Source organism: Bacillus cereus group sp. N6 (assembly GCF_016483705.1).
Classification (GTDB): domain Bacteria; phylum Bacillota; class Bacilli; order Bacillales; family Bacillaceae_G; genus Bacillus_A; species Bacillus_A wiedmannii.
Window position 1 is genome coordinate 57,672 of the sequence record NZ_JAEHBI010000010.1, and the last position, 56,755, is coordinate 114,426.

Below are 56,755 nucleotides of genomic sequence, written 5' to 3' on the forward strand. Positions count from 1 at the left end.
ATGCTCATTTTTCGATTTTTCGATTAATTTTGTGTATTTTATACAAAAATATATGTAGAAAAGTGAAAAATATGATGAGAAACGTTAATAATTATCGAAATAATAAGCGATATAACAATAAAAAACAATAAACTGAATTTATGGAATATTTTTAACGATTAGTAGTTTACTCTTTTCTGATAGAGCGTTTTCAAGTACAATGGAAATGACTGAATCATCTAACTATTTAGGGGTATAGAGGGGGGAGAAGAGATATGAAACGTAATCCGCTGATTCCGTTCGCTCTTATTGCAGCATTAGGTATTATCGTTATGTTTGTATTTTCATTTCAGGGGCTAAATAAATCTAAAGAGTTAGCTGATGCAAAAAATGGCGGGAAGCCAGCACAAACAGCATCAAAACCAGAGGATATTGTGAAGCAAAGCTGTACGAGCTGCCACGGTGATCAGTTACAAGGGGCAGTAGGACCTAATTTACAAAAAATTGGTGGAAAACTTTCAAAAGATGAAATTAAAGAAATTCTTTCGAAAGGAAAAGGAAATATGCCACCAAATATAGTTCCAGCTGATCAAGCCGCTAAAGTAGCTGATTGGTTATCGAAGAAAAAATAAAGTTCCGTATGACAAGCCTTTTGCTTATGCAAAGGGCTTGTTTTTCTAAAATACGATGAGTGATAGAGAAGTGAATTGTTTTTATAGGCTTGCAACAACGACTATAAATTCATTATCATGGAGACAGACTGACAAGAGAAGGAGTAATGGAAATACATGAATGAAGTAAAGCTTTCAAAACGATTAGAAGAAGTAGTGCGTGAAATACCGGTAGGATCTACAGTAGCTGATATTGGATCGGATCATGCGTATTTACCGTGTTATACAATTATAAATAATATTGCTACAAAAGCAGTTGCTGGAGAGGTTGTAGATGGACCATTTCGCTCTGCACAAGCAACTGTAGCTGAAAGTGGCTTACAAGATAAAGTAGATGTGCGTAAAGGGAATGGATTAGCTGTTATCGCGCCAGGAGAAGTAGATGTAATTACGGTTGCTGGAATGGGCGGAGCGTTAATTCGTGACATTTTAGAAAGTGGTAAAGAAAAATTAGAAGGGGTAACTCGTTTAATTTTACAGCCGAATATTGCAGCGCATCACATTCGTGAATGGTTTATTGAGAATGGATGGGAGCTTATCCATGAAAAAATCGTAAAAGAAGATGGGAAAATTTACGAGATTTTAGTAGGCGAGCGAGGAGACGTTGCGGTGCCTTATTCTGAAAATAAACAAGCGGAATTATTTATGGGACCATTTTTAATAAAAGAAAAAGGTGAAGCTTTCGTTGAAAAATGGGAAGGGGAATTGAAAAACTTCCAAAATATTTTAAAGCAGTTAGAACGTGCGGCTGATTCTGAAGAAACAAAAGCGAAGCGTGCGGAAGTAGAAGCGAAAATGAAAATGATACGGGAGGTTTTATCATGAGTAAAATTCCAAATGGCCATGAAATTATTTCTTTATTTGAAAGTATGTATCCGAAGCATTTGGCGATGGAAGGAGATAAGATTGGCCTGCAAATTGGAGCGCTTAATAAACCCGTACAACACGTATTGATTGCGTTAGATGTAACGGAGGAAGTTGTGGATGAAGCAATTCAATTAGGGGCGAATGTCATTATTGCGCATCACCCTTTAATTTTTAATCCGTTAAAAGCGATTCATACAGATAAAGCGTACGGAAGAATTATTGAAACGTGTATTAAAAATGATATTGCCATTTATGCAGCACATACAAATGTGGATGTTGCTAAGGGTGGGGTAAATGATTTACTTGCTGAGGCGTTAGGATTGCAAAATACAGAAGTTTTGGCACCGACATATGCAGAAGAAATGAAAAAAGTTGTTGTGTTTGTGCCAGTAACTCATGCAGAAGAAGTACGAAAAGCATTAGGAGACGCAGGTGCTGGTCATATCGGGAATTATAGCCACTGTACGTTTAATAGCGAGGGTACAGGTACGTTTGTACCTCAAGAGGGAACAAATCCTTATATCGGGGAAACTGGGCAGTTAGAACGCGTAGAAGAAGTGCGAATCGAAACGATAATTCCAGCTTCACTACAGCGAAAAGTGATTAAAGCAATGGTAACGGCACATCCATATGAAGAAGTAGCATATGATGTGTATCCACTTGATAACAAAGGTGAAACATTAGGGCTTGGAAAAATAGGATATTTACAAGAAGAAATGACACTTGGACAGTTTGCGGAACATGTAAAGAAATCATTAGATGTAAAGGGTGCACGAGTTGTTGGGGATTTAAATGATAAAGTGCGCAAAGTAGCTGTACTTGGTGGCGATGGTAACAAATACATCAATCAAGCTAAATTTAAAGGAGCGGATGTATATGTAACAGGTGACATGTATTATCATGTTGCTCATGATGCGATGATGCTCGGTTTAAATATAGTTGACCCAGGACATAACGTTGAAAAAGTAATGAAGCAAGGTGTACAAAAGCAATTACAAGAAAAATTGGATGACAAGAAACTCAATGTACACATTCATGCTTCGCAATTACATACAGATCCATTTACATTTGTATAAGAAAAATAAAAACCGTTGCTTATAGGCAACGGTTTTTATTATTGTTCTTTTTTCACTTTTACACGAGGCAATATTTTTTGTAATGGTACTTTTCGAACTCTCTCCCATGTAGCGGGATTCATTGGATCATATTGATCTAAGAAAGCGATAACTTCTTTTGTAATTGGAGTTGGAGTAGAAGCACCTGCTGTAACAGCTACGTTTTCTACACCTTGTAGCCACTCTAATTTAATCTCACTTACGTCTGCAACGCGGTATGCTTTCGTACCAGCGATTTCTTGTGATACTTGTGCTAAACGGTTTGAGTTGTTACTTTTCGGATCACCGACAACAATTGTTAAGTCTGCAACATCAGCTTGTTTAGCGACAGCTTCTTGGCGAACTTGAGTTGCTAAACAAATTTCCTTATGGAATTCTGCTGTTGGGAATTTCTTCTGAATGTCCTCCATTAAATGTTGAACATCCCATTGGCTCATCGTTGTTTGATTTGTAACTAAAATTTTATCTGTTGGAATTTCTAATGTTTTTAAATCATCAGCTCTTTCGATAAGGTGAACGATGTCAGGTGCAATACCAACTGCACCTTCTGGTTCTGGATGATTTTTTTTGCCGATATAAATGACATGGTAACCTTCAGCTTTCTTTGCTTCAATAAGGTCATGTGTTTTTGTAACATCTGGACAAGTGGCATCGATTGTCGTTAAACCTTTTTCTTTTGCACGTTGTTTAACTTCTGGAGAAACACCGTGTGCAGTGAAAATAACAGTACCAGAATCGATTTTATCTAAAATTTCTAATCGACTTGGACCGTCTAATGTAATGATGCCATCTTCTTCGAATGCATCTGTTACATGTTTGTTGTGAACAATCATACCTAAAATATAAATAGGTCTTGGTAATGATGTATCTAATGCGGCGTTACGTGCAATAACCATCGCGTCCACAACACCGTAGCAATAACCACGAGGGGAAATTTTAACAATTTTCATATGAGTAAACCTCTCCTTCTAAACAAGGGATACTTTTGTGCATAGTCTTTTACATTATAAAGGAGGAATGGATAGAAAACAAAGGATTGTTACACATATAGTTTTGGTTTTGTTGCTATTTTTTGAACAGGCTCCTCTCGTAATTCTTTTTCTATGACAGGCTCAATCACTATTTTTTTTCTTTTTCTTTTTTTTTGTGGAGGAGGCGGAGTTGCTACCTCAACCTTTTCTGTTATGTCTTCAGTTGGATTTTTAGTTGGATCTTCTTCCGTACTTTTTCCAGAGGTGAGGATTTTAACAATGCTTGGTAGGTTACGCATAATAGGACCGTACTGTTCGACGACAGGGCTTACAGATTGAACGACTTGGGATACTTTTTCAATATTGTTTATCATATTAGTTGGATTCGAAATTAAATTTGCAAAAAAACTGCCGATGCCGCTACTTGATGCTGCTGTAGTTGCTGCACCGCCGCGCGTTTCATTTGATTCATACATTTGAGGGGGAATCATTTGCTCTGGATGTTGCTGCATGTATGGTTGATATTGTTGTGAGTATTGCTGCGGGTATTGTTGTTGGTATTGGGGCGGCGGTTGCTGGTGCATCATTGGCGGCGGTCCATCCATTTGTCGATAAGGTGGAACCATTTGCATGAAAGGCTCGGTTGGATCGTGTTTTTTAAAGAGTTTAGCAAGGAACCCTTTCTTTTTTTGTGCCATCGGTGGTAGTTGTGGAATTGGATATGGTGTATAAGGTTGCTGTCCTTGATTCGGATACATTTGCCTTGTGTGGGATTTTGGAAACATGTGAGAAATCCTCCTTTCTTCAGTTAGGTATATACACATACAATATGCAATAAGAGGGAAGAAGGTTAGTTTTTGAAGTAAAAACCTAAACTAAAGATGGATTTTACTTGTAGATTTCGATATAATGTAGACTTGGCTGATTTGTGCGCGCAGTAGAAATTTAGAAAGAAGGTGTAACTTATGACACAACAAACTTTTACACAGTATGATTTTAAACCATTTTTAATAGATGCAGTTCGTGAACTACGCTTTACAGAGCCGACAGGAATTCAAAAGAAAATTTTCCCGGTCGTGAAAAAAGGTGTAAGTGTAATTGGACAATCCCAAACAGGTTCTGGGAAAACACATGCATACTTACTTCCTACATTGAACAGAATTAATGCAAGTCGTGAAGAAGTACAACTTGTTATTACAGCGCCTACTCGTGAGTTAGCACAACAAATTTACGAAGAAATCGTGAAATTAACAAAGTTTTGTGCGGAAGATCAAATGATTACAGCACGTTGTTTAATTGGTGGAACTGATAAACAACGATCAATTGAAAAGTTGAAAAAACAACCTCATATTGTAGTTGGAACACCAGGACGTATTAAAGATTTAGTGGAAGCACAAGCATTATTTGTTCATAAAGCAAATACTATTATTGTCGATGAAGCAGACTTAATGCTTGATATGGGATTCATTCATGATGTAGACAAAATTGCATCACGCATGCCTAGAAACCTGCAAATGCTAGTTTTCTCTGCAACAATTCCTCAAAAACTAAAACCGTTTCTGAAGAAATATATGGAGAATCCAGAGCATATTCATATCAATCCAAAACAAGTTGCGGCTGGGAATATTGAGCATTATTTAGTACCTTCTAAACATCGTAACAAAATCGATTTAGTGAACAAAATGTTGCTACAATTTAAACCGTATTTAGCAGTTGTTTTCACGAATACGAAGAAGATGGCGGATCAGGTTGCTGACGGATTAATGGAACGTGGCTTAAAAGTTGGACGAATTCACGGAGATTTATCACCGCGTGATCGTAAAAAAATGATGAAACAAATTCGTGATCTTGAATTCCAATATATTGTTGCAACTGATTTAGCAGCACGTGGTATTGATATTGAAGGAATTAGTCATGTTATTAACTACGAACTTCCATCAGATTTAGATTTCTTCGTTCACCGCGTTGGAAGAACAGCACGTGCGGGGCATTCAGGTATTGCAGTGACGATTTATGATCCAGCAAACGAAGAAGCGTTAGATAGTTTAGAAAAACAACGTCATATTGAGTTCAAGCATGTAGAGTTACGCGGAGATGAGTGGGCGGATTTAGGTGAACGTCGTCGTCGTAAGAGCCGTAAAAAACCAAATGATGAACTTGATGTTATGGCAACGAAAGTTATTAAAAAGCCGAAAAAAGTAAAACCAAACTATAAACGTAAACTTGCAACAGAACGTGATAAAGTGAAGAAAAAATATAGCAATAAAAAAAGATAAGGGGAGCCCCCTTATCTTTTTTTATCCGGATATTTGCGGGATAATAATCGGTGGGGAATGAAAAAACACTGATTAAAGTTTCGGTGTAGCTAGTTACAATTTGCGTAGTGTTTTAGGAACAAACAATTCGCTACATATTTCTACAAATTATGCTATCATTATATCTATTGTATATTGAAGAGGTGATTGTATGTTAAAGATTGGATCTCATGTTTCTATGAGTGGTAAGAAAATGTTATTAGCAGCAAGTGAAGAGGCTGTTTCATACGGTGCAACGACGTTTATGATTTATACAGGTGCACCGCAAAATACACGAAGAAAACCAATTGAAGAATTGAACATAGAAGCAGGAAGAAAACATATGGAACTAAACGGTATTGAGGAAATTATCGTACATGCGCCATATATTATTAATCTTGGGAATACGACGAAGCCAGAAACATTCCAATTAGGTGTAGACTTCCTTCGCATGGAAATTGAAAGAACATCGGCATTAGGTGTAGCGAAACAAATCGTTCTTCACCCAGGTGCGCACGTTGGTGCAGGAGCGGATGCTGGTATTCAACAAATTATTAAAGGGCTTAATGAAGTATTAATGCCAGAGCAGACGGTTAACATTGCGTTAGAAACGATGGCAGGAAAAGGAACAGAATGCGGTCGTAGCTTTGAAGAAATTGCAAAGATTATTGATGGTGTAAAATATAATGAAAAATTATCAGTATGCTTTGATACGTGTCATACGCACGATGCAGGATATGATATTGTAAATGATTTTGACGGCGTATTAAATAAATTTGATAAGATTGTTGGTATGGATCGTTTGCAAGTACTTCATATTAATGATAGTAAAAATGTATGCGGCGCAGGAAAGGACCGTCATGAAAATATCGGCTTCGGTCATATCGGTTATAAAGCGTTACATCATATTGTGCATCATCCGCAGTTAATGCACGTACCAAAAATTCTTGAAACGCCATATGTAGGTGAAGATAAAAAAGATAAGAAGCCACCATATAAATTAGAAATCGAAATGCTGAAAAATGGTACTTTTGATGAAGGAATTCTTGAGAAAATTAAAGCGCAATAAGCAATAAGGAGGGGATTTTCCCCTCCTTATTTTAGTAGTTGCTGAAATAAAGTATTTACTTGTTGGGCAGTAGCAGGGGAGGTTACTTTTGCTATTTGTTTTAAGAGCTCTAGCCGTTCGTCATTATCGTAAATGTTAATATTCTTTCCTTTCATAAGTAAAACAATTTGATCCGCTTGTGCAGTCGTAATAGAAACTTCATATTCTTTACTATATTTCAATAACTCTTTTGTAGAAATATGATTTAATTTTTTATTTACAAGTTGTTTAATGAGGTTCATCGAGTTATCCTCCTTCACACGTTCTTCTATCGAAATATATGAGTACGTAGCTTGTACATATTCGTATAGAGTTTCTTTTTCCATGAGAAAAAGAAGCGTATGTTATAATATAAGGACAAAACTATAGAAAAAGAGTATAAGGAGGACCTATGGAACAAAAGCAACATCGAAAAGAAAGTGTTATCCATCTTATTTATCGTTTAGTTATGATTATTTTTGGGGCAGCATGCGCAGCGGTAGCGATTGAACTATTTTTAATGCCAAATAAAATTATTGATGGTGGAATTATTGGTATTTCTCTTATATTAGATTATCTTACTCCTAATATTTGGTGGTTAAGTTTCTCTACTTTAGTCGTTATTCTCAATATCCCATTTATGTATTCAGGTTATAAGCAAATCGGGAAAACGTTCATGTTATCTTCGGCGTTCGGTATTGTAGCTTTAGCGTTTATTGAATCAACGTTACATGCTGTTCCGCCATTTACAACAGAGCCGATTTTAGCAACAGTGTTTGGTGGTCTTATTTTAGGTATTGGTGTAGGGCTCGTTATTCGCCATGGTGGATCAATGGACGGAACAGAAATTATGGGTATTTTATTAACGAAGAAATTACCTTTCTCTGTTGGCGAATTTGTAATGTTTGTGAACTTATTCATTTTTGCATGGGCAGCATTTGTATTTGGTGTTGAACAAGCTATGTATTCTGTTATGACGTACTATATCGCATTCAAAACAATTGATACAGTCATTCAAGGTTTAGATGAAACGAAAGCAGTTTTAATTGTATCAGATCAATATGAGGAAGTATCAAATGCGATTTTGCATCGTCTTGGTCGTGGAACTACAAAGCTTGTAGCGAAAGGCGGTTACACGGATAAAGAAAAAGAAGTTATTTATGCAGTTGTAACGCGTCTGGAAGTGACGAAGTTAAAATCAATTGTGTATGAAATTGATGCGAATGCGTTTGTTACGATTATGAATACACAAGAGACAAATGGTGGCAAGTTTAAATCGGCTATCCACTAGAAAATTTATCCAGTAAAAACCCTCGCCAATCGTTAGGGGATGGCCTCATCTGATTAAGGTTTAATATTTTTCGGAAGCAGAGAATTTTTCTCTGCTTTTTGTTATAATAGTAAGGTTTCTTGAAAAAATTGATATATTTTAGGCAGATTGGTTTACAACTATAATAAGCTGTACTATAATTCAAATAGATATAAATCGGAATCATTCTGAATTAAAATAGGTGAGATGCTATGAATAATATATTAGAAATAGAAGGATTGTCATTTCGATATGAAGATCGAAATGTGTTAGAAGATATTAATTTGCAAGTTCCGAAGGGAGCTTTTTTAGGTTTAGTTGGGCCAAATGGTTCTGGGAAATCTACTTTGCTAAAATGTTTATTAGGCGTTTTAAAGCCAAAACAGGGAAGTATTCGTTTGTTTGGTGTTGACAGTAAGAAGTTTAAAGAATGGAACAAAGTCGGTTATGTGTCGCAAAAGGCAAATAGCTTTAATTCTGGTTTTCCGGCCACTGTTTTTGAAGTTGTATCAATGGGACTCGTTTCGAAAAAAGGGCTGTTTCGCTTTTTCACGAAAAACGATAAGGAAAAGGTAGAAAAAGCGATTGCTGATGTAGGGATGAGTGCGTTTCAAGGGCGCAATATCGGAGAACTTTCTGGTGGACAACAACAGCGTGTATTTATTGCTCGTGCGCTCGTTAGTGATCCTGAATTACTTATTTTGGACGAGCCCACTGTTGGAATCGATGTGAAGAATGTAGAAAGTTTTTATGAGATATTAGAGGATTTAAACAAAAGGTTAGGAATCACATTAATTCTCGTTACTCATGATATGGGAGCTGTTACAGAGAAGGTAACACATGTTGCATGCTTAAACCAACATCTACATTTCCATGGAAATGTAGAGAAGTTCCGAGAGTTAGAAGATGCAGAAATGTCCGTCTTATATGGACATCATGTTCATCGTTTAGAACACGAGCATGAGCATCACGGGAGGATATAATGATACAAGATTTTTTACAATATGACTTTTTACGGAACTCTTTATATGCAGGGATTTTAATAGGACTTGTTGCGCCGCTTATCGGTGTATTTGTTGTCATTCGCCGAATGTCGCTTATTGCGGATGCTTTAAGTCACGTGACATTATCGGGTATTGCTGCAAGTTTACTACTAGAAAAAACAATTTTCACAGGAGGGTTTTTAAATCCGTTATATATGGGAATGATTTTTTCTATTGGTGGGGCGTTACTAATTGAAAAATTACGTACTGTATATAAACATTATCAAGAATTAGCAATTCCGATTATTCTTTCAGCAGGAATGGGGATTGGGGTTATTTTTATATCACTTGCAAATGGATTTAACACTGATTTATTTAGTTATTTATTTGGGAGTGTAAGTGCTGTAACAAGTACGGATTTAATAATCATCGGCATTGTAGCAATTGTTGTTATTGTAACGATCACTTTATTATACAAAGAGTTATTTTTACTATCGTTTGATGAGGAATATGCTGTATCAACCGGTTTGAGTGCAAAGTGGATTCACTTTATTTTCATTATATTGGTTGCTCTTGTTATTGCAGTATCAATGCGTGTAGTAGGGGTTCTTCTCGTATCATCATTAATGACGTTACCAGTTGCAGCAAGTATTCGTATTGTGAATGGATTTAAACAAACAATTTTCTTTTCCATTTTATTTGGTGAAATTGCAGTAATTGGTGGAATGTTTGCTTCATATCAACTTGATCTAGCACCAGGTGGTACAATTGTTATGATAGCAGTTCTTATTTTAATTGGTGCGATTTTATGGAAAAAGAAAAAAACTGCATAAAGTAGGGATAGATATGAATCTAACAGAAGCTTTACGCCTAATGAAAGATAAAGGATACAAACATACGGGGAAAAGGGAAGAAATGCTCAGGTTATTTGCAGCTCACAATCGTTATTTAACGGCGAAAGACGTTTTAGAGCATATGAAGGATGATTATCCAGGTCTTAGCTTTGATACGATTTATCGTAACTTAACGGTGTTTGCTGAAATCGGTGTTTTAGAAAAAACGGAATTAAATGGTGAAAAACATTTTCGTTTTACATGTTCTATTATGGAACATCATCATCATTTTATTTGTTTAGATTGCGGGGGAACGAAAGAGATTACTTCCTGCCCGATGGATTTTATGAATAAAGATTTTAACGGTTATGAAGTAACCGGTCATAAGTTTGAAATATATGGCCGTTGTCCAAAATGTGCAAAATAAGAACTCGTCGGTTACATAACTGACGAGCTTTTTTACGTAAAAAAGAAGGTTGCCCACAAATATTGTGGCAACCTTCTTTTTATTGTTCTTGTGTTTCTTTTTCTTTTTCTCGTTCAGCAGCCATTTCAGCAGCAATTACATCAATTTCTTTTTTCAGTTCTTCTACCATTATTTCTTCTGGTACTTTACGAACAACTTGCCCTTTACGGAATAATAATCCTTCTCCACGTGCACCGGCAATACCGATATCAGCTTCACGAGCTTCACCAGGACCGTTTACAGCGCAACCAAGTACTGCAACTTTAATTGGTACTTTTAGTGTAGAGATGTATTCTTCCACCTCGTTAGCGATGCTAATTAAATCAATTTCAATACGACCACAAGTTGGACAAGAAATAAGTGTTGCTGCATTAGATGCAAGACCGAATGACTTTAATAGTTCACGCGCAACTTTTACTTCTTCAACTGGGTCAGCACTTAATGAAATGCGTAGTGTATTTCCGATGCCCTTATTTAAGATTGCGCCAAGACCAGCGGCACTTTTTACAGTTCCGGCAAATAATGTTCCGGATTCTGTAATACCTAAATGTAATGGGTAATCAAAAGCACGAGCAGCTTTTTCATATGCTTCAATTGCTAAGTTAACATCAGAGGCTTTCATAGATACGATAATATCGTGGAAATCTAAATCCTCTAAAATTTTAATGTGATGTAGGGCGCTCTCGACCATACCATCTGCAGTTGGGTATCCGTACTTTTCTAAAATGTGACGTTCTAATGAACCTGCGTTTACACCGATACGGATTGGAATACCGCGTTCTTTTGCTGCATTTACAACAGCTTCTACTTTATGGCGACGACCAATGTTACCTGGATTGATACGTACTTTATCAATGCCACCTTCAATTGCTTTTAAAGCAAGACGATAATCAAAATGAATATCAGCAACAAGTGGAATGTTGATTTGTTTTTTAATATCAGCAATAGCATTTGCTGCGCGTTCGTCTGGAACAGCAACGCGGACGACTTGACAGCCAGCTTCTTCTAAACGTTTAATTTCAGCAACTGTTGCTTCAACATCATGTGTTTTTGTTGTTGTCATACTTTGTATAATTAATTCATTATTACCGCCAATTGTTAAATTACCGACTTTAACTGGACGTGTTTTTGTACGATGAGTCATTTCATTCACGAATAGATCGCTCTCCTTATAAAAGAAGTTTCTTATTTAGTCCCTCATATCAATGAAAGTATACGTGATACAGGGCTATAGAAACCGAAGTGCTCGGTTTCACTTTTACTATTGTATCAGCGCCTTTATGTAATTGACAAGGATTAAGTGATTGCTCATTGATATAACGGGAATTTATAAGACTTTCCAATTTGTATTTTTGTAGCAGATGTACTTTTGTTTAGTTGTTTAAAGTCATCAATTACCTTTTCAATGGAAGGGATTTTTTTCTTATTAATTTGTTCGGTAATAGAAAGAACTGTCTCACCTGTTTTGACTTCGATTGTTTTATAAGTTACATCTGTTTCTTTTTCTGCTTTGTTCTCTTTCTTTTGTTTTGTATCTGTATTTTCTTGCTTTATCGTTTGGGCAGCGGTTGTTTTTTTATATGAACTTAACATCGGTAAAGTGCCGATTTTTATATCGTAATAAAATATATAACCAAGAACAAGCACGAATAAGGATATACCTAATCTCTTCATATTCTTCACTCCTTTGCTAGGAATATATGCTTGTCCAAAAAAAAAATGCCTATTTAGGCATTTTTTTTCGTTCTTATTTTTCTTTCGGTTTTGGAACTTCTTTAATCGTTAAGTAAAGAACAATTAAAACAACTGCGATATAAATGAATGTTGAACCAGGTACAACAATTTTGAATAAATCCATAATCATAAAGAAGATTGTTGGAATTGTGTAGCTGTATGCAGTTAACGTCCATACTTGCTTATAAGATAATTTACGTTGACCGCTCATAGCAGAACCTATAAACGCAAGTAAAGTAATTCCTAAGAAAGTAATAAACAATTGGAATAGGTATACTAACACGCCGATAACAGCTAGTAAAATTGGATAAATACTATCGAATACAGAAATGAAATCTTGCAAATCTTTCTTCTCAAGAGATGTCCCTAATAAATCATTATAGGAGTATGTTTGTGTTTGACCATTTCCTATAGAAACTACTTTATCTTTTAAAATAAATAAACCAGTTTTGTTTTGATATGTTTCTATATCTGTTGTATTGGGATCAAATACGAAAAGAGCATCTCCCTCTTCCTTTAGAATAGGTTGTTCAATATCTGCTTTTAGTTCACCGTTTTCGATTTTAAAATCAGGTAAATCTTTTTCAATTGCTTGATTTACCATGGTAACACTATCTTGAATAAAGCTACCGTAAAAGAATGTTCTTGGAATAGTAGTGATTAGACAAAGTAGCATAATATACAAAATGGTTTTTCCGATTTTTTGAAAACGGAATAACGCCATATCTTTAGGCGAATATACGCTTTTGGCTAATTGGGTAAATATGGACATGGATTCACTTCCTTTATGTATGTATAAAATCATTGTAACGTAGGAATCTAGAGAATCTCAAGATATATTATATTTACATATAGTGGAGATAACTAAATTTCTTTTTATTAATTTTCTTCTTTTATATGAGAAAAATACAATTGACACTTTTCTTTGCCATATGGTAAATTTATCTTACATTTCTTAAAGGATATATCCGATAGGAATTCCTTTATTTGATATGTTGTTACATACATAATTGTGGACCCTTAGCTCAGCTGGTTAGAGCAGACGGCTCATAACCGTCCGGTCGTAGGTTCGAGTCCTACAGGGTCCATATCCATTTCGCATGTTTATTATGTCAGTGGGAAGCTTCCTTGTAGAAGGGAGCTTTTTTTACGGAATATATGAGCATTTTAATTGAAAAGAAGTGGGATTTTTGCTACGTTAATGATAGCAAGACAATGTGATTTATTTGTTTGCACCCTATGGCAATTAGGGTAGAATGAAGTTGTATGTCACTTAAGTGGCAATACATAAACTGGGAGGAATATAACAATGGCAAAACACGAATTACCAAATTTACCTTATGCGTATGATGCTTTAGAGCCTCACTTTGACAAAGAAACAATGAACATCCATCATACAAAACATCATAACACTTACATTACAAACTTAAACGCTGCTTTAGAAGGTCATGCAGAATTAGCTGACAAAAGCGTAGAAGAATTAGTTGCAAACTTAAACGAAGTACCAGAAGGAATCCGTACAGCAGTACGTAACAATGGTGGCGGACATGCTAACCATACATTCTTCTGGACAATCTTATCTCCAAACGGCGGCGGACAACCAGTAGGCGAACTTGCAACTGCAATTGAAGCGAAATTCGGTAGCTTCGATGCATTCAAAGAAGAATTCGCAAAAGCTGGCGCAACTCGTTTCGGTTCTGGTTGGGCTTGGTTAGTAGTAAACAATGGTGAGCTAGAAGTAACAAGCACGCCAAACCAAGATTCTCCTCTAACTGAAGGTAAAACTCCAGTTGTAGGTTTAGATGTTTGGGAACATGCTTACTACCTAAATTACCAAAACCGTCGTCCTGACTACATCGGTGCATTCTGGAACGTTGTAGATTGGAACGCTGCTGAAAAACGTTACCAAGAAGCAAAATAATTGTAATAACGATAGAAAAAGCTAGGAGAATGCTCCTAGCTTTTTTCTATGCTTTCCTTTTACATAATTGGGCTTGTCTTTGGAAGACTAGAACATGAAGTAAAGGAGAGTTGTGTATGAAGTGGAAACATATAATTGGTGACGTTGAAGTGAATCGGGATTTAGTGTTGTTGCTCCTTATTGGAGGTTTATACACGCTCGCAATTTCTTTATCGAATACGTTTGTTAACATTTATTTATGGAAACAAACACAAAATTATGTGAATCTTGGCTTGTATAATTTGGCCAGCGTTGTATTACAGCCTCTCACATTTCTTATAGGTGGGAAATTAGCGAAGCGTATTGATCGCTCAATCTTGTTACGAATAGGCGTAGGCACGTTAGCTATTTTTTTTATCGTTGTTTTAGTAGCGGGAAAAAGCGCTTCTCACTATATTTTATTAATGGGGGCTCTTTTAGGAGTCGGATATGGTTTTTACTGGCTCGCGTTTAACTTATTAACATTTGAGATTACAGAACCAGAAACAAGAGATTTCTTTAATGGGTTTCTTGGACTTCTTACATCCTTCTCTGGCATGATTGGACCGATAGCAGCTGGATACACAATTTCACGTATGGAAAAATGGAGTGGCTATACGGTCATATTCTTTCTTTCGTTAGTGTTATTTGCAATCGCTGTTATTTTAAGCTTTTTTGTATCTAAGAGAGAATGTGAAGGACGGTATGAAATTGTACAAGTATTGAAAGAGCGGCAGATTGATAAAAATTGGGGAAGAATTACACGTGCTCATTTTTTCCAAGGGTTGAGAGAGGGAACGTTTATTTTTGTGATTTCCGTGTACGTGTATTTAGCGACGGATAGCGAACTCGCCTTAGGAAAATATAGCTTAGTAAATTCTGCTGTATCATTTGTATGTTACTACTTAGTCACTCGTATGTTAAAGAAAGAGTGGCGGAAAAAAGCAATTTTGCTTGGAGGCATTATTTTATATGCTGTCGTATTTTTAGTTATATTCGACGTTACATACGCAAAATTACTTATTTATGCAGCGTGTATTGCGGTTGCATACCCTATTTTGCTCGTTCCGTACGGGTCCATGACATATGATGTAATTGGCAGAGCGAAAAATGCGAGAGAGTGGCGTGTAGAGTATGTAGTTGTCCGGGAATTATGGTTAAATGCAGGAAGAATTTGTTCGATTTTAAGTTTTTTATGTGCTGTATTATTCTTTCCGCCTGAAAAAAGTTTACCTTACTTATTATGTATTTTAGGTGCAGGACATTTCCTTATTTATTTTGCAGTTAAAAATGTCAAATATGATGAGGGAAATGCAAGTAAAACAAGTGTTGTAAGGCAAGGGACTGCGCAGAATCAAACAGAACCAGAAGGTTAACTTCTCGGTTGTTTTATGCTAGAATAGAAAAAGATGTAAGACAGCAGTGAGGACACCTGTATGAAGGTGTCCCTTTCACATTACATAGCTGTTGGTAGAGGGGGTTTGTATGAGCAAGAAGCAGAAACAACAAAAGAAAAAGACTCACGTTCCTTTTCGGTTAAACGTGCTGTTTTTCTGCGTGTTTTTAATGTTCTCCGCGGTTATTGTAAGGCTTGGATATGTACAAATTGTTCGCGGTGAGGAATATAAGAATGAAGTGGAGAGGAAAGAGAACTCGACGATAAGTAATCCTGTACCACGTGGGAAAATATTTGACCGTTATGGGCGAGCTGTAGTAGATAATGCAGCTGTACGTACGATTACATTTACAAAAATGAAAGGGTCAACTGCAGAGGCTCGCTTAGAAACAGCGGAAAAGTTAGCAGATTTGATTGAAGTCCCGACAGATAAATTAACAGATCGCGATAAAAAAGATTATTGGCTTGCTACGCACAAAGAGGAAGCTAAAGAAAAAATTACGAATAAAGATCGTCAAGAGTTAAAAGATAAAAAAATTGACGATAAAGAAGTAGATGAGCGTCAACGAAATCGCGTGACAGAAGAAGAAGTGAATCAATTATCCGCAAAAGATTTAGAAGTGCTAGCGATTAAAAGCAAAATGGACGGCGGATATGCGATGACGCCACAAGTCATTAAAAAGGATGCTACAGAAAAAGAATACGCGATTATTAGTGAAAATCTAGCAACATTACCGGGTGTAGATACAAATGTTGATTGGGATCGAAAGTATATTTATGATGATTTATTCCGAAGTGTACTTGGCGGGGTGTCAACGTCTGATGAAGGTTTACCGAGAGAAAGACTAGATTACTATCTTGTTCGTGATTATAATCGAAATGACCGCGTAGGGAAAAGTTATCTTGAGCAGCAATATGAAGATAGTTTGCACGGTAATAAAGCGGAAGTGAGAAATATTACAGATAAAAACGGTAATATTTTAGAAACGATTAATGTATCAAAAGGGCAAAGTGGTAACAATCTGAATTTAACAATTGATATGGAATTACAAAAGCGTGTAGAAGAAATTATCACTAAAAATTTATTGAGATATAAAGGGGGACAACCTCTTTTAGATCGTGCATTCGTTGTAATGATGAATCCGAAAAATGGTGAAGTTTTATCTATGGCAGGGAAACAGTTAGTGGAAGAGAATGGCGAAACGAAAGTGCAAGATTTCGCATTAGGAACGATGACAAGCTCTTATCCGATGGGATCAACTGTAAAAGGTGCGACGGTACTTACAGGATATCAAACAAATGCCATTCAACCAGGTTCCTACCAACTTGATGAACCAATCGTATTGAAAGGAACGCCGAAAAAATCTTCTTGGAAGACGATGGGATCTATTAATGATTTGACAGCATTAAAAATGTCTTCTAACGTTTATATGTTTAAAACGGCGATGAATCTCGCAGGTGTTCAATATGTGAGAGGTGGTACGTTAGATATACCACAAAAAGCATTTGATACGATGCGTTATTATTTCGGACAGTTTGGACTTGGTGTGAAAACAGGTATTGATTTACCGAATGAATCAGCGGGCCAAACAGGTAAAGGAATTCAGCCAGGTTTCTTATTAGATTTATCAATTGGACAGTATGATACGTATACACCACTTCAATTAGCGCAATATGTTTCAACAATTGCAAATGGTGGTTACCGTATGCAGCCGCAAGTTGTGAAAGAAATTCGTCAACCGGCAGTGAAACCAGACGAAGTTGGAAAAGTGGTTCATTCAATGGAACCGAAAGTACTAAATCGTATTGATATGCCTGAATCACAAATTAAACGTGTTCAAGAAGGATTTAGACAAGTATTTAACGATTCTGGTGGTACAGCTACGAAATACTTTACAGGTGCACCATATAAAGCTGCTGGTAAAACAGGTACAGCTCAAACTGTGTATGGCGGAGATAAAGAGATAGGTAGAAAGGCAAACGGTGAGCGTAAAGAAACATATAACTTAACGTTAGTAGGTTATGCGCCACTTGAAGACCCTGAAGTAGCATTTTCTGTTGTTGTACCTTGGGTGGATGATAAATCAGGTATTAACGGATATATTAGTCGTGATATTATGGACGCGTACTTTGATTTGAAAAAAATAGAAAATGGCGAAGCTTCAAAAGAGGAAATAGATAATAAAAAGAAAAAGAAAAATCAAGATCAAGATGACGAATAAAAAAGTTGTAAAAAAAGCACACTATCTGAAAAGATAGTGTGCTTTTTTTTATGGTTCATGCATACGTTTTAATAAAATGGACAAGCATATCATATCGGAAAATTGAGGAATCTCACAAATGATATGTATGTATCTCCTCTGAAGGAGAACGGTTTTATAGACCAATCATCAGTGAAGATGAACGGTGGCTACGGATTCAAGTTTCCCCTTATGTTGATTCTTGTGGAACTTTACAAAACTTTTACAAACAATTAAAACCGAATTAATAGTTTAGCAGTATTCTTATATCTGTAATCCTGTTATTTCCGGTTACTTCTAGGAGGAAGAACACGTGAAATGGATAAGTGCATCGATTAAAGTTTTCATGCTGTCAACATGTTTTCTTTATGTTGGCACGTCTACTGTATTTGCTGTGAATGAAATGGGAGAAGTGAGAGTTGATGGATCCTCAACAGTTTTCCCTATTATAGAAGCAGTAGCGGAGGAATATACAAAGGCGCATCCAAACGTGAAAATTTCTATCAGTGTTTCTGGAACAGGAGGAGGATTTAATCGTTTCAGTAAAGGAGAAGTAGATATAAATAATGCTTCGAGAGCAATGAAACAAGTGGAAGAAAATGAAATGAAGAAAAACTCTATTCAGTTTACACCGTTTGAAGTCGCTTACGATGGTCTTACGATCGTTGTGAGTCGCCAAAATACTTGGGTAAACAATATGAAGGTAGACGAGTTACGTCTATTATGGAGTGAAGATGGAAACGAAAAGCGATGGTCACAAATTCATTCTTCATGGCCACGTGAACAGGTGAAGTTTTATGCGCCAGGTGTAGACTCTGGTACGTATGATTATTTTCAAAATGTCATCTTACAAAATAGTCGCATTGTAAAAAAAGTCTCTTTGTCTGAAGATGATCAAGTTATTATGCAAGGGGTAATGAATGATAAAAATGCCATTGCTTTTGTAGGATATGCTTATTATATGGCCAATCGAGATAAGGTGAGAGCAATAAAAGTGAATGGTGTACTTCCGACGAAAGATACCATTCAATCAGGTAAGTATAAGCCATTATCTAGGCCACTATTTGCTTATGTGAATGATGCATCTATCCGAAATAAAATGAATGTAGCAAATTATATTGAGTTTATGATTCAGCATGTTGGTAATCTCGCTGAAGAGGTTGGATATGTAAAATTACCAAAAGAAAAATATAATGAACAGCTGCGGATGTTAACAGAAATAAAAAGGTAATGTCAGGGTGGAAAGGGGTTTTCATCTTTGGCTCATAATGACAAAAGTCAAATTACATTTTCTGTACAAAATTTGATTGAAAGAAATACAAAACAAAGAAAAAAAACGCAGCGAATCAATCGAATAGTTCCGTTATTACTAAAAATAATTGCTAGCGTGTCTATTGTAACGACACTTGGAATTATTTTTACATTGGCAAATGAAACAATGATGTTTTTTCAAAAAATACCATTACACTCCTTTTTGACGGGAAAAGAATGGTTACCTTTTTTTGAAAATCCTAAATTCGGTATATTACCACTTATATGTGGAACGTTCCTTGTAACAGCAATTGCCATGTTCGTATCAATTCCTATCGGTTTAGCGTGTGCCGTATTTTTAAGCGAATATGCTTCAAGCAGTGCAAGGAAAGTATTAAAACCGATGTTAGAACTATTAGCAGGTATCCCGACAATTGTATATGGTTTTTTTGCATTAACAGTTGTCACACCACTTTTACAACGGATTATACCAGATTTACAGTTTTTTAATGCGATTAGTCCAGGTATTGTTATTGGCTTTATGATGATACCTATAATTGCATCTCTATCTGAAGACGCGATGAGAGATGTAGCGAAAGGAACGAAAGAAGCTTCGTTAGCACTTGGAGCAACTCGGTTTGAGATGGTAAAACAAGTCGTGTTTCCTTCGGCTTTTACAGGGATTATGGCAGCAATCCTATTAGCTGCTTCCAGAGCAATTGGCGAAACGATGATAGTTGTAATTGCAGCGGGATCTACACCGAATGTATCGCTCGATCCGACACACTCTATTCAAACGCTAACAGCCTATATTGTGCAAGTGAGCTTAGGTGATGCTCCGCATGGAACAATTACGTATTACAGCATGTATGCTGTAGGCGCAACGTTATTCTTGTTTACTCTTATAATGAACATCATTTCACACTCTATTATGCGCCGCTTTAGGAGGGTGACATAATATGCGAATGTTGAATCATAAAAAAATACAAGAAAATATGGCATCACGTTTTTTAAAAGACCGAGTTTACAAGTTGTTATTTTATATAGCAATTTTGTTTTCAATAGTAATACTGCTTATTTTTCTTTTTCAAATTTTTGGAAAAGGTATAAGTTACCTTTCGTTAGATTTCTTTACAAACTTCGCTTCGCGTAATCCGAAAGAAGCTGGGATTGCTGCAGCTTTGTCAGGAACAATATTATTTATGAGTATTGTTATACCAGTCTCCTTTATATTTGGAGTTGGAACTGCTCTTTATTTGGAGCAATATGCGAAGGAATCTATATTTAAAAAGGTAATAGAAATTAATAATCAAACGTTAGCAGGAGTACCTTCCGTTGTATTTGGATTACTCGGCTTAACTATTTTTGTATATGCTCTTCATTTAGGAGAGAGTATTATTGCGGCGGCACTGACGATGAGTTTACTCGTTTTACCGACAGTTGTTGTAGCGAGTCAAGAAGCGATACGATCTGTACCAAGTTCATTATTAGAAGCCTCTTACGGATTAGGTGCTACGAAGTGGCAAACGATGTATCAAATTGTATTGCCATCTGCTTTCCCAGGAATTATAACGGGTTGTACGTTAGCGATATCAAGGACGATTGGAGAAGCGGCACCGCTATTAGTTATCGGGGCACTTGCATTTGCAAATTATGTTCCATTTAGTATGTTTGATAGATTTACAGTTTTACCAATTCAAATTTTTAATTGGATGAGTAGACCGCAAGAAGAATTTCAGTATGTAGCAGCTGCTGGGATGATTGTGTTGTTAGGTTTATTACTCTTTATCAATATATTTGTCTTATGGTTACGAAATCGAAAATAAGTTGGAAATGGATGAAAGGGGAATTCAAATGGTAGCAACAGTAGTAAATGTACAGGTGAAAAACGAGGAGAAAATCGAGACTGCACCAAAGAAAGTAGTATTTGATACGAAAAACTTAAATTTATGGTACGGAGAAGACCATGCTTTAAAAGATATTAACTTAAGCATTCATGAGAATGAAGTTACAGCAATTATCGGGCCAAGTGGTTGTGGTAAATCAACGTACTTAAAAACATTAAATCGTATGGTAGAGTTAGTACCAATCGTGCGAACTACAGGTGTAATTGAATATAGAGAGCGCAATATATTTGAAAAATCATACCCAGTTGAAGAATTAAGAACTCATGTGGGAATGGTGTTCCAAAAGCCAAACCCATTTCCGAAATCTATTTATGAAAATGTAGCATATGGCCCGAAAATTCATGGTATTCGTGATAAAAAAACATTGGATGAAATTGTTGAAAAAAGTTTACGTGGAGCAGCGATTTGGGATGAGTTAAAAGATCGTTTGCATGATAATGCATACGGTTTATCTGGTGGACAGCAACAGCGTCTATGTATCGCACGTTGTTTAGCAATTGAACCAGACGTTATTTTAATGGATGAGCCAACATCGGCACTAGATCCAATTTCAACATTAAAAGTAGAAGAATTAATTCAAGAGTTAAAGAAAGACTTTAGTATTGTGATCGTAACGCATAACATGCAACAAGCGGCACGTATTTCAGATAAAACTGCTTTCTTCTTAAGTGGAGAAGTTGTGGAGTATACAGATACAAATAAATTATTTACGACACCTTCAGATAAGCGTACAGAAGATTATATTACAGGCCGATTCGGTTGATATCGTTGCAAGGCTAAGAGCAAATACCCTCTTAACAGAGGGTATTTCTTATTTTTACCTCATTTAATTAGAGAAGTAATACTTCTCCTATCTTAAGGCTTATTACAAGTAGGCTAGGTAGGAGATCTATATATAATGGCACATAATATTGAGGGGGAAGAAACAATGGTAAGAGAACAGTTTCAATGTGATTTAAAAATGTTACAGCAAAAGGTGATTGAGCTTGGAGAGCTAGCGAGGGAAGGTTTATTGCTTGCTATGGAAGGTCTTCATAAAAGGGATGTAGAGAAAGCGTTAGAGGTAATAGATGGTGATTATCGTATGGATAATTTAGAAGAGGAAATAAATGATCTTGCGCTTATGCTTATTACGAAGCAGCAACCTGTAGCAAGTGATTTAAGAAGGATTTTCATTTCAATTAAAACAGCGACAGATTTAGAGCGTATTGCAGATCATGCTGTTAATATTGCGAAATCAACAATTCGTCTTGGGGAAAAAGAGGTGGTTGTTAGTTTGCACAATCTTGATGAAATGTTTGCAATTGCAAATAAGATGTTACAGTTAGCCTTAGAAGCATATGAGCAAGAGAATCTAACTTTTGCGAAACAAATTGCCGAAATGGATGATTCAGTTGATGAAATATATGGGAAAGCGATTCGTGAATTTATATCTTCAGTTCCAGAACAACCAGAAGCAATTACACAAATTACACAATTATCCTTTGTGGCGAGATATATCGAGCGTGTAGCAGATCATATTACAAATATTGCTGAAAATGTTTTTTATTTAGTAAAAGGAAAGCATTACTTATTAAATGAATAAAGAAAAAAGGCAGGTGAAACATCACCTGCTTTTTTTAGTCAAAACATGACAAAAAAAGCTCGTTGTTTCCTTTAGTTTATGATGATAAGATGTATCATAATATAATGGGAAAAATAGGACATATATGTTGTTCACTTATTAAAGGATATTTTACTAAGTTAATGGTAAGCGCTTTCTTTTGTGGTGTTGAAAAGGTACATGTATATAGGGAGTTTTACTGCCTGTAAAAGCCAGATTCGAGTGGTCAAGGCTAATAATCAGTGGGAGATGCACAAAATCCCTACTAATTAAAGTTTCATTTTATACTGCTAGTTAATGCGGGGGAGATAATATACATATCGTATATGAAGTTACTGATCATTATATAAGTGGAGGCTGAAGTATATGAAGGGGGTTATTTTAGCTGGAGGAAAAGGACGACGCCTTAGACCATTAACATGTAATACTCCAAAGCCGATGTTACCGTTATTAGAAAAGCCAGTTTTGGAATACAATATTGAATTATTACGTCAGCATGGGATTCGTGAAATTGCAATTACTGTTCAGTATATGAGTACGGCCATTAAGCAATATTTTGGAGACGGTAGCAAATGGGGAGTTAACTTGTACTACTTTGAAGATTCTCCCCCGCTTGGAACCGCAGGGAGTATTAAACAAGCGGAAACATTTTTAGATGAAACGTTTGTTGTGATAAGCGGGGATGCGTTAACTGATTTTCAATTATCAGAAGGAATTACGTTTCATGAACAAAAGAAAAGAATGGTAACTATGTTTGTAAAGGAAGTAGAAAACCCACTCTCATTCGGTTTAGTTGTAATGAACAAAGAACAAGAGGTTACACGATATATAGAAAAACCGAGCTGGAATGAAGTAGTCTCTAATATTGTGAATACAGGTATATATATTATGGAGCCAGAAATTTTTTCTTACATACCGCCCCGAGAGTTTTTTGATTTCAGTCAAGATGTGTTTCCGCTCTTGGCAAATAAGAACGCGTTATTTGCATATTTGTCAGAAGGTTATTGGTTAGATATCGGTACATTTGATCAATATCGACAAGCACAATTTGATTTGTTAACGAAAAAATTGCAAGTACCTATTCCTTACACGGAAGTATTGCCGATGGTATGGATGGGGGAAGGTGTGACGATTGGAAAAGGAACGAAAATTCACGGTCCTTCTTTTATTGGAGAAGGAGCAAAGATTGGTGTTGGAGCTGTAATTGAGCCATACTCTATTATCGGGAAAAATAGTGTTGTTTCAAGTTATTCTCATCTTCAAAAAAGTATTGTTTTTGCAAATGCGCACATTGGTCAGTATTGCGAGCTATTAGAAACGACCATAGGAGAGCATACAATGGTGGAAGATGACGTTACACTGTTTCAAAAAAGCATTGTAGCGGATCATTGTCATATAGGGAAAAGTACGGTAATTAAGCAAAAGGGAAAACTATGGCCATATAAGGCAATTGACAGCTATTCAGTAGTAGGATCGGCTGGTGTTCAAGAAAGTGAAAAGAGTGCAGGATGGTTGCAAAAAAGCCGCATTGTAGGAAGAGGTAATGTTGAAATCACTCCTCAATTTATTGTGAAGGTTGCGATGGCGTATGGATCTCTTTTTGCCAAAGGAGAAAGTATATTAATTGGGAGTCAAGAACATATAGAAACGACTTCTTATAAAAATCTCTTTCTTCATGCGATTCATGGTATCGGGGTTCATACGATGGAATGCAAAGAAATGAACGAATCGCTTTTTCAGTATAGCATTCAGGATTTACAATGTGCTGGTGGGGTTTTCATTCAAGTAGAAAATGAAAAAGAGGTTGTTATAAAGTTATATGGTAAGGATGGGGTACAATTAACGTATAAGCAGCAAAAAGCGATAGAACAAGTATATATGTCTGAGTCGTTTTATTACGTATGTGAGAAAGAAATGGGACGGAATAAACTAGTCCACGTTTCTTTACATGATTATATAGAGGCTGTATTAGAGCGCGTTGATATTGAGAAAATACAAAAACAAAAGTTTCATCTTCTTATTAATAAGAGGAATGATATGTTACAACATTTATTGATGCTCTTTTTACAAAGGCTCGGATGCACAGTTACATGGATTTATGCGGGCGAACAAAAGGATCATGTGAAAGCTTTGATGAAATCAAGTAAAGCAAATATGGCACTTATGTTTTCAGAGCAAGGAAATTATTTCGAGTTATATGATAATCATAGTAATATTTACCAAGGAACAGATTTTGAAGAGGTGGATATTCCAGATTTATTACTTGAATCGGCAGGAAATATTTACCCGATGTCTTTGAAATTAGGAGAATGTTACCTTCTATTTTATACGCAGGATGAAAAAAAGTCGTTTCAAGCGAGATGGAAGCGAGATATTTTATATCGAATTGGAAAATTATTCGAGTTAATAGCATTGCAGGGGAAAACATTTCTCAGCATAGTAGAGCAATCACCGCCGCTCTATCTACTTTGTGATGAAGTTGTATGTTCATGGAATGAAAAAGGAAAAGTAATGAGGAAATTATTGGCTGATATGGAAAGAAAGGAAGAAGGTATATTTGAAGGAGTACAGTTCAAATATACCGAAAAAGAGTGGTCTTATATCGTTTCTGACACAAAACAACCGAAATTTTTAGTGTATTCGCATGCCAGAAACCCAGTAATAGCAAGGGAAAACATGAAAAATCTTATAGAAAAAATTAGACAATATCAAAAGGTGTAGAATTTTTATTTTAAAAGTGGTATTATAGTATAGTCTGATTTAAGTTATTAGTACTGGAGGGAATAAGAATGCGTGTGAATATTACTCTAGCATGTACAGAATGCGGAGATCGTAACTATATCTCAAAGAAAAACAAACGTAACAACGCTGAGCGTATCGAGCTTAAAAAGTATTGCAAGCGTGACAAGAAGTCTACGTTACACCGTGAAACAAAGTAAGCAGTAGGAATATTTTCCTACTGTTTCTTTTTTTATTCGATTCCTATGTTAAAAGTGATACACTATCATCGTAGAGCAAAGTATCACTGTGAGGGGGAAAGTGTGTGAGAGAAGAGAAAGTACGTTTACGTAAACAAATAATAGAGCACATGAATTCTTTATCAGAAGAACGGTGTACAACTTTATCAGAGCAAATTGCATTTTCGTTGTATGCGCAAAAAGAGTGGGCTGAAGCTAAAACAATTGGAATCACTCTCTCAATGGAAAATGAAGTGAATACATATTCTATTATCGAAAAAGCCTGGGAAGAAGGAAAGAAAGTTGTTGTTCCAAAGTGTAACAAAGGAACACGAACAATGTCTTTCCGGCAAATTAGTAATTTTGATCAATTAGAAATAGTGTATATGAATTTACGTGAACCAATTCCAGCGCGTACGGAAGAAGTGAATGCAGATGACATTGATCTTCAAATCGTGCCAGGTGTAGCTTATACAGAGCGAGGAGAACGGATTGGATATGGCGGTGGGTATTATGATCGTTATCTCGTGCATTATAAAGGGAAAACGCTATCATTAGCTTATAGTTTTCAAATAGTAGAACATATTCCAGTAGAGCCGTTTGATAAAAACGTAGAAAAAATTATTACAGAAAAAGGAACAATGGTTAAAAACGGGCTTGTATAGACAAATAAAAATTGACGAGACTTTTTCTTCTTGATTATAATAAAATATGTGAACGTTTTCTTATTATAATTTTTTATAGTAAGTGAGCATAGAGGGTGATAAAATGGTATCTATTTATGATATTCAGCAATTGCTAAAGAAATTTGGTACGATTATTTATACGGGTGATCGAATTGCAGATTTACAATTAATGCAAGATGAATTGCGTGAATTAAATCAATCACAGTTAATCGATCCACAAGACTATCAAACAGCTTTATTTTTATTGAAGCAAGAAATTCAAAAAGAGCTAAATAAGAATTAGATAAAGGTAGGTAAGCAACATGGAAGAGAAATGGTTAGTTGGGGTTGACCTTGGTGGTACAACAATTAAATTAGCATTTATTAATGTGTACGGTGAAATTTTACATAAGTGGGAAATCCCTACGAATACAAATGAGCAAGGAAAACATATTACGCTTGATGTAGCGAAAGCTATTGATAAAAAGTTAGAAGAGTTAGGTGAATTGAAAAGCAAGTTAATCGGTATTGGTATGGGAGCTCCTGGTCCTGTACACGTGGCGTCTGGAATGATTTATGAAGCGGTCAATTTAGGATGGAAAAACTATCCGTTAAAAGATTTATTAGAAGTAGAAACAGGATTACCTGTTGTTATTGATAATGATGCAAACTTAGCAGCACTTGGTGAAATGTGGAAAGGTGCTGGTGAAGGAGCAAAAGATTTAATCTGTATGACACTTGGCACTGGTGTTGGTGGTGGTGTAATCGCCAATGGTGAGATTGTACACGGCGTAAGCGGAGCTGCTGGTGAGATTGGACATATTACAGTAGTTACAGAGAATGCTTTCCCATGTAATTGCGGGAAGTCTGGTTGCTTAGAAACTGTAGCATCTGCAACGGGTATTGTGCGTGTTGCTATGCAAAAAATACAAGAGACTAATAAAGAGAGTGTTCTACGTTCTATGTTAGCAGAAGAAGGGCGTATTACATCAAAAGATGTGTTTGAAGCACTTGGACAAGGTGACGAGCTAGCAGGCGAAGTAGTAGAAAAAGTAGCTTCTTATTTAGGGTTAGCTGTAGCGAACCTTGCTAGTACGTTGAACCCAGAGAAAATTGTTATTGGCGGGGGCGTGTCTAAAGCTGGAGATGCACTATTAGAGCCAATTCAACGTTATTTCGAGCAATATGCTTTCTCACGTGCTGTAAAGAGCACAAAGTTAGCGATTGCAATACTTGGTAATGATGCAGGTGTTATCGGAGGAGCTTGGCTTGTAAAAAAGCACAAATACGAAGCGAAGATGGTATAAGTTGTGAAATATGAAAAGAGGAAGGGGAAACCCTTCCTCTTTTTGTGTGAAATCTTGATGAAGAATAACATGTAAATGAATTAAGCTGCTGGTGGGTACCCGTTATATAGAACAGTCATGATCGTAAACCATCCGAAAACGAGTACAGTTGCAATTGCAAAGCCGCCCGCGAATAAGTTTTTTTCGCGAAGAGTTCTAAGCGTAGCGAATACAGCTAACAGAGTGACTAGCGCAAAAATAATAACAAGGCCCATACAATATCCTCCTCTGTCTACCCATTCCTCAATATGAGTTTTTAGAATATTAACTCTTTTATATTGTACATGTTTTAAAAATGATTGTCGAGATAGCATCCTTTCTTTTCCTAAGAGAAAAAAATGTTGTATCATTGAAAGTAAGTTTAATAATTGGAGGAGATTTTCATATGAAATGGATACAAATGCCGTTAGGCCCATTACAAACGAATGCTTATATTTTAACGAATGATCAAAATGAGTGTATTATCTTTGATCCTGGTCACGAAGGAGATAAGCTCGTTACATATTTACAAGAAGAACAATTAAAGCCACTTGCTATTTTATTAACACATGCTCACTTTGATCATATTGGTGCTGTTGACGCGGTAAGAGACGCTTTTCATATTCCTGTGTACGTACATAAAGAAGAAGCAGATTGGTTAGGCGATGCAACTGTAAATGGCTCTCAAATTTTTATGATGAATCGCAGTATTACAGCAAAACCAGCAGATCATATTATTGATGCAGAAGGTGCATTAGCAATTGGTTCATTTAATTTTGAGATTTTTGAGACGCCAGGACATTCTCCAGGCAGTATTTCTTATTATTGTAAAGAGGCGAATGCTGTATTTTCTGGTGATGTATTGTTCCAAATGAGCATCGGAAGAACAGATTTACCCGGTGGAAGTTTTGCTGAATTGATTGGAAGTATTGAAGAAAAATTATTTGTATTACCAGATGAAACAGCGGTGCTATGTGGACATGGTCCAGAAACAAGCATTGGTTTTGAAAAAGAAAATAATCCATTTTTACAGTAAGGAGCTAGTAGGGAGATGGAGCTCATTTTAAAAGAATGGATGGAGAAAGAGAAGGATTATTCAATTTCATATAGTACGTATATGAACCTCGTATTGTACACAGAGGGACATGGCTATTATATGAAGGAACGTGAAAAAATTGGAAGACAAGGGGATTTTTTTACAAGTAGCAACGTATCCTCTGTTTTTGCAAAAACATTTGCTAAATTTTTTATTCGTCTTGTTGAAAATGGTGAAGTTGCTCCGAATATTTGTGAGATTGGTGGGGGAACAGGAAGGTTTGCCTATGATGTTTTACAAGAGTGGAAGCAAGTATCTCCAGAAACCTTTATTGATTTAAACTATTCAATGATTGAAATGAGCCCTTTTCATAGAAACTTACAGCAGAAAAATCTTTGTTCGTTTTCTAATGTGTCGTATTATACGTCGCATAGTGAAATGGGAGAATCGTTCGAAGGGATTCTTTTTTCAAATGAGTTATTTGATGCATTTCCTGTTGAAGTAATTGAGAAGAGAAATGGAATATTGTATGAAGTACGTGTGACGTACACAGAGGAAGGGAAACTCGCAGAAGTATGTAGACCGCTACAGAAAAATATTGGTCGATACTTATTGAAATATAATATTCATCTTGCTGAAGGTCAGCGTTTTGAAGTGCCACTTGCGATGGAAGAATATATAGTAGAAATTGCGAAATGGTTTCAACGAGGTGTATGTATTACCGTTGATTATGGATACACAAAAGAAGAATGGATGCATCCTGCACATCAAGAAGGAAGTTTACGAGGATATTACGAGCATAAGTTAATCCGTAATCCTTTAGCGCATCCAGGTGAAATGGATCTTACTACTCATATTCATTGGGACGAACTGAAAGAGATGTTTAGCCTGCAAGGCATGAATATAGTATGGCATAAGAAGCAATCTGAGTTTTTGTTAGCAGCAGGAATATTAGATCAGCTTACGGGTCACCAAGATCGAAATCCTTTTTCTGAAACTCAAAAACAAAATCGTGCAGTTCGTTCTATGATTTTGAGCGGAGGATTAGGGAGTGCATTTGATGTTGTGATACATACGAAACATATGCAACAGTTACACTTGGATCAGTATTTGAAAATATAAAAAAACAAGACACAGCATATTTCTGTGTCTTGTTTTTTAATACGACTTTTTAATTATGTAGCATCATATATTTTCTCTCATGATATATATTTATATTAAAGATATGAGATGAAAAATATAAAATACGCCCTTTTTCTCTGTTTATGAGCTCTTAACCTAATAATACGCGAACGAGTTGAATAATTGTCTCGTTTTCTACTTTGTAATAAATTTCCAATCCTTTTCTTTCACTGGAAACGATTTTAGCACTTTTTAATTTTGCTAAATGCTGTGAAATTGTAGATTGTGGCATATTTAAGCCAGTGTACATTGTAGAAACGTTGCTTGGACCACGTTCAATTAATCCTTTTACAATACATAAGCGAACAGGATGAGCAAGTACTTTCAATAATTCTGCATTGCTTTCATATAGTTCTATTTCTTTTTGAAAGGTTTCTAACATGTTCTTTTCCACCTCCGTGTGAGCTGTTATACCATACTATACATACCAAAAAATTAAAGAAAAGAAAACAGTTGTTGCAGAAAAAAAGTCCTAAAGTAAAGAAATTGTAAGAAAAGAGACCCTGATGTAAATAAAGTAGATAAATTTGCATGGTTTTGTAAAATGACATTTTTGGGTGAAAATTTCGATGCGTTTTAAAAATTGAAAGATATAGATATATTTGTAACACAATTTTATCATGATTTTCTTATTCTTTCAAATGAATATACAAAATTTTTAAAATAATAAGAAAAAGGAATTATAATGTTATATATAGAATATAAAACAGGTTAAAAGAAAAGAAGCTGAATGTAGTCAGCTTCTTTATGGTGATAACAAAATATTCGAGTATAGCTGATAAATTTTATAATTACCAAGACATTAGTTATATATTCTAGATTTCATCTTTTATCAGCTTTAAAAATCTGCGGTTCCATATATTTTCATAAAAATCAATTGTCTCTTTTGCGGACATAAATGGATTATTTAACGTAGAGGTTGCTTTCTGTACCATGAAGTTTTCGTATTCTAGTCCATGGGAAAATTTAATCGTAGCATCCATACAGTACTCTGTTTGGGCACCACAAAATTCAATACGGTGTACAGATAATTGTTCTAAAATCTCTTTCAAGTTTGTTTTATAAAATGAATTGGCATGTGTTTTTCTTACAAAAAAATCTTGTTCCTGAACATCTAGATCAGCATGAATAGCCCAAAGTTCTTTTTCGGGTACTAAATCATCATCACAATGTTGAATAAAAATGATTGGTTTATTTGATTTTCTGTATGAAGAAATTCTTTTATTTACTTTTGTAAGTAAATTTTGTAAATCGAATAAATGCTCTTCGCTATAACATACTCCATTTTGTAAATCGATAACGATTAAAACATCTGCACAAGTATCCATTATTTTTGCCCCTTTTTTACTTCTTAATATATCAATTAATTCATTATTTAGAAATAGATGGTGCTCTTTCGTTTTTTTAAGAACTATACGAAAAGTAAAAAATATACTTAATGGCATAAAAAAGAAGATATGAAAACTTAATTTCATATCTTCTTTTCGTTCTATGCATTTACAGGTTCTTCTACATAAGAAAGGGCATTTCCAAAATCGGATATTAAATCGTCAACATTTTCAAGGCCGACAGATAACCGAAGTAATGAATTAGAAATCCCTCTTTTATCACGAGCTTCTTGCGACAGTGCTGCATGTGACATTTTAGCTGGGTAGGAAAGAATCGATTCGACAGCTCCTAAACTAACTGCAAAGACAGGTAATTTTACTTTTGATAAAAATTGGCGGAGTGCGTCTTCTGATTGTAAGGTGAAAGATAGGACAGCTCCAGCTGATGTAGCTTGAGATTGTTGAATATCAAATCCAAGATGTGTTTGTAAGCCAGGATAATAGACATTTTTAACTTTAGCGTGCTCTTGTAAATAATGTGCAATTTTATTGGCGTTTGCAGCTGAATGCTCAAGACGTACATGCAATGTTTTTAGACCGCGAAGTACGAGAGAACAATCTTGAGGACCTAAAATAGCGCCGAATGCATTTTGTAAAAATCCAAGTTTTTGAGCGAGTTCGGCATCTTTTACAACCGCTAATCCGGCAGTAACATCACTATGACCGGCAATGAATTTTGTGGCACTATGAAGAACGACATCGGCGCCAAGATCAAGTGGTTTCTGGAATAGTGGTGTCAAAAATGTATTATCAACAAAAGTAAGGGCGTCAATAGATTTTGCAAGTTTAGAAACAGCACGAATATCTGTCACTTTTAAAAGTGGATTAGAGGGTGTTTCCACATAAAAGAGTTTTGTGTTTGGCTTAATGTTTTGCTTTATTTCTTCTACATTTGTCATATCAACAAATGTATGTGACACACCGTAACGGGAGAGCACTTCAGTTATAATTCGGTAAGTTCCTCCGTATACGTCTTCTGAAATGAGTACGTGATCGCCTTGTGAAAGAAGGAGGAATGCAGTAGAAATCGCTGCAATTCCTGATGCGAAGGCAAATCCCTTTGTTCCTCCTTCTAATAAAGCAATGATATCTTCAAGCGCTTCACGAGTTGGATTACCAGAGCGACTATAGTCATATTTTCCGAACGTATCTACATCAAATTGATGGAATGTTGATGTATTATAGATGGGAACGTTAACAGCTCCTGTTTGTGAGTCATGTTTATATTGGTTGTGCAGTAAGAGTGTATCTATAGAATAACTCATATTCTTACACCTTCTTTTACAAGTTTAATAGCTTGCTTTAAGTCTTGAATTAAATCGTTACTATTTTCAATGCCAACGGAAAATCGCAGAAGACGATTACATACACCGTTTGCTGTTCTGATTTCTTCAGGAATATCAGCGTGTGTTTGCGTTGCTGGATACGTCATTAAACTTTCAACACCACCAAGACTTTCAGCAAATGTAATTAAGGATAAAGATTGTAAGAATGGATTGATCCATGTTTCATCTTTCAGACGAAATGAGATCATGCCGCCTCTTCCAGGATAAAATACATCTGTAACCCCGTCTTCATCATTTAAATAAGCAACAACTGCTTTTGCATTTTCTTCATGTTGTCTCATGCGAAGCGCTAACGTTTTCATACCACGAATTAATAGCCATGAGTCAAATGGACTTAAGACCGCACCAGAGGCATTATGATAATGAGCGATTTCCTCACAAAGTTCCTTTCCTTTTGCAACGACAAGTCCGCTTAGGACATCGTTATGTCCCCCTAAATATTTCGTTGCGCTATGAAGTACAATGTCGGCACCTTCTGTTAATGGCTGCTGTATATAAGGCGTATAGAATGTGTTGTCTACAATAAGAAGTAGTCCGTGTCTTTTCGCTACAGTTGCGACAGCGGCAATATCAGTAACTTGCATTAACGGATTAGTTGGAGTTTCTATGAAAATAGCTTTCGTTTCAGTTGTGATAGCTTGCTCAATTTGTTTAATAGATTGTGTATTTACGTATCTACATCGAACATTCCACTTTTTTTCGTGCTCAGAAAATAATCGATAAGTGCCCCCGTATAAATCTTCGGATACAATAAGTTCGTCTCCAGAACGGAATAGGGAGAGGACGAGGAGAACAGCTGCCATCCCTGAACTACAGGCATAACCTTGTTCACCATATTCTAAGTCTGCGATTGCCTGCTCTAAAAGACCACGAGTTGGATTGCCAGTTCGTGAATAGTCAAAGCCAGTAGAGTTACCAATTCCTTCATGACGATAAGCAGTTGAAAAATAAACAGGTGGGTTAACAGTTCCTGTTGTAGTTTCGCTCCGGTTTCCGATTTGTGCTAGTTTTGTTTCAATAGTTGACATGTGAAAATTCCTCCTTTTTAAATTAACAATTAAGTGAATGTAAAGTGAAACTTTAATCAGTGAGGGGGGCATCCCCCACTGATTATTAGCTCTCACCAATCGGGCTTTTACGGGCAGTCGATTCCCACCTAACTTCTTTGTTCTAGCTGAATTTTGAGTTGGGAATCTTACTGCCCTCAAATAGCGGGGTAAAATAAAAAAAGCCTTCTAAAGAAGAAGGCTTTCGGTTTGAATAGAGTCTTCTTCTCATCTGTCAAATCTTTCACAATTTGCTGGAATTAGCACCTTATTAACAAATGTTAATGGTTGCTGAGGCGTCATAGGGCCAGTCCCTCTACCTCTCTAGATAAGAATGTTCGTATGAAATTTTTATTATGTTTTTAACTTTACAACAAAAGATAATTGAATTGCAACTTTATTTTAAATAATTTTTATTTTTCCGCAAGTGTCATTGACTTTTGCATTTGTGCATGCTAAATTTATTAAAAAATTAACAAACATTGTTAAAAGGGGAACGTATTTCCTTTTAGCTACATAAATAAAATAATAAAGACAAACTCTTATTGAGAGCGGTGGAGGGAAAGGCCCTGTGAAACCCAGCAACCTTCAAACGAAATGTTTGAAACGGTGCTAATACCTGCAAAACGAATGTTTTGCATAATAAGAGGAGGAACAATTATGTCCCCCTCTTCAAAGTGAAGAGGGGGTTTTTATATTGATAGAAATGAGGGAGATTTGTGAAATTACTAGATTTATTATCAAAAGGAATTGTAATAGGTGATGGTGCGGTTGGGACGTTATTACATTCACATGGTTTGCAAAGTAGTTTTGAAGAATTGAATATATCTGATCCAGATTTAATTATATCGATTCATAAGCAATATGTAGCTGCTGGGGCTGATGTGATTCAAACAAATACGTACGGAGCAAATGAAGCGAAATTACGTATGTATGGTTTAGAAAATCAAGTTACTGAAATTAATAGAGCCGCAGTAAAACTGGCGAAAGCATCTGTTACAGACAGAAATGCAATTTTAGGAACAATTGGTGGTATGAAACATATCGGAGCTGTTACGACAACTGATATGGAAAGAGAATTTATGTTACTGGAACAGGCAAGTGCATTACTAGAAGAACAGGTTGATGGACTGCTATTAGAAACTTTCTATGATGAGTTTGAATTACTTCATGCTGTTCAGGTGTTACGAAAACAAACGAATATTCCAATTGTAGCTCAATTAGCATTGCATGAGGCAGGTACAACTCAAAATGGAAATGATGTAAATGAAATATTAAAACAGCTTTTAGATTACGGTGCAAATGTCGTTGGATTGAACTGTCAACTAGGGCCACTTCACATGACGGAAGCTTTTAAAATGATATCGATTCCGCAAAATGGCTACTTGTCAGCATATCCGAATGCAGGTCTCCCAAATTATGTGGAGGGACGTTACGTATATGAGGGAAGTCCAGCTTATTTCGAAGCGATGACACCGAAATTTATTGAGCAAGGTATTCGGTTATTAGGTGGTTGTTGTGGCACGACTCCAGAACATATTGAAAGTATGAAACGTGCAATTGCAAATGTTACACCTGTAATAGAAAAGGATACGATTCAAAGACCGAAAGTAGTTCATACACACGAGAAACGTTCAAAAGCTCATGTCACATTAGCAGAGAAAGCAAAAAAACAAACGACAGTAGTAGTGGAATTAGATCCACCGAAAACGTTAGATACGCAGCGATTTTTTGAAGGCGCAAGAGCATTGAAAAGAGCTGGGGCAGATGCTATTACTCTAGCAGATAATTCATTAGCATCGCCTCGCATCTCGAATATGGCAATGGGGGCATTATTAACGAAGCACGATATTCCGGTATTGACGCACTTAACGTGTAGAGACCATAACGTCATCGGACTACAATCTCATTTACTAGGCCTATCAGCGTTAGGTATGGAAGAGGTGTTAGCTTTAACTGGGGATCCAGCACGCGTTGGTGATTTTCCAGGTGCCACTTCTGTATATGATTTGTCCTCTATTGAGCTCATTAAAATGATTAAAGAAATGAACGACGGGCGCTCGATTTTAGGGAAATCAATTGGTCCAGCAACAAGGTTTTCAGTGGGAGGTGCGTTTAATCCGCATGTAAGACATTTAAAAGCAGCGGTTAAGCGAATGGAACGGAAAATAGATGCTGGAGCGGAATATTTCTTAACTCAGCCAATTTATGATATCGCGTTAATTGAAGAAGTGTATGAAGCGACGAAGCATTTGGAACAACCTATTTTTATTGGGATTATGCCATTAATAAGTAAAAGGAATGCAGATTTCCTTCATTTTGAGGTACCGGGTATTACTCTACCTGAAGAAATAAGGGAGAGAATGGATGGACATGAAACGAAAGAGGCAGCAATTGAAGAAGGGATTCGCATTTCACAAGAATTGATCGATGCGGCGATGAAATATTTTAACGGCATTTATCTTATTACACCATTTCTAAAATATGAAATTACAGAACATCTTGTTAAATATGTGAGAGAAAAGCAAGAAGTGAAAGAAGGTATTAATTGATGAAATGTATAGAAGAAAAATTACAAAATAACATCTTAATATTAGATGGTGCAATGGGAACAATGATCCAGCAAGAGGACTTAACTGCGGAAGATTTCGGAGGAGAAGAGTACGAAGGCTGTAATGAATATTTAGTAGAAACAAGGCCTGATGTCATTTTAAAGATTCATAAAGCTTATATTGAAGCTGGAGCAGATATTATTGAAACAAATACATTTGGGGCGACAAACATTGTATTAAGTGATTATGAGTTGTCTCATTTAGATGAGGAATTAAATGAGAAGGCAGCACGTTTAGCGAAGCAAGCGGTCAAAGCAAGCGGGAAGGAAGTATATGTTGCGGGAGCAATGGGACCAACAACGAAAGCGATTAGTGTTACAGGTGGTGTGACGTTTGAAGAATTAATTGAAGCCTATACACGGCAGGCTAGAGGCTTATTGAATGGCGACGTAGATGTATTACTCGTTGAGACGAGTCAAGATATGCGTAACGTGAAGGCTGCTTATATTGGAATTCAAGCAGCTTTTGATGAGCTAAATAAAATTGTACCTATTATGATTTCAGGAACGATTGAACCGATGGGAACGACTCTGGCCGGGCAAACAATTGAGGCTTTTTACTTATCAGTAGAACATATGAAGCCATTATCTGTTGGATTAAACTGTGCGACCGGTCCGGAGTTTATGAGAGACCATATTCGTTCACTATCTGATTTGTCGGAGTGTTACATTTCTTGTTATCCAAATGCAGGTCTTCCTGATGAAGATGGACATTATCATGAATCTCCATCTTCTCTCGCTGAAAAAGTGAAGCGATTTGCTGAAGAAGGATGGGTTAATATTATCGGTGGTTGTTGTGGCACAACACCAGAACATATAAAAGCAATAAAATCCGCGTTAGCTTCTCTTAATCCACGTGAACACCACGAAAGAGCTGGACACGGGGTTAGTGGATTAGAGGCACTTCAATATGATGACTCTATGAGACCATTATTTGTTGGTGAAAGAACAAACGTTATTGGGTCACGTAAATTTAAACGATTAGTAGCAGAAGGGAAATTTGAAGAGGCTGCTGAAGTCGCAAGAGCGCAAGTGAAGAAAAATGCTCATATTATTGATATTTGTATGGCAGATCCTGATCGCGATGAAATAGAAGATATGGAAAACTTCTTGGCAGAAGTTACGAAAGTGTTAAAAGTACCAATTATGATTGATTCAACAGATGAAAATGTGATGGAGCGAGCTCTTACTTATATTCAAGGAAAAGCTGTTATTAATTCAATTAATTTAGAAGATGGAGAAGAACGATTTAAAAAAGTGACGCCGCTTCTTCGGAAATATGGTGCTGCTATTGTTGTAGGAACAATTGATGAAGATGGTATGGCGGTTAGTGCAGAACGAAAACTCGAAATCGCGAAAAGAAGTTATGAGTTATTGACGACGAAATATGGTATACGCCCGTCAGATATTATTTTTGATGCACTTGTATTTCCTGTAGGTACAGGTGATGAAGAATATATTGGTTCAGCGGCAGCGACGATAGAAGGAATTCGCCTTATTAAAGAAGCCTTGCCAGAGTGTTTAACGATTTTAGGTGTAAGTAACATATCTTTTGGTTTACCACCAGCTGGCCGAGAAGTATTAAATTCCGTCTTTTTATACCATGCAACGAAAGCAGGATTAGATTACGCAATTGTGAATACGGAAAAATTAGAACGGTATGCGTCAATTCCAGAGGAAGAAAAACGTCTTGCTGATGCACTACTTTTTGAAACGACGCAAGAGACGTTAGAAGAATTTACAAATTTTTATCGCGCGGCAAAAAAGAAAGATGTCGTTACCCAAGAAACATTAACTCTTGATGAAAGGCTGGCAAATTACATTGTAGAAGGTACGAAACAAGGACTACAAGAAGATTTAAGCCTTGCACTTACAGAAGGAAGAAAACCTTTGGATATTATTAATGGCCCACTTATGACAGGAATGGATGAGGTGGGACGATTATTTAATAATAATGAGCTTATCGTTGCCGAAGTATTGCAAAGTGCTGAAAGTATGAAAGCTGCCGTAAGCTATTTAGAGCCACATATGGAATCTAGCGAGAGTGCGAAAAAGGGGAAAGTATTATTAGCAACTGTTAAAGGTGACGTACATGATATTGGGAAAAACCTCGTTGAAATTATTTTATCGAATAACGGATATGAGATTATTAATTTAGGAATCAATGTTCGTTCGGATCGAATTGTTCAAGAAGTACAAGAAAAGAAGCCTGACATTATTGGTCTTTCTGGTTTATTAGTAAAATCAGCGCAACAAATGGTAACGACTGCTGAAGATTTAAAAGCTGCAAATATTGATGTTCCAATCGTTGTAGGCGGGGCAGCGTTAACGAGAAAATTTACAGAAAATCGTATTTCACCATCATATAAAGGGCTCGTATGTTATGCGAGTGATGCGATGACTGGTCTTGATATTATTAATAAGCTTCAAAAAGAAGAAGAGCGTGAGAAGATGAAACAAGATAAAAAAGAGCGTCATCTTCATATCGTAAAAAAAGAGGAGAAGAAAGTAGAAATTCCAGCAGTAATTGAGCCATTAGCGAAGGCAGAGGTTATGATACCTGATTCAACAAAACGAATTGTATTACGTGATATTCCAGTTGCACATCTCGCTCCATTTTTAAATAGACAAATGCTACTTGGACATCACCTTGGATTAAAAGGAAATGTGAAGAAGCTTTTGCGAGAGGGAGATAAGAGAGCACACGAATTAAATGATTTAATAGATGAATTATTGCAGGAAGGACAATCTTGGTTAAAACCGAAAGCGGTGTATCAATTTTTCCCAGCGCAAAGTGACGGACAAAACATTGTAATATATGATCCAGAAGATCATACGCGTGTTATAGAGCGTTTCACATTCCCAAGACAAGGAAAAGTACCATATCGTACTTTAGGTGATTATTTACGACCAGTTGGAGATGAGATGGACTATGTTGCTTTCCTATCTGTTACGGTTGGGGAAGGCGTTCGGGACATTGCTGAAGAGTGGAAGGCGAAGGGTGATTATTTACGCAGCCATGCGATCCAATCGTTAGCGCTTGAACTAGCAGAAGGACTTGCTGAAAAAACACATATGCTTATCCGTGACCGCTGGGGCATTCCGGACTCACCTGAACTGACGATGGAAGAACGTTTCCGTACGAAATATAGAGGGATACGCGTGTCCTTCGGTTATCCAGCATGTCCAGAACTTGCGGATCAAGAAAAGTTATTTCGCCTTATTCATCCAGAAGAAATAGGTATTTCATTAACAGATGGATTTATGATGGAGCCAGAAGCATCTGTGACGGCTATGGTATTTTCTCACCCTGAGGCAAGATATTTTAGTGTATTATAGTGTAGAAGGGGGAGACGTATGAAGAAAATAGTCTTTACAGGTGGCGGTTCGGCAGGGCATGTAACACCTAATTTAGCCATCATTCCACATTTACAAGAACAGAATTGGGATATCTCGTATATTGGTTCTCATCAAGGGATTGAGAAAACGATTATAGAAAAGGAAGGCATTCCGTACTATAGTATTTCAAGTGGAAAGCTACGTCGTTATTTTGATTTAAAAAATATAAAAGATCCTTTTCTTGTAATGAAGGGTGTTATGGATGCGTATGTAAGGATTCGAAAACTAAAACCGGATGTGATTTTTTCAAAAGGTGGTTTCGTATCTGTACCAGTCGTAATTGGAGGCTGGCTAAATAGAGTCCCTGTTTTATTACATGAATCTGATATGACGCCAGGACTAGCAAACAAAATTGCGCTCCGTTTTGCTTCGAAAATATTTGTTACATTTGAAGAAGCTGCGAAACATTTACCGAAAGAAAAAGTAATCTATACAGGATCTCCTGTACGTGAAGAAGTGCTAAAGGGAAATCGTGAAAAAGGTTTAGTGTTTTTAGGTTTTTCACGTAAAAAGCCAGTTATTACAATTATGGGAGGAAGTTTGGGCGCAAAGAAAATTAATGAAACGGTTCGAGAAGCGTTACCAGAACTTCTGAAAAAATATCAAATTGTTCATCTTTGCGGAAAAGGTAATCTTGATGAAAGCTTACAAAATAAAGAAGGATATAAACAATTTGAATATATACATGGGGAACTGCCAGACATATTAGCGATAACAGATTTTGTTATTTCACGTGCGGGCTCTAATGCCATTTTTGAGTTTTTAACATTGCAAAAGCCGATGGTTTTAATTCCGCTATCGAAATTTGCAAGTCGTGGAGATCAAATACTAAATGCAGAGTCTTTTGAAAGACAAGGATATGCTTCCGTATTGTATGAGGAAGATGTGACTGTGAAATCACTTATAAAGCATGTCGAAGAATTAAATCAAAATAATGAGATGTATAAAACAGCACTAAAAAAATATAATGGAAAAGAAGCAATTCAAACAATCATTCAACATATTTCAGAGGCATGATGAAACAATCATGTCTTTTTTAGTAGGATGAAAGATTCCAAGGATTGATATTTTTATGTTACAATAACAAATGGATTAGTAGGGAAATTCCAATTAATGAAGCGTGAAAATACGAATGGATTAGGAGTGACTGTGTTGGAGCTAAGTCTCTATGAAAATACTGCACTTATTATATGCTTTGTGTTGTACGTTGGTAGTGTTATTGTTTATATTTCAAGGAAATTTTCGCAAGAAAGAGAGCTTGAAAAATCAGAAATAACAGCTGAACTAGAAATGTTAGCTGATGAAAGTTATAAAAAGAAGAAAATAAAAGAAGAGCATGAAGAATCCCATCATTTAAACGCAAATAAGTTTTAAAGATGGGGATTTTTTTTGAAGTCGTTCTTTAGTTCTTTATTATGTTTATAGCAATTAACGCTAAAAGGAGTTTCCCGTACATAATGAAGGAGTGTATATAAATGAATTTTTATGTCGCCTCAGGATTCCAAAATAAACATCTTGTACGTTCTATAGCAAATGAACTGAAACATGCAGGATGGCACCATACATATGATTGGACAAGAAACGAAAGAGCAGTGAATCAAGATCAATTAAGAGAAATTGGGCAGGCAGAAAAGAATGCTATAAAAGAAGCGGACGTCTTTTTACTTATATTAGATGGCGGAAACGGGAGCCATACAGAGTTTGGAATGGCGATTGCGCTAGAGAAAAAGATATATGTATATCATGAAAGAAACCTGCTTCAAACAACGTTCTATCATTTGCCAGAAATAAATATTTTTGAAGGAGATGCAACTGAATTTGCATCTTATGTTATGAATCATGTGAAATAATAGTAACGACCTAAAAGGTTATAAAAGTGATCTTTTGGGAACAGTGATGATAAGAAACGTATATAAAGGAGTATATAATATGAAATTAGAAAATGGATGGGAAACGAGCTTTTTAGAAGTCGTACAAAATAGTGAATTTAAGAAAGAGGCCGTTCTTAGTCAATTGCTTTGTGAGGATAGTGAAGAAGTAGAAGAGCTTGTGGATGATTACGGATATGAAGAGATTATTGAACGCGAACATGATGATGAATTAGCAGAAGTTTTAGGTGAAGAACTTTTCGATGAGATGGAACGACACGTATTCTTATCTTCACAGCCAGAAGAAAAACTTATTTCATTCGTAAATGGATTAGGTTTTCATGTGTTAGATTGGATCGTTCTTCTTGAAACAGAATTTGGCATTGATAGTGTACACTTTACGTCGGACGCCGTGAAAATGTTAGAAAAGCGCTTTAGACAATTTCCATACATAGAGGATAAGACGATATTTGATATGACATTTGGAGAAGCAATGGATGTATTAGAATCCATTACAGGATTACAACTGAAGGAAAAGATGAACGTATAATGTAAAAAAAAGAACGTGATATTCTCACGTTCTTTTTTTTACATTATAATAATTTTGTCATCTAGTTTTGTTTGTCCGCTAAGAAGTGCGTTTAAATATTCCACTTTTCTTATACAGGCCTGTATATGTCTTTCAACCTCTTGTAACTCTGCTTGGTGATGTGTTTCAATCGGATGAATTTGTACGTTGAATTTTTCAAATTGACTACTATATGTTATTTCTGCATAGCCGCTCATAATATCCATTTCGTTATGAAATAAAAATTGTTTCGTTTTGTCACAGAATGATACATTCTGAAAGCCATATACTTTTAATGCGTCAATTACTTTTTTAATCATTTTTGTATTCATTTTTTTAACCCTCTTTGCGAAGTTCTACTTATATATTATAACATAAAAAATTACATAGAAAGCGCTTCCAAGTGTATTTTATTATAAACTTTACGTTTCAATCACAAAAATGAAACAAAGAAAAAATAATTGTAAAGAAGGGAGGACTCTTTTATTGTTTCGTCATATATATAGAGAAATAGTGCAAGGAAAGGAAAATTTCCGAATTTGAGTTCGTATTTCAAATTTAAGCGCAATAAAAGAGGTGAGAGACTTGAACTTTGATATTGTAGGACAAAAAGCATATATAAAAGATGGACCGCATCGGAACCGAATTGGAATTGTAAAGAACAGCGAGACAAAATTAGAATCGCAGTTTGCTATTGTAATTGGAGAACAAATCATTGATGTAGAGCTAAAGGATATCGTGTTAGTTGGAGTAGACGTAGGACAATTTCATAAATGGTGCGAACAAAATGGTTATTTGTGAAAAGGACGGGCTGTGAGATAATGAAGTATATTTGAGAAAAGAGAATATGTTATTGTATTCTCTTTTTCTATGTGTAAGGAGATAGAAATGAAGTATAAAGAACGAGATTTTACATAGTGTTTGAAACAATATGTTATGCCTTATGTATAAAAGACAAAGAGGAAGATGAAAAGAACTAAAAAAGGACGCTAACAGTTTTTGTTAGCGTCCTTTTTATTATGAAGCAATTTCACCAGTTTTTGTATCATCTTGATTGTACGTATCTTGATCTAATTCACCAAGCCATTTACTAGAAATAAGACCTGCTGTCATAGAACCACTTACGTTAAGAGCTGTACGACCCATATCGATTAATGGTTCAACTGAAATAACAAGAGCGACAATACCGATTGGTAAGTTCATTGTAGATAGTACGATTAACGCTGCGAATGTTGCACCACCACCAACACCGGCAACACCGAATGAGCTAATAGCAACGACAGCGATTAAAGTTAAAATAAATTGTGGTTGTAATGGATCGATTCCTACAGTTGGAGCGACCATCATTGCAAGCATTGCTGGATAAATACCTGCGCAACCGTTTTGTCCGATAGATACTCCAAATGATGCTGCGAAGTTTGCAATTCCTTCGGAAATACCAAGCTTTTCTTTTTGCGCTTCAATATTTAATGGCATTGCACCAGCACTAGAGCGAGATGTGAATGCAAATGTTAATACAGGGAACACCTTTTTTAAATATTGAATTGGATTTAAACCAGATAGAGCAATTAATAATAAGTGGATAACGAACATTACGATAAGTGCCACGTAAGACGCTAACACGAAGTTACCAAGTTTTAAAATAGCATTAATGTCGCTACCAGCAACTGTTTTTGCCATAAGAGCTAATACGCCGTATGGAGTAAGACGTAAAATTAATGTTACCATACGCATTACGATTGCATATACAGCATCAAGCATTTTCTTAAATAGTTCTGCTTGTTCTGGATATTTTCGTTTTACACCTATAAAGGCGATACCGATAAAGGCTGCAAATATTACAACAGAAATTGTTGATGTTGGACGAGCTCCTGTTAAATCAAGAAACGGATTTGTAGGTAACAGCTCTAATAATTTATCTGGAATTGTTGTTTTTTCAATAGAAGTAAATCTTTCTTCAACTAGTTTCAGACGAGCAGATTCTGCATCACCTTGTTGCAGGCCTGTTGCAGATACATCAAATCCTGCACTTGCGGCGATACCGACAGCTGCAGCGATTCCTGTAGTAAGAATTAAAATTCCGATAATAAGACCACTAATTTTACCAAGGTTTTTCGTTAACTGTAATTTTGTAAAGGCTGAAATAATAGATACTAAAATAAGTGGCATAACGATCATTTGAAGTAATTTCACATAACCGTTACCGATCAAGCTAAACCAAGTATTTGATTCAATAATTACTTTAGAAGTTGGCTCATAAATAAATTGTAATATAAGACCGAATATAATGCCGACTCCTAAAGCAGTAAATACACGTTTATTAAAAGATACATGCTTACGTTGCATATAATATAATACGCCAACTAAGATGAGCATGACTGCAACGTTAATTCCGACAAGCAGTGTATTCATGTTGATTCCCCCTAATTCCAATCTGCTATATAGAATATAAGGTAATAAAACCTATAAGTCAACTAGGGAATTGCGGAATTAAAAAAAAGATGGCAAAATGCCATCTTTAATGTCCAGCTCCAGGGACAAGTAAAAACGTCGTGTAGTATGTAAATCCTATGAAGAAAACAGTTAAATATGCCCCGAATACGTATATATACATACGCTCTGTTAAATTTAAATAGCTTAAAAGTACGAAGAAACCTGTTTGTCCTAAAAATAGTAGTGCGGCCTGTTGCATATCCCCTACGTAAAACATAACCGAGAAAATTCCAGTCCAAAAGCCGAGAACGCGAAACATGCGCTCCATGCCATCTCCCTCCTTTTCTAAAAAAAGTAAACCTCTCCTCATTATAGTTTATTTTTCTTACTATTGTAAATATTCATTCATATAAAAAGAAGCCAATTATAATTGGCTTCTTTTTATATGAGAAATTAAATTGTTAGTTTATAATTACAAGATTTACATCCATCTAGTAGACTATCGTTTCGAGTTAATTCCATGTTAGGGAATAGGATTTCAAAAATCCCTTTCATCATATCTCCGTGCATATTACAAATTTCAGTTGGGTGATGAATAGCAACTTCTTTAAATGGACAATTGTGCACATCATAGAAAATTTTCGTTCCATCTGCACTTAATTCAAATGCAGGTGATAAACCAGCTGTTGAGAAAGCTTCTTTTGCAATTTGGACTTTTTGCTCTACTGTTAAAGCATCTTCATTCACATGTAAACGCTGCATATGTTGTTGCATTAACTCGGCCCCAAATTGTTTTCCTGTTTCGTATAGCGCTTTTTCACCAGCGGCGCCAAGGCTAAGTAAAGAATTAAATGCTACTCTTGCTAACAATTGATAATCGCGGAATGGAAATTGTAATTGAATCACATCTTCAGATAATACATATAATCTGCTTGGTCTTCCGCCTTTTCCAGTTTTCTTCGTTTCCGATTTCAGCATATGAACATCTTCTAATTTAGATAAATGTAAACGCGCTACGTTTGGATGAATGTCAAACTCATCTGCAATTTCTTGTACAGTTACGTAGCTATGTTTTTGAGAAATATATTTATAAATGTAATAACGAGTTGGGTCAGATAATACGCCTGTAATTTTTAAAGCTTGTTCCATGAGGATCTCCACCTTTATCACTTTATCCAAGATAATAACATTATAATACAGATAAACTTCCATATAGGTAATTTCAGACAATAATTCGGAAATTGTTCATAATTTCACAAACATATTTTTCCTTTTTACTCTAGTGAAAATACAAAAGTAGTAATTTTTCTTATGAATTTTTTCATGCTATATACATAGTGGGGAGGGAAAAATGATGAATGGAATTGAAATTTTTGCGAATACGATTTTGAAAGAGGCGTGCAGGGTACAAGCTTCGGATTTACATATTGTGCCCCGGAAGAAGGATGTAGCGGTTCAACTGCGTATAGGAAAAGATTTAATGACGAAACACTGTATCGAAAAGGAATTTGGAGAAAAACTTGTTTCACACTTTAAATTTTTAGCATCCATGGATATAGGGGAGAGACGGAAGCCACAAAATGGTTCACTGTATTTACAAATGGATGGACAAGAAGTGTATTTACGCCTTTCCACGCTTCCAACCGTATACCAAGAAAGTCTCGTTATTCGTCTTCATTTACAAGCATCTATTCAGCCGTTATCTCATCTTTCGTTATTTCCAAGTACAGTGAAAAAACTACTCTCTTTTTTACACTATTCACATGGGTTACTCGTATTTACTGGACCGACTGGTTCGGGGAAGACAACAACAATGTATGCATTATTAGAGGTAATTAAAAAAAAGAAAACACGTCGCATCGTTACACTTGAAGATCCAGTTGAAAAAAGAAATGACGATGTATTACAAATTCAAATAAATGAAAAAGCAGGTATCACATATGAGGCGGGACTAAAGGCCATTTTACGTCATGATCCAGATATTATTTTAGTCGGTGAAATTCGTGATGAAGAAACAGCGAAAATCGCTATAAGAGCAAGTTTGACTGGACATTTAGTAATGACGACACTGCATACTAGTGATGCGAAAGGGGCGATACTCCGATTTATGGATTTCGGTATAACGAGGCAAGAGATTGAACAATCTTTATTGGCTATAGCTGCACAGCGACTTGTCGAATTGAAGTGTCCGTTTTGCCAAAGAAAGTGCTCAACTTTATGTAAATCAATGAGGCAGGTAAGACAAGCGAGTATTTATGAGTTGTTATATGGATATGAGTTAAAACAAGCAATTAAAGAAGCAAACGGGGAATGTGTCACGTACAAGCACGAAACATTAGAATCTTCGATACGAAAAGGATACGCTTTAGGATTTTTAGAAGAGGATGTGTATGTTTAAGAAAATATGGAGTTTAAGTGATCAAGTAGTATTGCTGAAACGATTAGGAGAACTATTAGAAAAAGGATACTCCCTTTTGCAGGCATTAGAATTTTTACAGTTTCAATTACCTTTAGAAAAGAAAGTACAATTGCAGCGCATGATTGATGGATTAAAAGATGGAAAAAGTCTACATGATTCTTTTCATCAATTAATGTTTCATCAGGAGGTGTTAAGTTATTTATTTTATGCTGAGCAACATGGTGATATTTCTTTTGCGTTGCAACAAGGGAGCGCACTTCTTTATAAAAAGGATAAGTATAGGAAAGATATGATGAAAATAATGCAGTATCCTATGTTTTTGGCGTTCTTTTTAATAATCATGATTTTTGTTTTTAACCGCATTTTATTACCGCAGGTTGACATGGTATATAGTTCATTCGGTTCTACAGCACCGTTACTTACAGAACAAATATTAAGTGCAATTAAGCTGCTACCCAGCCTTATTTTTAGCACTATTTTTATCATTATGATTGGATGTAGTGTATATATGTTTTACTTTCGGAAACTCCCGCATATGAAGCAGGTAAAAATTATGCTTCGTATCCCCCTCGTAAAAACATTTCTTATTTTAAAGCATTCACATTATTTCGCCACTCAATTGAGCGGTTTATTACAAGGTGGACTATCAGTACTTGAGGCCCTAACAATAATGATGGAGCAAAATTATCATCCGTTCTTTCAATATGAAGCGGGTCGAATTGAACGCCAATTAATTGCAGGAGAACCGTTGCAATCTATTATTGCTAAAAGCGGATATTATGAGGAAGAACTTTCTTATATTATTACGCATGGACAAGCAAACGGTAATTTGGTGCTTGAATTAGGTGACTATAGCGATCTTATTATGGAAAAGATGGAGCAAAAAGTTAAACGTATGTTAGTGATCATTCAACCAATTTTATTTACGTGTATTGGAGGAATAGTCGTTCTTATGTATTTAGCGATGATTATGCCAATGTTTCAAATGATGAATTCTATTTAGGAGGCATTTACATGCAGAATGAAGAAGGGTTTACCCTTTTAGAAATGTTATTAGTTATGGTCGTCATAACTGTACTATTACTATTAATTATTCCGAATGTAGTTACACAGCGTTCATCCGTCGAAGGAAAAGGATGTAAAGCCTATGTGAAATCTATAGAAGCTCAAATACAAGCATACCATTTACAACATAATAAAATTCCCTCGATAAAAGAGCTAAGGGATGAAAAATATATTACAGCTGATGAGTGTCCGAATGGTGAAGCCATTCATATTTCAAATGATGGCACAGTAACAACTGGGAAACTGTGAAACAAAAAGGTTTTACTCTGTTAGAAATGCTACTCGTTCTATTTGCAATTTCTGTACTAAGTATGGTCACGTATTTTAACGTACATTCATTACATGAAAAACAAAAAGTGGAACAATTTTTAAGACAGTTTTCAAACGATATTTTGTATATGCAACAATTAGCGATAAACCGTCAAAAACACTATACATTACGATGGTATAAAGATAGACATACGTATTATATAGGGGAGCTAAGTGAGAATCTTACTATCATTAAAAGAGAATATGATAGCGATATACAAATTGATTTGAATACTTTTCCAAATCCGATGACATATAATCCGAGTGGAAATATTAATAGAGGTGGCACTATTTTACTTTCGTATCGAAGTTATAAATATGAGATTGTATTTCAGCTTGGGAGAGGGAGATTTACGTATCGTGAAATGTCAAAAAGGGTCAGTGATGGCTGAGATGCTTGTAGCATTAAGTATAGTAATGATGGCAGTATCTTTACTACTTCCGCAAACAGTATTGGTTATGCAAGAACGAAAAAACATACAAATTCGTTATAAAGCATTTGTATTATTAAAAAGGGAAGCAGCTTTATATATGTATGAGAATGGGGCGAAACGACCGCAAGAAAAAGTCGTAAACGGAAATGTATATTACACATATTGGGGAGGAAATGAAGTTTGTGCTATGTGGAAAGATGTGAAAGGAAGAATGATGGAACAATGCTTTTATGCAGGAGAAAAAATAAATTAGAAGTTGGGTTTACATTAATAGAAATGATCGTATGTTTTTTTCTGTTATCACTGTTCTTTTTACTCTTGCCACGTTTAAATTTTATTGGAATAGAAAACAACCAATCAAAAGGATTAAATAATTGGGAATGGGATGTGTTTATAGGACAAGTACAGTTAGAGTTTCGTAAAGTATCTTTTGTAGAAAAAATAGTCCCTGAAAATAAAGATAATCTTTTGCGCTTCCGTCTTCGCACTGGAGATGAAGTGACGTATGAAAAATTGAATAATCATCTTATAAGAAAAGTGAATATGCGCGGAAGAGAAGTTATATTGCAAAATGTTGAAATGGTTTCGTATGAAGTAACACCTCATTTGCTCTTTATAAATGTGAAAGATATGAGTGGGAAAATATATGAAGGTGTAGCTGTCAGGTATAGCGAAATGGAAATAAATATATGAGAAAACAAGATGGATTTACGATGCCAGGAACAATCATTTTTCTTGTATTATTAACTTCGTTCTTTGTATACGAAACGAATATGTTGCTTATAGATAAAAAATTTTATATTGAAATAGAGCAAAAGTTTGTACTGGAGGAACTACTAAATCGATCTATTACAAATATAAAAAAAGACTTACAGCAAAAAGAAAAGGAAGATACTTTTTTCTTTCAATATGAAAAGGGCGAAGCAAGTGGGAATTACGTCTTTGAAAACGATGTTATACTCGTTTCGTTGCAGTGCAAAATAAAACAAGAAGTTTTCTACAAGGTTAGTTTCCGGTATAGAAAAAAGGATGAGAAAATATTCGATTGGATAGAAGGATAGCATGTAAAATATACGGATGAAAACCATAATTTCTTATTTTAAAATAGGTTATTTTTTTATAGGAAATGGATAAATAAAACAATTGAAAGTTTAAATTTTCTCAAAAAAGAGAAAGGTAGAAAGAATATGATATATTCAAGCTATCCAAACATATTTTTTAGGGAGAATAGGGAAATGACAAATAACAATCAAATAGGTGAAAATAAGGAACAAACTATTTTTGATCATAAAGGAAATGCAATTATGACGGAAGATAGGGAAATACACATTATTTCAAAATTCGAAGAACCTCTTATTGTCGTGTTAGGAAATGTATTAAGTGATGAAGAATGCGACGAATTGATTGAATTGTCTAAAAGTAAAATGAAACGTTCTAAAGTTGGTTCATCACGTGATGTAAATGATATTCGAACGAGTAGCGGTGCATTTTTGGAAGACAATGAGCTTACTGTAAAGATTGAAAAACGAATTTCATCTATCATGAATGTTCCTGTAGCGCATGGAGAAGGATTGCACATTTTAAATTATGAAGTGGATCAACAATATAAAGCGCACTATGATTATTTTGCGGAACATAGTAGATCAGCTGCTAATAATCGTATCAGTACGCTTATCATGTACTTAAATGATGTAGAAGAAGGCGGAGAAACGTTCTTCCCGAAATTAAATCTTTCTGTGCACCCTAGAAAGGGAATGGCAGTATACTTTGAGTATTTTTATCAAGATCAATCACTAAATGAGCTTACGTTACATGGAGGGGCACCTGTAACGAAAGGTGAGAAATGGATTGCAACGCAGTGGGTGAGAAGAGGCACTTATAAGTAAAAACGTGTATGTGACGTTTTGTTCTTCATTGTACAAGGAGAACAAAACGTTTTTTTATTAAATAATGTAATCTTTCGTTATAATAACAAATAATAACGGATGATTGAGAGGAACGAACATGAAAACTATATACATAACCGGTTATATGGGAGCTGGGAAAACAACAATTGGAAAAGAATTAAGTAAAGAACTTCATATGGATGTTGTCGATACCGACCAAAAGATTGAAGAGAAGCAAGAGAAGGCAATTCGTGATATTTTTGCCGAAGAAGGGGAAATCGCTTTTCGGGAATATGAAAGTGAAATGTTACGTTCACTACCCAGTTGTAATGTAATTATTACAACTGGTGGTGGAATCATTGAGCGAGAGGAAAACCGAAAGTGGATGAAGGAAAATGGAACTGTCGTGTATTTATATTGTGATCCACATGTAATTGCAGAAAGGCTTCGTGAAGATACGACACGTCCACTATTTCAGAAGAAAGATATAGAGGCATTTGTGGCAAAATTTGAATCGCGCCGAGCTCAATATGAAGAGGCTCATATTCATATCGATACGACGAATAAATCGGTAAAACAAATCATGAATGAATTAAAAGAAAAGATTAATGAATAAAAAAGTGGACATACTAATCAAGTAGAGGTGATGATAATATGTCTACTAATGATTATGTTCGCTTTGTGACACAGCAGTTTGTGTCGTATATGGATGCTCCAAAAGAAGATCGTAAACAAAAGAAAGAACAACGCCGTGCTGAAAAAGAGCCATTTATGAATAAGTGGTTTGGTGTTATGCCGCTTAGTGCTGCTTTGTTTTATCGAAACGTAAAAAATAAAAGAAAAAAATCAAGTTAACGATTTCTTAATATGTGTAGTAAAATGAAAATCCCCTAGTAGTATGATGCTACTAGGGGATTTTCATTTACTGTACAGATTCTTTTTCTTCTGTAACAGCATGTATTTTGTTGTTTACCCAAACAAATCCAATTCCGATACAAATGGAAATGCCCCATCCAACAGCGGTCATAATCGCTCTCATTTCACCATAGCCATCTACACCGAAAACAGAGATGAAATAAATTTTTAAGAAGCTTTTTAATATGAATTGTAGCCCGAAAAATAGCGTTAAATATTTTAGTGCTGGATAGATACGACTATCACGATACAGTTCACGACTTTTATCACGGTCATGGCCTTGCAATGCGGCAATATCTGCTGCGAAATATAACATAAGTGGTTTTTTTATAAAAATGGTACATATAACGATAATACCGAGCACGATGTGATAATACGCATCGTTCCATAACATTCGTTCAGCTGATCCAGATAATAGGTCTACCGTTGTATTAGAAATGAGTGTAATTAAAATAAAGAATCCTGTTACGTTAAACTGTTTTTCTTTTTTAAAGGTATACAGTGTATAAATAATCCCCGGAACAGAGGAAAGTAACATCGCGTAATAAGGATCGATATAAGGTTTTGCAAATTTCCAAATGAGGAATGGGATTACGAGATAAAAGACAAGATCTAATATAGCTTTTTTATTTTGATTCATATAAATCCTCCTTAAGTCATACATATATTTTATAATATAATTTCTGAAAATTGTATAATGTTTAATGGGAAAAGAAAAAATATATCACTTTTTGAGGGATTAGTAGATTGAAAAAATTGCCCCTAGCGTAGTAAGTTTTTTTAGTATATAATAAAGGAAACGCTTTCATTTTTTTGGTTTGTTCACAAAATGGACGGAAAATCACATATTTACTATCGATATGTTGCTTTATAATGAAACTAATTAAATATACATGCATACAATATTGTGAAATAAATAACATAAATAATCTATATAAATGTAAACGTTATCAAAATAGAGAGGTGGAGACAATGAGTAAATTTTTCTTCAATCATAATCCAGCAACAGTAGAGGATGGAAGGCTTGTTAAGTATGCTGAAATTATTTATGGAGAAGGTGGCCGTTCTGTATTAGAAAATTTAATGGTGAAGGCATCTATCAGATTGCGTGATCGTTATCCGAATAAATCTGACGAGCAGATCTCGAACCTCGTAAATAAAGGCATCCATGATATGTTTCAAAAATATGTGAGTGAGTAAGAGTAGCCAATGGCTGCTCTTATTTTTTTGTATAAGGATTGTATCTCTAGCTGAAAATAAGGATGTATTTTGAAAGATATAAAAAGGAGTGATAAAGATGAGTAATGGAATTGGTCGTTCAAAAGAAAATCTTCCAACTGATGCTAATCATGTGAGCGCAAAGGATCGTGCGCATCAAAAACGTATGGCAAAGCAAAAACAACAAGAGCGTAATGGCGATAGAGGATAACCCAAAAAAAGCTCCTTCTAAAACAGAAGGGGCTTTTTAAGAAAGAAAATGATTCGCGGTAACATAAAAGAGTCCGCCGTTAATAATTTGTACTGTAATGCGTGGTTCATATTGCTCTTGCAAGGCTTGTTTTTCAATTTCATAGCTTTCGGGGAGTTCATCACTTTCTTCATAAAAACGATTTAAAAGATCTAAATCGTGATTCCAGCGCACTCTTGCTTCTTTCGCCCACGTATGGTCATCTTCTGCAATAATATTTTTTAAAGCATCCTCTATACGTTGTAAACCGCTTTGCGGTTTAATGATAGGCGAGAGCGTAAAGCAAAAGTCAGGTATTTTCGGTGTAAGTTTAATTTTAGCTAATGTTTCATGAAAGTTTGCAATCATTGTGCCAGAAATGAGATGAATCCCAATGGAGTGAAGGATGTCTTTTTTTCGATCACATTGATAGGAAACTTTAATATTTACACCGAGCCAAGGATGGAGTGGTGTATGTGTCGCTCCGCTATGCCGTACTTCCTCATATAAACGTATGTAAGAGCCTAATTCTTTTGTCGTTTGGAAAATTTGATGAAGACGTGGTGAACCGTAGTGAATAAGCTCACCATCGCTTTCTTCACTTTCTGGATTTGTAAGAAGAGTAAGGCGCATCGGATTCGGTACGCCTCCTGTTTTCTCAAGATAGTGCCAATAAAAAGGACGGTTCATTAATAATTTATCCATCTCAATTGTTAACTGCACATCTAATAGATGAGGGGAGCGCTTTAAAATTTCGCAGTTATTCGCCTCAAAAAAATTGTATAAGTAATTATGAATTTCATGTTGCTGCATAGCCTTGCACCTCAGCTTCATTTCGTTTCGCGAAGTCGATAATAGATGTTAAGTTTTCCATCTTAATTCGGATTTCTCCTTCGCTTTTTGATTGCGCAAATATTTCTTGAATATGTGCGTCGATGTTTTTCATATTAATTCTCGTTAAAATTTCATCAAGTTCACCGATAACACGCTCAAATAAATTGATTTTTTCATATAACAGTTTCAAAATATGTTCTTCAACAGTATGTTTTGTAGCTAAGTTATAAATATGAACATCATTCTTTTGACCAAGACGGTGAATACGTCCGATTCTTTGTTCAAGACGCATTGGATTCCACGGTAAGTCATAATTAATCATATGGCTACAAAACTGTAAGTTAATCCCTTCACCACCAGCTTCGGTTGCAATTAATACTTGTGCGTGGTTTTGGAAAAGCTCCTTCATCCAATCTTTCTTCCCAAGTTTAAACCCGCCGCGGAATGGAACGGAAGAAATACCGTGTTGTTGTAAAAACCATTGTAAATACATTTGTGAAGCTCTATATTCAGTGAAAATAATGACTTTATCGTCAATTTCTTTTATAAGTTCTAGTGCTTTATTCGCTTTTGAGTTGAAAGGAATATGATTAATTTTGTCCATTAGCACATCAATATGCGGGTCTTTTATGTAATGCTCATTTTCTTTCTGCCTTTTTTCCACATGTTTTTTTAATGAATAGTAAACAGCTTCACGACTACTACACGCTTCCCGTTTTAAAGTTAACGATGAGAAAGCAGATGTGAAAGCATCTTGTCCTCGCCAATTTTCAATACCATTATACAAAGCTTGCTCTTCTTCATTAAACTCAACAAAAATTGTACGTACATGTCTCTTTGGCCAATCAATTCCGGTATTATGACGTCGATTTCGGACCATCACTTTGTTAATAAGAGATTTTAAATCTTCATCAGATTCGGCGGAACGATTTTTTGAAGCATAATATTCTTCAAAGTTGGATTGATTGCCTAAATGTCCTGGCTTTAATAAAGAAACGAGGTTGAAAATTTCATCAATCTTATTTTGAACAGGCGTAGCGGTTAATAATAAGCAAAATTTCTTTTTTAATCGTTGTGCAAATTCATAGTTTTTTGTTTTATTATTTTTAAGTTTATGTGCTTCATCGATAATAATAAGGTCATATTCTAAATTCAAAACGATATCGCGATGCGGTGAACGTTTTGCAGTATCAATTGATGATACAATCACATCGGCTTGTTCCCACGAGTAGCTTTTCTTTTGGGCTACAGCTGGAATAAAAAACTTTGTATTTAATTCGTATGCCCATTGTGATACGAGAGAGGCAGGGACGAGTATAAGTACTTTTTTCACAAGGCCGCGGACCATATATTCTTTTAAAATCAGCCCAGCTTCAATCGTTTTCCCAAGTCCCACTTCATCTGCTAGTATCGCTTTACCATTCATTTGTTCAATGACATTTTGAGCGACTTCTAATTGATGAGGAAGTGGTGTGAAATGAGATAAATGCTTCGGTGCTTGTAATCCATCGAAAGTAGGAACAAGTAACGATTTTTCTGTTTTATAAGCTAAATGATATAAATCCCAATTTGTCCAAGGACCATCTTCGTTAATTCTATTTAAAAAATTGTTTTGCCACGTTCGATCTACGGAAATATCGACATTCATTACGACTCTCCCACCTTTTATAAACTAAAGTAATTATTAAAAAAATCTTTATTATATAAGCCTTGTAATAAGGCTCTATTACACTTGCTGAAAGTTAAAGAATAGGCAAAGATAAAGGGCTAAATTTTGAAAATTGTATTTAATAAGATTAAGAATGAAAAATTCTAAATTATTTTTTATGCTAGAATATTGATGAAATATAGCGAATAATGTTAGGATAATGGTGTGAAATGTGTGGAATCTTTCGTATTTTATCCAAGAAAGTGATTTTTTATTTACGCTTTCATAAAAAAATATAATGAGATTCCGTATATCCTATCTTTTCAGAGTGAAAATGTTTAGATATGGCGAGCAACTTTTATTGATTTGTCAAAGCATAAGGGGGAGAGAGCATGATTACATTACAACGTACACCGTTATTTGATGTATACGCGAAGTATGGTGGAAAAACAATCGACTTCGGTGGTTGGGAATTACCAGTTCAATTTTCAAGCATTAAAGAAGAACATGAAGCTGTACGTACGGCTGCAGGTTTGTTCGATGTGTCTCATATGGGAGAAGTTGAGGTAAAAGGTGTAGATAGTTTAGCATTTTTACAACGTGTTGTTACAAATGACGTTTCTACCTTAAAGGTAGGAGGCGCACAATATACAGCTATGTGCTACGAAAATGGTGGTACAGTAGATGATTTATTAATCTACAAACGTGGTGAAGAAGACTATTTATTAGTAATCAATGCATCAAATATCGAGAAAGATTACGAATGGTTAGCTAGCCATGTAATTGGCGATGCGACAGTAGTCAATGTTTCTAGTGAAGTTGCACAGCTTGCAATTCAAGGTCCAAAAGCAGAAGGCATTTTACAAAAAGTTGTGTCAGAAGATTTGAAAGAAATTAAGTTCTTTAAATTTAAAAACGATATTCTTGTAGATGGAATTCCAGCACTTGTATCTCGTACAGGTTACACAGGTGAAGATGGATTTGAAATTTACTGTAAGAGTGAAGATGCTGCAAAACTTTGGGAGAAACTTCTTGAAGTTGGAGCAGAAGAAGGCTTAAAAGCATGTGGTTTAGGTGCTCGCGATACACTTCGCTTCGAAGCAACATTACCACTTTATGGTCAAGAATTATCAAAAGATATTACACCGATTGAAGCTGGCATTGGCTTTGCGGTAAAACCAAATAAAGAAGCAGACTTCTATGGAAAAGAAACGTTAAAAGAGCAAAAAGAAAACGGTGCGTCTCGTAAGTTAGTCGGCATTGAAGTAATCGAACGTGGAATTCCTCGTACACATTACCCTGTATTTATTGGAGAAGAAAAAATCGGGG

The 56,755-nt window shown here is 35.6% G+C and carries 62 protein-coding genes, 1 tRNA gene, 1 pseudogene and 2 riboswitches (1 of these 66 running past the window's edge); of the genes and pseudogenes, 45 read left to right on the top strand and 19 right to left on the bottom strand.

Features of this window, described 5'->3' with window-relative positions; genetic code table 11:
- Window positions 1-254: 254 nt before the first annotated feature.
- The 3 genes from cccA (at window position 255) to JDS99_RS10435 (ending at window position 2,593) form a co-directional block, all read left to right on the top strand.
- The gene (gene cccA / locus JDS99_RS10425) at window positions 255-611 is read left to right on the top strand and encodes a cytochrome c550 (protein ID WP_000828145.1); all 357 of its coding nucleotides are present in this window, start codon (window positions 255-257) and stop codon (window positions 609-611) included.
- Window positions 612-767: 156 nt separating this feature from the next.
- Window positions 768-1,475 carry a tRNA (adenine(22)-N(1))-methyltransferase gene (locus tag JDS99_RS10430; protein WP_088608156.1) on the top strand — a complete coding sequence of 236 codons (708 nt, stop codon included), beginning with the start codon at window positions 768-770 and terminating at the stop codon, window positions 1,473-1,475.
- Entirely contained in the window at window positions 1,472-2,593 is a 1,122-nt protein-coding gene (locus tag JDS99_RS10435; protein WP_088608155.1) for a Nif3-like dinuclear metal center hexameric protein, read from the top strand. The genes JDS99_RS10430 and JDS99_RS10435 overlap by 4 nt, the downstream gene beginning before the upstream one ends.
- Window positions 2,594-2,631: 38 nt before the next feature.
- Here JDS99_RS10435 and JDS99_RS10440 read toward each other — a convergent pair whose 3' ends face one another.
- Both JDS99_RS10440 and vrrA read right to left on the bottom strand, forming a co-directional pair.
- Window positions 2,632-3,582, bottom strand: a complete 951-nt coding sequence (locus tag JDS99_RS10440) for a 4-hydroxy-3-methylbut-2-enyl diphosphate reductase (protein ID WP_087985254.1) — start codon at window positions 3,580-3,582, stop codon at window positions 2,632-2,634.
- Window positions 3,583-3,671: 89 nt separating this feature from the next.
- On the bottom strand, window positions 3,672-4,388 hold the full coding sequence (vrrA, locus tag JDS99_RS10445) for a VrrA/YqfQ family protein (RefSeq protein ID WP_199695041.1): 717 nt from the start codon (window positions 4,386-4,388) through the stop codon (window positions 3,672-3,674).
- Window positions 4,389-4,568: 180 nt separating this feature from the next.
- Here vrrA and JDS99_RS10450 point away from each other — a divergent pair, with 180 nt between their 5' ends.
- Together JDS99_RS10450 and JDS99_RS10455 are read left to right on the top strand one after the other, a co-directional pair.
- Window positions 4,569-5,879, top strand: coding sequence for a DEAD/DEAH box helicase (locus JDS99_RS10450; RefSeq protein ID WP_000194012.1), 1,311 nt, complete (start codon window positions 4,569-4,571; stop codon window positions 5,877-5,879).
- Window positions 5,880-6,069: 190 nt separating this feature from the next.
- Window positions 6,070-6,966 (top strand): deoxyribonuclease IV, encoded by an 897-nt coding sequence (locus JDS99_RS10455; RefSeq protein ID WP_088064422.1) that lies wholly within the window; start codon window positions 6,070-6,072, stop codon window positions 6,964-6,966.
- A gap of 26 nt (window positions 6,967-6,992) precedes the next feature.
- Here JDS99_RS10455 and JDS99_RS10460 read toward each other — a convergent pair whose 3' ends face one another.
- Entirely contained in the window at window positions 6,993-7,247 is a 255-nt protein-coding gene (locus tag JDS99_RS10460) for a DUF2624 domain-containing protein (protein ID WP_001048965.1), read from the bottom strand.
- Between the two features lie 149 nt (window positions 7,248-7,396).
- On the opposite strand from JDS99_RS10460, the gene JDS99_RS10465 reads away from it, so the two are divergent.
- From JDS99_RS10465 to JDS99_RS10480, 4 genes are all read left to right on the top strand, one after another.
- Complete coding sequence (locus JDS99_RS10465; protein ID WP_000435955.1) at window positions 7,397-8,275, top strand: YitT family protein; 879 nt, start codon at window positions 7,397-7,399, stop codon at window positions 8,273-8,275.
- Between the two features lie 230 nt (window positions 8,276-8,505).
- On the top strand, window positions 8,506-9,276 hold the full coding sequence (locus JDS99_RS10470; protein WP_001059648.1) for a metal ABC transporter ATP-binding protein: 771 nt from the start codon (window positions 8,506-8,508) through the stop codon (window positions 9,274-9,276).
- The gene (locus tag JDS99_RS10475; RefSeq protein ID WP_199695042.1) at window positions 9,276-10,109 is read left to right on the top strand and encodes a metal ABC transporter permease; all 834 of its coding nucleotides are present in this window, start codon (window positions 9,276-9,278) and stop codon (window positions 10,107-10,109) included. The genes JDS99_RS10470 and JDS99_RS10475 overlap by 1 nt, the downstream gene beginning before the upstream one ends.
- Window positions 10,110-10,122: 13 nt before the next feature.
- The gene (locus JDS99_RS10480; RefSeq protein WP_199695043.1) at window positions 10,123-10,536 is read left to right on the top strand and encodes a Fur family transcriptional regulator; all 414 of its coding nucleotides are present in this window, start codon (window positions 10,123-10,125) and stop codon (window positions 10,534-10,536) included.
- 79 nt (window positions 10,537-10,615) lie between these two features.
- Here the strand turns inward: JDS99_RS10480 and ispG are convergent, their stop codons facing one another.
- The 3 genes from ispG to JDS99_RS10495 form a co-directional block, all read right to left on the bottom strand.
- Window positions 10,616-11,719, bottom strand: coding sequence for a flavodoxin-dependent (E)-4-hydroxy-3-methylbut-2-enyl-diphosphate synthase (gene ispG, locus JDS99_RS10485; protein WP_075308387.1), 1,104 nt, complete (start codon window positions 11,717-11,719; stop codon window positions 10,616-10,618).
- A 164-nt stretch (window positions 11,720-11,883) separates the two neighbouring features.
- Window positions 11,884-12,249, bottom strand: a complete 366-nt coding sequence (locus tag JDS99_RS10490; RefSeq protein WP_199695044.1) for a hypothetical protein — start codon at window positions 12,247-12,249, stop codon at window positions 11,884-11,886.
- 73 nt (window positions 12,250-12,322) lie between these two features.
- On the bottom strand, window positions 12,323-13,081 hold the full coding sequence (locus JDS99_RS10495) for a DUF1189 domain-containing protein (RefSeq protein WP_000021902.1): 759 nt from the start codon (window positions 13,079-13,081) through the stop codon (window positions 12,323-12,325).
- Window positions 13,082-13,323: 242 nt separating this feature from the next.
- Between JDS99_RS10495 and JDS99_RS10500 the strand changes: the two genes are divergently transcribed.
- The 14 genes from JDS99_RS10500 (at window position 13,324) to glcK (ending at window position 27,574) form a co-directional block, all read left to right on the top strand.
- A tRNA-Ile gene (locus JDS99_RS10500) sits at window positions 13,324-13,397 on the top strand.
- 221 nt (window positions 13,398-13,618) lie between these two features.
- A complete protein-coding gene (gene sodA / locus JDS99_RS10505; protein WP_199695045.1) occupies window positions 13,619-14,230 on the top strand; it encodes a superoxide dismutase [Mn] in 612 nt (203 codons plus the stop codon).
- Between the two features lie 116 nt (window positions 14,231-14,346).
- Window positions 14,347-15,624: an MFS transporter gene (locus JDS99_RS10510; RefSeq protein WP_088064421.1), complete on the top strand. Its 1,278-nt coding sequence runs from the start codon at window positions 14,347-14,349 to the stop codon at window positions 15,622-15,624.
- A gap of 109 nt (window positions 15,625-15,733) precedes the next feature.
- Window positions 15,734-17,866, top strand: coding sequence for a peptidoglycan D,D-transpeptidase FtsI family protein (locus JDS99_RS10515; RefSeq protein ID WP_088064420.1), 2,133 nt, complete (start codon window positions 15,734-15,736; stop codon window positions 17,864-17,866).
- A gap of 331 nt (window positions 17,867-18,197) precedes the next feature.
- Complete coding sequence (phoX, locus tag JDS99_RS10520) at window positions 18,198-19,115, top strand: phosphate ABC transporter substrate-binding protein PhoX (protein WP_088064419.1); 918 nt, start codon at window positions 18,198-18,200, stop codon at window positions 19,113-19,115.
- Window positions 19,116-19,142: 27 nt separating this feature from the next.
- Window positions 19,143-20,093, top strand: a complete 951-nt coding sequence (pstC, locus tag JDS99_RS10525; RefSeq protein ID WP_098857840.1) for a phosphate ABC transporter permease subunit PstC — start codon at window positions 19,143-19,145, stop codon at window positions 20,091-20,093.
- 1 nt (window position 20,094) lies between these two features.
- Complete coding sequence (gene pstA, locus JDS99_RS10530) at window positions 20,095-20,961, top strand: phosphate ABC transporter permease PstA (protein WP_199695046.1); 867 nt, start codon at window positions 20,095-20,097, stop codon at window positions 20,959-20,961.
- Between the two features lie 28 nt (window positions 20,962-20,989).
- Window positions 20,990-21,805, top strand: a complete 816-nt coding sequence (gene pstB, locus JDS99_RS10535) for a phosphate ABC transporter ATP-binding protein (RefSeq protein WP_000226689.1) — start codon at window positions 20,990-20,992, stop codon at window positions 21,803-21,805.
- Window positions 21,806-21,970: 165 nt separating this feature from the next.
- Window positions 21,971-22,627: a phosphate signaling complex protein PhoU gene (phoU, locus tag JDS99_RS10540; RefSeq protein ID WP_098857860.1), complete on the top strand. Its 657-nt coding sequence runs from the start codon at window positions 21,971-21,973 to the stop codon at window positions 22,625-22,627.
- A 384-nt stretch (window positions 22,628-23,011) separates the two neighbouring features.
- Entirely contained in the window at window positions 23,012-25,366 is a 2,355-nt protein-coding gene (locus JDS99_RS10545; protein WP_087985250.1) for a sugar phosphate nucleotidyltransferase, read from the top strand.
- 68 nt (window positions 25,367-25,434) lie between these two features.
- Window positions 25,435-25,584, top strand: a complete 150-nt coding sequence (rpmG, locus tag JDS99_RS10550) for a 50S ribosomal protein L33 (protein ID WP_001265616.1) — start codon at window positions 25,435-25,437, stop codon at window positions 25,582-25,584.
- Between the two features lie 104 nt (window positions 25,585-25,688).
- Window positions 25,689-26,267, top strand: a complete 579-nt coding sequence (locus tag JDS99_RS10555) for a 5-formyltetrahydrofolate cyclo-ligase (protein ID WP_199695047.1) — start codon at window positions 25,689-25,691, stop codon at window positions 26,265-26,267.
- A 103-nt stretch (window positions 26,268-26,370) separates the two neighbouring features.
- Entirely contained in the window at window positions 26,371-26,571 is a 201-nt protein-coding gene (locus JDS99_RS10560; protein WP_000253699.1) for a YqgQ family protein, read from the top strand.
- 19 nt (window positions 26,572-26,590) lie between these two features.
- On the top strand, window positions 26,591-27,574 hold the full coding sequence (glcK, locus tag JDS99_RS10565; RefSeq protein WP_000391711.1) for a glucokinase: 984 nt from the start codon (window positions 26,591-26,593) through the stop codon (window positions 27,572-27,574).
- An 80-nt stretch (window positions 27,575-27,654) separates the two neighbouring features.
- On the opposite strand, the gene JDS99_RS10570 is transcribed toward glcK, so the two are convergent.
- Window positions 27,655-27,828: a DUF2759 domain-containing protein gene (locus JDS99_RS10570; protein WP_000524847.1), complete on the bottom strand. Its 174-nt coding sequence runs from the start codon at window positions 27,826-27,828 to the stop codon at window positions 27,655-27,657.
- 170 nt (window positions 27,829-27,998) lie between these two features.
- Here JDS99_RS10570 and JDS99_RS10575 point away from each other — a divergent pair, with 170 nt between their 5' ends.
- Together JDS99_RS10575 and JDS99_RS10580 are read left to right on the top strand one after the other, a co-directional pair.
- A complete protein-coding gene (locus JDS99_RS10575; protein ID WP_199695048.1) occupies window positions 27,999-28,628 on the top strand; it encodes an MBL fold metallo-hydrolase in 630 nt (209 codons plus the stop codon).
- A 15-nt stretch (window positions 28,629-28,643) separates the two neighbouring features.
- The gene (locus JDS99_RS10580) at window positions 28,644-29,750 is read left to right on the top strand and encodes a class I SAM-dependent methyltransferase (RefSeq protein ID WP_199695049.1); all 1,107 of its coding nucleotides are present in this window, start codon (window positions 28,644-28,646) and stop codon (window positions 29,748-29,750) included.
- Between the two features lie 151 nt (window positions 29,751-29,901).
- Here the strand turns inward: JDS99_RS10580 and JDS99_RS10585 are convergent, their stop codons facing one another.
- From JDS99_RS10585 to metI, 4 genes are all read right to left on the bottom strand, one after another.
- A complete protein-coding gene (locus JDS99_RS10585; protein ID WP_000894375.1) occupies window positions 29,902-30,192 on the bottom strand; it encodes an ArsR/SmtB family transcription factor in 291 nt (96 codons plus the stop codon).
- A 433-nt stretch (window positions 30,193-30,625) separates the two neighbouring features.
- Window positions 30,626-31,138: a cysteine hydrolase family protein gene (locus JDS99_RS10590; RefSeq protein WP_097889613.1), complete on the bottom strand. Its 513-nt coding sequence runs from the start codon at window positions 31,136-31,138 to the stop codon at window positions 30,626-30,628.
- 161 nt (window positions 31,139-31,299) lie between these two features.
- Window positions 31,300-32,463, bottom strand: coding sequence for a cystathionine beta-lyase (gene metC, locus JDS99_RS10595; protein ID WP_097907755.1), 1,164 nt, complete (start codon window positions 32,461-32,463; stop codon window positions 31,300-31,302).
- A complete protein-coding gene (gene metI / locus JDS99_RS10600) occupies window positions 32,460-33,572 on the bottom strand; it encodes a cystathionine gamma-synthase/O-acetylhomoserine thiolyase (protein ID WP_000103901.1) in 1,113 nt (370 codons plus the stop codon). Before metI ends, metC begins: the two co-directional genes overlap by 4 nt.
- A 243-nt stretch (window positions 33,573-33,815) precedes the next feature.
- Window positions 33,816-33,925: riboswitch (SAM riboswitch) on the bottom strand.
- A gap of 204 nt (window positions 33,926-34,129) precedes the next feature.
- Window positions 34,130-34,239: riboswitch (SAM riboswitch) on the top strand.
- 70 nt (window positions 34,240-34,309) lie between these two features.
- On the opposite strand from metI, the gene JDS99_RS10605 reads away from it, so the two are divergent.
- The 6 genes from JDS99_RS10605 to JDS99_RS10630 all read left to right on the top strand — a co-directional run bounded on the left by JDS99_RS10605 (window position 34,310) and on the right by JDS99_RS10630 (window position 42,018).
- Window positions 34,310-36,142, top strand: a complete 1,833-nt coding sequence (locus JDS99_RS10605) for a bifunctional homocysteine S-methyltransferase/methylenetetrahydrofolate reductase (RefSeq protein ID WP_097907753.1) — start codon at window positions 34,310-34,312, stop codon at window positions 36,140-36,142.
- Window positions 36,142-39,540, top strand: coding sequence for a methionine synthase (gene metH, locus JDS99_RS10610; protein WP_199695050.1), 3,399 nt, complete (start codon window positions 36,142-36,144; stop codon window positions 39,538-39,540). Before JDS99_RS10605 ends, metH begins: the two co-directional genes overlap by 1 nt.
- Before the next feature lie 18 nt (window positions 39,541-39,558).
- Window positions 39,559-40,617: an undecaprenyldiphospho-muramoylpentapeptide beta-N-acetylglucosaminyltransferase gene (gene murG, locus JDS99_RS10615; RefSeq protein WP_088064408.1), complete on the top strand. Its 1,059-nt coding sequence runs from the start codon at window positions 39,559-39,561 to the stop codon at window positions 40,615-40,617.
- A gap of 96 nt (window positions 40,618-40,713) precedes the next feature.
- Entirely contained in the window at window positions 40,714-40,974 is a 261-nt protein-coding gene (locus JDS99_RS10620; protein WP_000817963.1) for a DUF3966 domain-containing protein, read from the top strand.
- 101 nt (window positions 40,975-41,075) lie between these two features.
- Window positions 41,076-41,450: a nucleoside 2-deoxyribosyltransferase gene (locus tag JDS99_RS10625; RefSeq protein ID WP_199695051.1), complete on the top strand. Its 375-nt coding sequence runs from the start codon at window positions 41,076-41,078 to the stop codon at window positions 41,448-41,450.
- Window positions 41,451-41,529: 79 nt separating this feature from the next.
- Window positions 41,530-42,018: a hypothetical protein gene (locus JDS99_RS10630; protein WP_000764275.1), complete on the top strand. Its 489-nt coding sequence runs from the start codon at window positions 41,530-41,532 to the stop codon at window positions 42,016-42,018.
- A 38-nt stretch (window positions 42,019-42,056) separates the two neighbouring features.
- Here JDS99_RS10630 and JDS99_RS10635 read toward each other — a convergent pair whose 3' ends face one another.
- The gene (locus JDS99_RS10635) at window positions 42,057-42,368 is read right to left on the bottom strand and encodes a hypothetical protein (RefSeq protein ID WP_001093232.1); all 312 of its coding nucleotides are present in this window, start codon (window positions 42,366-42,368) and stop codon (window positions 42,057-42,059) included.
- 253 nt (window positions 42,369-42,621) lie between these two features.
- Here JDS99_RS10635 and JDS99_RS10640 point away from each other — a divergent pair, with 253 nt between their 5' ends.
- A complete protein-coding gene (locus tag JDS99_RS10640) occupies window positions 42,622-42,837 on the top strand; it encodes a DUF3912 family protein (protein WP_001008334.1) in 216 nt (71 codons plus the stop codon).
- Between the two features lie 216 nt (window positions 42,838-43,053).
- Here JDS99_RS10640 and JDS99_RS10645 read toward each other — a convergent pair whose 3' ends face one another.
- From JDS99_RS10645 to JDS99_RS10655, 3 genes are all read right to left on the bottom strand, one after another.
- Window positions 43,054-44,448, bottom strand: coding sequence for an L-cystine transporter (locus tag JDS99_RS10645; protein ID WP_048562307.1), 1,395 nt, complete (start codon window positions 44,446-44,448; stop codon window positions 43,054-43,056).
- A 106-nt stretch (window positions 44,449-44,554) separates the two neighbouring features.
- A complete protein-coding gene (locus JDS99_RS10650; RefSeq protein WP_000440719.1) occupies window positions 44,555-44,797 on the bottom strand; it encodes a DUF2626 domain-containing protein in 243 nt (80 codons plus the stop codon).
- A gap of 125 nt (window positions 44,798-44,922) precedes the next feature.
- Window positions 44,923-45,618 (bottom strand): helix-turn-helix transcriptional regulator, encoded by a 696-nt coding sequence (locus tag JDS99_RS10655; RefSeq protein WP_097907749.1) that lies wholly within the window; start codon window positions 45,616-45,618, stop codon window positions 44,923-44,925.
- A 205-nt stretch (window positions 45,619-45,823) separates the two neighbouring features.
- Between JDS99_RS10655 and comGA the strand changes: the two genes are divergently transcribed.
- The 10 genes from comGA to JDS99_RS10705 all read left to right on the top strand — a co-directional run bounded on the left by comGA (window position 45,824) and on the right by JDS99_RS10705 (window position 51,437).
- Window positions 45,824-46,867 (top strand): competence protein ComGA, encoded by a 1,044-nt coding sequence (gene comGA, locus JDS99_RS10660; protein WP_088064407.1) that lies wholly within the window; start codon window positions 45,824-45,826, stop codon window positions 46,865-46,867.
- Window positions 46,860-47,891 carry a competence type IV pilus assembly protein ComGB gene (gene comGB / locus JDS99_RS10665; RefSeq protein ID WP_199695052.1) on the top strand — a complete coding sequence of 344 codons (1,032 nt, stop codon included), beginning with the start codon at window positions 46,860-46,862 and terminating at the stop codon, window positions 47,889-47,891. Before comGA ends, comGB begins: the two co-directional genes overlap by 8 nt.
- Window positions 47,892-47,902: 11 nt before the next feature.
- Window positions 47,903-48,202: a competence type IV pilus major pilin ComGC gene (comGC, locus tag JDS99_RS10670; RefSeq protein WP_199695053.1), complete on the top strand. Its 300-nt coding sequence runs from the start codon at window positions 47,903-47,905 to the stop codon at window positions 48,200-48,202.
- On the top strand, window positions 48,199-48,654 hold the full coding sequence (comGD, locus tag JDS99_RS10675; protein ID WP_000810391.1) for a comG operon protein ComGD: 456 nt from the start codon (window positions 48,199-48,201) through the stop codon (window positions 48,652-48,654). Before comGC ends, comGD begins: the two co-directional genes overlap by 4 nt.
- Window positions 48,647-48,949, top strand: a complete 303-nt coding sequence (locus tag JDS99_RS10680; protein WP_000829516.1) for a hypothetical protein — start codon at window positions 48,647-48,649, stop codon at window positions 48,947-48,949. The genes comGD and JDS99_RS10680 overlap by 8 nt, the downstream gene beginning before the upstream one ends.
- Window positions 48,919-49,389 (top strand): competence type IV pilus minor pilin ComGF, encoded by a 471-nt coding sequence (gene comGF, locus JDS99_RS10685; RefSeq protein ID WP_097907746.1) that lies wholly within the window; start codon window positions 48,919-48,921, stop codon window positions 49,387-49,389. The genes JDS99_RS10680 and comGF overlap by 31 nt, the downstream gene beginning before the upstream one ends.
- On the top strand, window positions 49,386-49,757 hold the full coding sequence (gene comGG, locus JDS99_RS10690) for a competence type IV pilus minor pilin ComGG (RefSeq protein WP_046956345.1): 372 nt from the start codon (window positions 49,386-49,388) through the stop codon (window positions 49,755-49,757). The genes comGF and comGG overlap by 4 nt, the downstream gene beginning before the upstream one ends.
- Window positions 49,758-49,931: 174 nt before the next feature.
- Window positions 49,932-50,582: a 2OG-Fe(II) oxygenase gene (locus JDS99_RS10695; protein WP_046957539.1), complete on the top strand. Its 651-nt coding sequence runs from the start codon at window positions 49,932-49,934 to the stop codon at window positions 50,580-50,582.
- Window positions 50,583-50,700: 118 nt separating this feature from the next.
- Window positions 50,701-51,198: a shikimate kinase gene (locus JDS99_RS10700; RefSeq protein ID WP_137010971.1), complete on the top strand. Its 498-nt coding sequence runs from the start codon at window positions 50,701-50,703 to the stop codon at window positions 51,196-51,198.
- A 38-nt stretch (window positions 51,199-51,236) separates the two neighbouring features.
- Window positions 51,237-51,437, top strand: a complete 201-nt coding sequence (locus JDS99_RS10705; RefSeq protein ID WP_000106081.1) for a YqzE family protein — start codon at window positions 51,237-51,239, stop codon at window positions 51,435-51,437.
- 67 nt (window positions 51,438-51,504) lie between these two features.
- Here the strand turns inward: JDS99_RS10705 and JDS99_RS10710 are convergent, their stop codons facing one another.
- Window positions 51,505-52,137, bottom strand: a complete 633-nt coding sequence (locus JDS99_RS10710) for a VC0807 family protein (RefSeq protein ID WP_088064402.1) — start codon at window positions 52,135-52,137, stop codon at window positions 51,505-51,507.
- 140 nt (window positions 52,138-52,277) lie between these two features.
- A pseudogene (locus JDS99_RS10715) lies at window positions 52,278-52,396 on the bottom strand (GTP pyrophosphokinase).
- Window positions 52,397-52,469: 73 nt separating this feature from the next.
- On the opposite strand from JDS99_RS10715, the gene JDS99_RS10720 reads away from it, so the two are divergent.
- Window positions 52,470-52,697 carry a hypothetical protein gene (locus tag JDS99_RS10720; protein WP_000032702.1) on the top strand — a complete coding sequence of 76 codons (228 nt, stop codon included), beginning with the start codon at window positions 52,470-52,472 and terminating at the stop codon, window positions 52,695-52,697.
- Between the two features lie 97 nt (window positions 52,698-52,794).
- Window positions 52,795-52,926: a hypothetical protein gene (locus tag JDS99_RS32365; protein WP_000064661.1), complete on the top strand. Its 132-nt coding sequence runs from the start codon at window positions 52,795-52,797 to the stop codon at window positions 52,924-52,926.
- Window positions 52,927-52,962: 36 nt separating this feature from the next.
- Here the strand turns inward: JDS99_RS32365 and JDS99_RS10725 are convergent, their stop codons facing one another.
- Together JDS99_RS10725 and JDS99_RS10730 are read right to left on the bottom strand one after the other, a co-directional pair.
- Entirely contained in the window at window positions 52,963-53,757 is a 795-nt protein-coding gene (locus JDS99_RS10725) for a YqhG family protein (RefSeq protein WP_001183978.1), read from the bottom strand.
- The gene (locus JDS99_RS10730; RefSeq protein ID WP_199695054.1) at window positions 53,744-55,426 is read right to left on the bottom strand and encodes a DEAD/DEAH box helicase; all 1,683 of its coding nucleotides are present in this window, start codon (window positions 55,424-55,426) and stop codon (window positions 53,744-53,746) included. Before JDS99_RS10730 ends, JDS99_RS10725 begins: the two co-directional genes overlap by 14 nt.
- 392 nt (window positions 55,427-55,818) lie before the next feature.
- On the opposite strand from JDS99_RS10730, the gene gcvT reads away from it, so the two are divergent.
- Window positions 55,819-56,755 carry the 5' portion of a glycine cleavage system aminomethyltransferase GcvT gene (gene gcvT, locus JDS99_RS10735; protein WP_046956348.1) on the top strand. 164 nt of this gene lie beyond the right edge of the window, so only the first 937 of its 1,101 coding nucleotides appear in the window; it begins with the start codon at window positions 55,819-55,821; its stop codon lies beyond the right edge, outside the window.

Bases quoted from the DNA above. Each gene is read 5' to 3' on its own strand.
- cccA (WP_000828145.1), top strand. From the start codon at position 255: ATGAAACGTAATCCGCTGATTCCGTTCGCTCTTATTGCAGCATTAGGT.
- JDS99_RS10430 (WP_088608156.1), top strand. From the start codon at position 768: ATGAATGAAGTAAAGCTTTCAAAACGATTAGAAGAAGTAGTGCGTGAA.
- JDS99_RS10435 (WP_088608155.1), top strand. From the start codon at position 1,472: ATGAGTAAAATTCCAAATGGCCATGAAATTATTTCTTTATTTGAAAGT.
- JDS99_RS10440 (WP_087985254.1), bottom strand. From the start codon at position 3,582: ATGAAAATTGTTAAAATTTCCCCTCGTGGTTATTGCTACGGTGTTGTG.
- vrrA (WP_199695041.1), bottom strand. From the start codon at position 4,388: ATGTTTCCAAAATCCCACACAAGGCAAATGTATCCGAATCAAGGACAG.
- JDS99_RS10450 (WP_000194012.1), top strand. From the start codon at position 4,569: ATGACACAACAAACTTTTACACAGTATGATTTTAAACCATTTTTAATA.
- JDS99_RS10455 (WP_088064422.1), top strand. From the start codon at position 6,070: ATGTTAAAGATTGGATCTCATGTTTCTATGAGTGGTAAGAAAATGTTA.
- JDS99_RS10460 (WP_001048965.1), bottom strand. From the start codon at position 7,247: ATGAACCTCATTAAACAACTTGTAAATAAAAAATTAAATCATATTTCT.
- JDS99_RS10465 (WP_000435955.1), top strand. From the start codon at position 7,397: ATGGAACAAAAGCAACATCGAAAAGAAAGTGTTATCCATCTTATTTAT.
- JDS99_RS10470 (WP_001059648.1), top strand. From the start codon at position 8,506: ATGAATAATATATTAGAAATAGAAGGATTGTCATTTCGATATGAAGAT.
- JDS99_RS10475 (WP_199695042.1), top strand. From the start codon at position 9,276: ATGATACAAGATTTTTTACAATATGACTTTTTACGGAACTCTTTATAT.
- JDS99_RS10480 (WP_199695043.1), top strand. From the start codon at position 10,123: ATGAATCTAACAGAAGCTTTACGCCTAATGAAAGATAAAGGATACAAA.
- ispG (WP_075308387.1), bottom strand. From the start codon at position 11,719: ATGACTCATCGTACAAAAACACGTCCAGTTAAAGTCGGTAATTTAACA.
- JDS99_RS10490 (WP_199695044.1), bottom strand. From the start codon at position 12,249: ATGAAGAGATTAGGTATATCCTTATTCGTGCTTGTTCTTGGTTATATA.
- JDS99_RS10495 (WP_000021902.1), bottom strand. From the start codon at position 13,081: ATGTCCATATTTACCCAATTAGCCAAAAGCGTATATTCGCCTAAAGAT.
- sodA (WP_199695045.1), top strand. From the start codon at position 13,619: ATGGCAAAACACGAATTACCAAATTTACCTTATGCGTATGATGCTTTA.
- JDS99_RS10510 (WP_088064421.1), top strand. From the start codon at position 14,347: ATGAAGTGGAAACATATAATTGGTGACGTTGAAGTGAATCGGGATTTA.
- JDS99_RS10515 (WP_088064420.1), top strand. From the start codon at position 15,734: ATGAGCAAGAAGCAGAAACAACAAAAGAAAAAGACTCACGTTCCTTTT.
- pstA (WP_199695046.1), top strand. From the start codon at position 20,095: ATGCGAATGTTGAATCATAAAAAAATACAAGAAAATATGGCATCACGT.
- pstB (WP_000226689.1), top strand. From the start codon at position 20,990: ATGGTAGCAACAGTAGTAAATGTACAGGTGAAAAACGAGGAGAAAATC.
- phoU (WP_098857860.1), top strand. From the start codon at position 21,971: ATGGTAAGAGAACAGTTTCAATGTGATTTAAAAATGTTACAGCAAAAG.
- JDS99_RS10545 (WP_087985250.1), top strand. From the start codon at position 23,012: ATGAAGGGGGTTATTTTAGCTGGAGGAAAAGGACGACGCCTTAGACCA.
- rpmG (WP_001265616.1), top strand. From the start codon at position 25,435: ATGCGTGTGAATATTACTCTAGCATGTACAGAATGCGGAGATCGTAAC.
- JDS99_RS10560 (WP_000253699.1), top strand. From the start codon at position 26,371: ATGGTATCTATTTATGATATTCAGCAATTGCTAAAGAAATTTGGTACG.
- glcK (WP_000391711.1), top strand. From the start codon at position 26,591: ATGGAAGAGAAATGGTTAGTTGGGGTTGACCTTGGTGGTACAACAATT.
- JDS99_RS10570 (WP_000524847.1), bottom strand. From the start codon at position 27,828: ATGGGCCTTGTTATTATTTTTGCGCTAGTCACTCTGTTAGCTGTATTC.
- JDS99_RS10575 (WP_199695048.1), top strand. From the start codon at position 27,999: ATGAAATGGATACAAATGCCGTTAGGCCCATTACAAACGAATGCTTAT.
- JDS99_RS10580 (WP_199695049.1), top strand. From the start codon at position 28,644: ATGGAGCTCATTTTAAAAGAATGGATGGAGAAAGAGAAGGATTATTCA.
- JDS99_RS10585 (WP_000894375.1), bottom strand. From the start codon at position 30,192: ATGTTAGAAACCTTTCAAAAAGAAATAGAACTATATGAAAGCAATGCA.
- JDS99_RS10590 (WP_097889613.1), bottom strand. From the start codon at position 31,138: ATGGATACTTGTGCAGATGTTTTAATCGTTATCGATTTACAAAATGGA.
- metC (WP_097907755.1), bottom strand. From the start codon at position 32,463: ATGAGTTATTCTATAGATACACTCTTACTGCACAACCAATATAAACAT.
- metI (WP_000103901.1), bottom strand. From the start codon at position 33,572: ATGTCAACTATTGAAACAAAACTAGCACAAATCGGAAACCGGAGCGAA.
- metH (WP_199695050.1), top strand. From the start codon at position 36,142: ATGAAATGTATAGAAGAAAAATTACAAAATAACATCTTAATATTAGAT.
- murG (WP_088064408.1), top strand. From the start codon at position 39,559: ATGAAGAAAATAGTCTTTACAGGTGGCGGTTCGGCAGGGCATGTAACA.
- JDS99_RS10620 (WP_000817963.1), top strand. From the start codon at position 40,714: ATGAAGCGTGAAAATACGAATGGATTAGGAGTGACTGTGTTGGAGCTA.
- JDS99_RS10625 (WP_199695051.1), top strand. From the start codon at position 41,076: ATGAATTTTTATGTCGCCTCAGGATTCCAAAATAAACATCTTGTACGT.
- JDS99_RS10630 (WP_000764275.1), top strand. From the start codon at position 41,530: ATGAAATTAGAAAATGGATGGGAAACGAGCTTTTTAGAAGTCGTACAA.
- JDS99_RS10635 (WP_001093232.1), bottom strand. From the start codon at position 42,368: ATGAATACAAAAATGATTAAAAAAGTAATTGACGCATTAAAAGTATAT.
- JDS99_RS10645 (WP_048562307.1), bottom strand. From the start codon at position 44,448: ATGAATACACTGCTTGTCGGAATTAACGTTGCAGTCATGCTCATCTTA.
- JDS99_RS10650 (WP_000440719.1), bottom strand. From the start codon at position 44,797: ATGGAGCGCATGTTTCGCGTTCTCGGCTTTTGGACTGGAATTTTCTCG.
- JDS99_RS10655 (WP_097907749.1), bottom strand. From the start codon at position 45,618: ATGGAACAAGCTTTAAAAATTACAGGCGTATTATCTGACCCAACTCGT.
- comGA (WP_088064407.1), top strand. From the start codon at position 45,824: ATGAATGGAATTGAAATTTTTGCGAATACGATTTTGAAAGAGGCGTGC.
- comGB (WP_199695052.1), top strand. From the start codon at position 46,860: ATGTTTAAGAAAATATGGAGTTTAAGTGATCAAGTAGTATTGCTGAAA.
- comGC (WP_199695053.1), top strand. From the start codon at position 47,903: ATGCAGAATGAAGAAGGGTTTACCCTTTTAGAAATGTTATTAGTTATG.
- JDS99_RS10680 (WP_000829516.1), top strand. From the start codon at position 48,647: ATGGCTGAGATGCTTGTAGCATTAAGTATAGTAATGATGGCAGTATCT.
- comGF (WP_097907746.1), top strand. From the start codon at position 48,919: ATGCTTTTATGCAGGAGAAAAAATAAATTAGAAGTTGGGTTTACATTA.
- comGG (WP_046956345.1), top strand. From the start codon at position 49,386: ATGAGAAAACAAGATGGATTTACGATGCCAGGAACAATCATTTTTCTT.
- JDS99_RS10695 (WP_046957539.1), top strand. From the start codon at position 49,932: ATGACAAATAACAATCAAATAGGTGAAAATAAGGAACAAACTATTTTT.
- JDS99_RS10700 (WP_137010971.1), top strand. From the start codon at position 50,701: ATGAAAACTATATACATAACCGGTTATATGGGAGCTGGGAAAACAACA.
- JDS99_RS10705 (WP_000106081.1), top strand. From the start codon at position 51,237: ATGTCTACTAATGATTATGTTCGCTTTGTGACACAGCAGTTTGTGTCG.
- JDS99_RS10710 (WP_088064402.1), bottom strand. From the start codon at position 52,137: ATGAATCAAAATAAAAAAGCTATATTAGATCTTGTCTTTTATCTCGTA.
- JDS99_RS10720 (WP_000032702.1), top strand. From the start codon at position 52,470: ATGAGTAAATTTTTCTTCAATCATAATCCAGCAACAGTAGAGGATGGA.
- JDS99_RS32365 (WP_000064661.1), top strand. From the start codon at position 52,795: ATGAGTAATGGAATTGGTCGTTCAAAAGAAAATCTTCCAACTGATGCT.
- JDS99_RS10725 (WP_001183978.1), bottom strand. From the start codon at position 53,757: ATGCAGCAACATGAAATTCATAATTACTTATACAATTTTTTTGAGGCG.
- JDS99_RS10730 (WP_199695054.1), bottom strand. From the start codon at position 55,426: ATGAATGTCGATATTTCCGTAGATCGAACGTGGCAAAACAATTTTTTA.